This is a genomic window from Bacteroides sp. D20, from assembly GCF_003436255.1.
GTDB classification, from domain to species: domain Bacteria; phylum Bacteroidota; class Bacteroidia; order Bacteroidales; family Bacteroidaceae; genus Bacteroides; species Bacteroides uniformis.
Window position 1 is genome coordinate 1 of sequence record NZ_QSOO01000011.1, and the last position, 57671, is coordinate 57671.

The 57671-nt window shown below is 46.4% G+C and carries 44 protein-coding genes and 1 tRNA gene (1 of these 45 running past the window's edge); 15 read left to right on the plus strand and 30 right to left on the minus strand.

Annotated elements, in window-relative coordinates:
• Nucleotides 1–136: 136 nt before the first annotated feature.
• A complete protein-coding gene (locus tag DXD78_RS12240) occupies nt 137–1852 on the minus strand; it encodes a DUF6377 domain-containing protein (RefSeq protein ID WP_005824747.1) in 1716 nt (571 codons plus the stop codon).
• 440 nt (nt 1853–2292) lie between these two features.
• On the opposite strand from DXD78_RS12240, the gene DXD78_RS12245 reads away from it, so the two are divergent.
• The 4 genes from DXD78_RS12245 to DXD78_RS12260 are packed head-to-tail and all read left to right on the plus strand — an operon-like array spanning nt 2293 to nt 9655.
• Entirely contained in the window at nt 2293–5208 is a 2916-nt protein-coding gene (locus DXD78_RS12245) for a SusC/RagA family TonB-linked outer membrane protein (protein ID WP_370448314.1), read from the plus strand.
• Nucleotides 5209–5226: 18 nt separating this feature from the next.
• A complete protein-coding gene (locus DXD78_RS12250) occupies nt 5227–6753 on the plus strand; it encodes a RagB/SusD family nutrient uptake outer membrane protein (RefSeq protein ID WP_005834883.1) in 1527 nt (508 codons plus the stop codon).
• 31 nt (nt 6754–6784) lie between these two features.
• A complete protein-coding gene (locus DXD78_RS12255) occupies nt 6785–8296 on the plus strand; it encodes a glycoside hydrolase family 30 beta sandwich domain-containing protein (protein WP_117652758.1) in 1512 nt (503 codons plus the stop codon).
• Between the two features lie 27 nt (nt 8297–8323).
• A complete protein-coding gene (locus DXD78_RS12260; RefSeq protein ID WP_005834880.1) occupies nt 8324–9655 on the plus strand; it encodes a DUF5125 domain-containing protein in 1332 nt (443 codons plus the stop codon).
• 93 nt (nt 9656–9748) lie between these two features.
• Here DXD78_RS12260 and DXD78_RS12265 read toward each other — a convergent pair whose 3' ends face one another.
• Nucleotides 9749–10093, minus strand: coding sequence for a hypothetical protein (locus tag DXD78_RS12265; RefSeq protein WP_005834878.1), 345 nt, complete (start codon nt 10091–10093; stop codon nt 9749–9751).
• Entirely contained in the window at nt 10090–10398 is a 309-nt protein-coding gene (locus tag DXD78_RS12270; RefSeq protein ID WP_005824736.1) for a septum formation initiator family protein, read from the minus strand. Before DXD78_RS12270 ends, DXD78_RS12265 begins: the two co-directional genes overlap by 4 nt.
• A 142-nt stretch (nt 10399–10540) precedes the next feature.
• Between DXD78_RS12270 and DXD78_RS12275 the strand changes: the two genes are divergently transcribed.
• The 4 genes from DXD78_RS12275 (at nt 10541) to DXD78_RS12290 (ending at nt 16734) form a co-directional block, all read left to right on the plus strand.
• Nucleotides 10541–12355, plus strand: a complete 1815-nt coding sequence (locus DXD78_RS12275; protein ID WP_005824735.1) for a DNA polymerase III subunit gamma/tau — start codon at nt 10541–10543, stop codon at nt 12353–12355.
• A 154-nt stretch (nt 12356–12509) separates the two neighbouring features.
• Nucleotides 12510–14369, plus strand: a complete 1860-nt coding sequence (locus DXD78_RS12280; RefSeq protein WP_057097715.1) for a sensor histidine kinase — start codon at nt 12510–12512, stop codon at nt 14367–14369.
• Entirely contained in the window at nt 14366–16327 is a 1962-nt protein-coding gene (locus DXD78_RS12285) for a HAMP domain-containing sensor histidine kinase (protein WP_057258909.1), read from the plus strand. The genes DXD78_RS12280 and DXD78_RS12285 overlap by 4 nt, the downstream gene beginning before the upstream one ends.
• 236 nt (nt 16328–16563) lie before the next feature.
• Complete coding sequence (locus tag DXD78_RS12290; protein ID WP_005834872.1) at nt 16564–16734, plus strand: DUF362 domain-containing protein; 171 nt, start codon at nt 16564–16566, stop codon at nt 16732–16734.
• A 383-nt stretch (nt 16735–17117) separates the two neighbouring features.
• On the opposite strand, the gene DXD78_RS12295 is transcribed toward DXD78_RS12290, so the two are convergent.
• From DXD78_RS12295 to DXD78_RS12310, 4 genes are all read right to left on the minus strand, one after another.
• The gene (locus DXD78_RS12295; protein WP_117652759.1) at nt 17118–18311 is read right to left on the minus strand and encodes a pyridoxal phosphate-dependent aminotransferase; all 1194 of its coding nucleotides are present in this window, start codon (nt 18309–18311) and stop codon (nt 17118–17120) included.
• 81 nt (nt 18312–18392) lie between these two features.
• Entirely contained in the window at nt 18393–19607 is a 1215-nt protein-coding gene (locus tag DXD78_RS12300) for a bifunctional 3,4-dihydroxy-2-butanone-4-phosphate synthase/GTP cyclohydrolase II (protein ID WP_005824728.1), read from the minus strand.
• 14 nt (nt 19608–19621) lie between these two features.
• A complete protein-coding gene (locus DXD78_RS12305; RefSeq protein ID WP_005824727.1) occupies nt 19622–21523 on the minus strand; it encodes an LptF/LptG family permease in 1902 nt (633 codons plus the stop codon).
• Between the two features lie 77 nt (nt 21524–21600).
• Complete coding sequence (locus tag DXD78_RS12310) at nt 21601–21987, minus strand: START-like domain-containing protein (protein ID WP_005824726.1); 387 nt, start codon at nt 21985–21987, stop codon at nt 21601–21603.
• A 256-nt stretch (nt 21988–22243) separates the two neighbouring features.
• On the opposite strand from DXD78_RS12310, the gene DXD78_RS12315 reads away from it, so the two are divergent.
• The 5 genes from DXD78_RS12315 to DXD78_RS12335 all read left to right on the plus strand — a co-directional run bounded on the left by DXD78_RS12315 (nt 22244) and on the right by DXD78_RS12335 (nt 27663).
• Nucleotides 22244–22317: transfer RNA gene (locus DXD78_RS12315), tRNA-Met, on the plus strand.
• A 189-nt stretch (nt 22318–22506) separates the two neighbouring features.
• On the plus strand, nt 22507–23841 hold the full coding sequence (locus DXD78_RS12320; protein ID WP_005824723.1) for a TolC family protein: 1335 nt from the start codon (nt 22507–22509) through the stop codon (nt 23839–23841).
• A 73-nt stretch (nt 23842–23914) separates the two neighbouring features.
• The gene (locus DXD78_RS12325; protein WP_009037809.1) at nt 23915–25012 is read left to right on the plus strand and encodes an HlyD family secretion protein; all 1098 of its coding nucleotides are present in this window, start codon (nt 23915–23917) and stop codon (nt 25010–25012) included.
• Between the two features lie 106 nt (nt 25013–25118).
• Nucleotides 25119–26759: an MFS transporter gene (locus DXD78_RS12330; RefSeq protein WP_117652760.1), complete on the plus strand. Its 1641-nt coding sequence runs from the start codon at nt 25119–25121 to the stop codon at nt 26757–26759.
• A 37-nt stretch (nt 26760–26796) separates the two neighbouring features.
• On the plus strand, nt 26797–27663 hold the full coding sequence (locus DXD78_RS12335; protein WP_034525423.1) for an AraC family transcriptional regulator: 867 nt from the start codon (nt 26797–26799) through the stop codon (nt 27661–27663).
• 6 nt (nt 27664–27669) lie between these two features.
• Here DXD78_RS12335 and DXD78_RS12340 read toward each other — a convergent pair whose 3' ends face one another.
• From DXD78_RS12340 to DXD78_RS12375, 8 genes are all read right to left on the minus strand, one after another.
• A complete protein-coding gene (locus tag DXD78_RS12340) occupies nt 27670–29109 on the minus strand; it encodes a PAS domain-containing sensor histidine kinase (protein ID WP_044468372.1) in 1440 nt (479 codons plus the stop codon).
• 20 nt (nt 29110–29129) lie between these two features.
• Entirely contained in the window at nt 29130–30251 is a 1122-nt protein-coding gene (locus DXD78_RS12345) for a sensor protein KdpD (RefSeq protein ID WP_005834862.1), read from the minus strand.
• 112 nt (nt 30252–30363) lie between these two features.
• Nucleotides 30364–31119 (minus strand): hypothetical protein, encoded by a 756-nt coding sequence (locus tag DXD78_RS12350; RefSeq protein ID WP_035449697.1) that lies wholly within the window; start codon nt 31117–31119, stop codon nt 30364–30366.
• A gap of 146 nt (nt 31120–31265) precedes the next feature.
• Nucleotides 31266–31838, minus strand: coding sequence for a K(+)-transporting ATPase subunit C (locus DXD78_RS12355; RefSeq protein ID WP_005834858.1), 573 nt, complete (start codon nt 31836–31838; stop codon nt 31266–31268).
• Between the two features lie 12 nt (nt 31839–31850).
• A complete protein-coding gene (gene kdpB / locus DXD78_RS12360; protein ID WP_005834857.1) occupies nt 31851–33899 on the minus strand; it encodes a potassium-transporting ATPase subunit KdpB in 2049 nt (682 codons plus the stop codon).
• A gap of 30 nt (nt 33900–33929) precedes the next feature.
• Nucleotides 33930–35636 carry a potassium-transporting ATPase subunit KdpA gene (kdpA, locus tag DXD78_RS12365; RefSeq protein ID WP_009037805.1) on the minus strand — a complete coding sequence of 569 codons (1707 nt, stop codon included), beginning with the start codon at nt 35634–35636 and terminating at the stop codon, nt 33930–33932.
• Nucleotides 35637–35654: 18 nt separating this feature from the next.
• A complete protein-coding gene (gene kdpF / locus DXD78_RS21490; RefSeq protein ID WP_055305132.1) occupies nt 35655–35735 on the minus strand; it encodes a K(+)-transporting ATPase subunit F in 81 nt (26 codons plus the stop codon).
• A gap of 385 nt (nt 35736–36120) precedes the next feature.
• Nucleotides 36121–37473 (minus strand): sigma-54 dependent transcriptional regulator, encoded by a 1353-nt coding sequence (locus tag DXD78_RS12375; protein ID WP_008662930.1) that lies wholly within the window; start codon nt 37471–37473, stop codon nt 36121–36123.
• Between the two features lie 304 nt (nt 37474–37777).
• Here DXD78_RS12375 and DXD78_RS12380 point away from each other — a divergent pair, with 304 nt between their 5' ends.
• On the plus strand, nt 37778–39112 hold the full coding sequence (locus DXD78_RS12380) for an aspartate kinase (RefSeq protein ID WP_005834854.1): 1335 nt from the start codon (nt 37778–37780) through the stop codon (nt 39110–39112).
• On the opposite strand, the gene DXD78_RS12385 is transcribed toward DXD78_RS12380, so the two are convergent.
• The 12 genes from DXD78_RS12385 to DXD78_RS12440 form a co-directional block, all read right to left on the minus strand.
• Nucleotides 39109–39900 (minus strand): SGNH/GDSL hydrolase family protein, encoded by a 792-nt coding sequence (locus tag DXD78_RS12385; RefSeq protein ID WP_005834852.1) that lies wholly within the window; start codon nt 39898–39900, stop codon nt 39109–39111. The two genes, DXD78_RS12380 and DXD78_RS12385, sit on opposite strands and share 4 nt — an antisense overlap.
• Before the next feature lie 18 nt (nt 39901–39918).
• The gene (locus DXD78_RS12390; protein WP_005834850.1) at nt 39919–41106 is read right to left on the minus strand and encodes an AGE family epimerase/isomerase; all 1188 of its coding nucleotides are present in this window, start codon (nt 41104–41106) and stop codon (nt 39919–39921) included.
• An 18-nt stretch (nt 41107–41124) separates the two neighbouring features.
• Complete coding sequence (locus DXD78_RS12395; RefSeq protein WP_005834847.1) at nt 41125–42519, minus strand: MFS transporter; 1395 nt, start codon at nt 42517–42519, stop codon at nt 41125–41127.
• 17 nt (nt 42520–42536) lie between these two features.
• On the minus strand, nt 42537–43709 hold the full coding sequence (locus tag DXD78_RS12400) for a glycosidase (RefSeq protein WP_009037804.1): 1173 nt from the start codon (nt 43707–43709) through the stop codon (nt 42537–42539).
• Between the two features lie 22 nt (nt 43710–43731).
• On the minus strand, nt 43732–44847 hold the full coding sequence (locus DXD78_RS12405) for a glycoside hydrolase family 26 protein (RefSeq protein WP_009037803.1): 1116 nt from the start codon (nt 44845–44847) through the stop codon (nt 43732–43734).
• A gap of 131 nt (nt 44848–44978) precedes the next feature.
• Nucleotides 44979–46439 carry a hypothetical protein gene (locus DXD78_RS12410; RefSeq protein ID WP_227741004.1) on the minus strand — a complete coding sequence of 487 codons (1461 nt, stop codon included), beginning with the start codon at nt 46437–46439 and terminating at the stop codon, nt 44979–44981.
• A 10-nt stretch (nt 46440–46449) separates the two neighbouring features.
• Nucleotides 46450–48216 (minus strand): DUF6057 family protein, encoded by a 1767-nt coding sequence (locus DXD78_RS12415; protein ID WP_005824995.1) that lies wholly within the window; start codon nt 48214–48216, stop codon nt 46450–46452.
• A gap of 50 nt (nt 48217–48266) precedes the next feature.
• Nucleotides 48267–49742: a PD40 domain-containing protein gene (locus tag DXD78_RS12420; protein WP_005824996.1), complete on the minus strand. Its 1476-nt coding sequence runs from the start codon at nt 49740–49742 to the stop codon at nt 48267–48269.
• A 3-nt stretch (nt 49743–49745) separates the two neighbouring features.
• On the minus strand, nt 49746–51197 hold the full coding sequence (locus DXD78_RS12425) for a DUF6057 family protein (RefSeq protein ID WP_005824997.1): 1452 nt from the start codon (nt 51195–51197) through the stop codon (nt 49746–49748).
• Nucleotides 51169–51783, minus strand: coding sequence for a DUF4369 domain-containing protein (locus DXD78_RS12430; protein WP_009037800.1), 615 nt, complete (start codon nt 51781–51783; stop codon nt 51169–51171). The genes DXD78_RS12425 and DXD78_RS12430 overlap by 29 nt, the downstream gene beginning before the upstream one ends.
• 79 nt (nt 51784–51862) lie before the next feature.
• Entirely contained in the window at nt 51863–52990 is a 1128-nt protein-coding gene (locus DXD78_RS12435; protein ID WP_034529303.1) for a Rid family hydrolase, read from the minus strand.
• Between the two features lie 260 nt (nt 52991–53250).
• Nucleotides 53251–54579, minus strand: coding sequence for a VapE domain-containing protein (locus DXD78_RS12440; protein WP_009037798.1), 1329 nt, complete (start codon nt 54577–54579; stop codon nt 53251–53253).
• A 358-nt stretch (nt 54580–54937) separates the two neighbouring features.
• On the opposite strand from DXD78_RS12440, the gene DXD78_RS12445 reads away from it, so the two are divergent.
• Nucleotides 54938–55579 carry an HU family DNA-binding protein gene (locus DXD78_RS12445; RefSeq protein WP_005834825.1) on the plus strand — a complete coding sequence of 214 codons (642 nt, stop codon included), beginning with the start codon at nt 54938–54940 and terminating at the stop codon, nt 55577–55579.
• Nucleotides 55580–55900: 321 nt separating this feature from the next.
• Here DXD78_RS12445 and DXD78_RS12450 read toward each other — a convergent pair whose 3' ends face one another.
• From DXD78_RS12450 to DXD78_RS12460, 3 genes are all read right to left on the minus strand, one after another.
• A complete protein-coding gene (locus DXD78_RS12450) occupies nt 55901–56623 on the minus strand; it encodes a hypothetical protein (RefSeq protein ID WP_005825006.1) in 723 nt (240 codons plus the stop codon).
• A gap of 70 nt (nt 56624–56693) precedes the next feature.
• Complete coding sequence (locus DXD78_RS12455) at nt 56694–57551, minus strand: hypothetical protein (RefSeq protein ID WP_005834823.1); 858 nt, start codon at nt 57549–57551, stop codon at nt 56694–56696.
• Between the two features lie 26 nt (nt 57552–57577).
• Nucleotides 57578–57671 carry the 3' portion of a RagB/SusD family nutrient uptake outer membrane protein gene (locus DXD78_RS12460; RefSeq protein ID WP_005825008.1) on the minus strand. 1676 nt of this gene lie beyond the right edge of the window, so the window shows 94 of its 1770 coding nt (coding positions 1677–1770); its start codon lies off the right edge, out of view — the gene reads right to left on this strand; its stop codon occupies nt 57578–57580.

Consider the following 57671-nt stretch of genomic DNA (forward strand, 5'->3'; position numbering starts at 1 on the left):
ACAGCTGTGGTAAGAAAAGAACATTGCTGTGGAAAGATTAGTTTTTAGAGAAAAACAAGGTAGTACATCGCAGTTTTTTTCCTAACTCTTAGGTGTCATCTACGCACCATACTGCGACAATCAGTAGAAGCCTTTATCAAATCCACTTCTGTGCCCTACCCAAAGAACGCACAACGGCAGCAAACTCTTCCCGAGGAATGATAGCCTTATTACGTGTTTTCAAACGATTATTATAAACGGTCTGAGGTGAATAATGCAAGAATTCGGCAATCTTCACACTATCAGTGATACCTAAACGCACCAAAGCATAAATGCGCAATTCCGTATTCAGTAACTCACCATCTTTTAGCACAATCTGCTCGTCAGGATGGAGCAAGGCATTGAAGTCACTTACAAAATCCGGATAAATGTGCAAGAAGATAGCATCAAAGTTATGATAGAACTCTTTCAACTCATTCTGTGCCATAGAATGAGTATCGGTTAATGCTTTCACATCCTCCAACTGGTTTGCCTTAAGCTTACGATTGATATTTTTCCGATACTCATCCAGCTTACTGATATAATTGGAACAAATGGAAAAGACATAACCTATGTATTCCTCCTTCACATAGTTGGATTCACGAAGCTGATTATTGGTATCCCTCAACTGTTCATTCAAAGAAGTAAGCTGTACATTCGTTTCTGCCACTTGTCCGTGCATTTTCGAAAGCTCTTCCACATGCTTATTCAAGCGGTTGTTTGCCTCATTCAGCTGTTGGCGCGACTGCTTCAACCGCTTCATCTGCTTGTATATATATAGGAAGGCAAACAAGGATATCAAAGACAAGACACTGACCAGTACCAAATACATACGTAACCGCGCTTCTTGCCTCTGATTACGTTCCTGATAGATCTGATGAATGGTGTCCTGCACCGCAGAGATGCCCACTACCCTCACCCGGTTCCGATATGCCAAGGCATTCTGCAAGCAGTAACTCATGTAGACATAAGCATGGTCAATATCACCCAAACTAAAAAGTACCCCCGCCAGCTCTTCCAACGAAGCAATATCTTTATTGGAGATACGTACATCGGCCATAGCAGAATATATCAGGTAAGTCAGATAATTTTCCTGCTCATCGGACTCGCGATAAAAGCAGGCCAGCACGTAAGCATTCATGGCATCGCGCCGAGTGTCGAATGCAGAATTAAGAATTCCCTTCTGCAAACGTTCTTTAAAAACATACATACTGTCCGTACCTTGTACTACCTGCCCTTTATACCACAAGAACAAGGGGTCTTCAGGGGTAAGAACCATATTCAAAGAGTCCTTGTAAACACGCTCCAACTGTGCATAATGTTCATGCAAAGTACCCATTTCACTACCGGTATACTGATTGAAATGCGAATACAGATACAACATTTGTCCGTAATAGTCCACTAACAATTCTTTGGGGAGCGAACCGCCCGAGACTCCGTCCAACTCATCCTGGGCTTCTTTCAACAGACCGGTGGCAGCCAACAGAAAAGACTTTTTTATCTTCCACTCCATCTGCCGGTATTTATCATTCTGCTTATAAACTATGTCCAAATTGCCTGCCACATAATTCATTGCAGAATCGGCATTATAGACACAATACTCATCATAAAGATTTTTATTCAGCCAATATCTCTCCTCCAAAGTACGCACATCCTTTCGCAACTTGTGCAACTGGGCAATCTTCGCCTCTTTAAGCATAGCAAACGTGTTTTTTTGCGCAATCAGAGAATCAAGACGCACCAGCAGTTCTTTTATCTTTTCACTGTAAGGTGCCGCATTCAGAAAGGTACACCCCATCAGCAAAAATAGTAAAGCTATGATTTTTCTTTTCATTTCTATTATCTATATAAGGCTGAGAGCACAAAGATAAATTAATCTATCTAAACATAAACTACCTCCACCCTAAAAAGTACATGAAATTTAAGAGATATTTCGACCGCTCAAAGCGACAAAACAGTATATACAGACCTCCTTCCATAGTGGCCGACCTTTACTTTACACAGTAATCAGCAAGAACACAACTTATTATATATCTGATATTTACATTTCACACAGACTTACTTCTCCATATTACCTGCCTATCGGACGAATAGGGTTGTCCGCTATCTTTGCAGCACAGAAAGAAAAGTGTACTATGGAAAACCACCAATCTCTATTAGGACATACTTTTCTAATAATAAATTAAATCTTTCAATTAAAGTACTATGAGAATGATTACAAGAAATCTTCTTACGCGGAGTTACAAGCTCCTTTTGACATTACTCGTACTGCTAATGTCAACAAATGCATTTGCCCAACGATTGACAGCTACGGGTAAAGTAACAGATGCTGCAGGCCTGGAGGTCATTGGCGCATCCGTATTGGAAAAGGGTACCGCCAACGGTGTTGTTACCAATCTGGACGGGGAGTTTTCCCTGAGTGTAGGACAGAATGCCACACTGGTAATATCCTTCATCGGCTACAAAACGATAGAGGTAAAAGCAACCACCAACATGAATATCACATTGCAGGAAGATAACGAACTGCTGGACGAAGTGGTAGTTATCGGTTATGGAAGTGTGAAGCGTAAAGACGTAACCACAGCCGTATCCACGGTTTCTACAAAGGATTTGGACCAACGCCCCATTGTATCGGCAGCCCAAGCCCTGCAAGGCAAAGCAGCCGGCGTGTCGGTTATGCAACCCAGCGGTGAACCGGGCGGAGGCATGAGCATCCGCGTACGTGGTACCACCTCATTCAACGGCAGCAACGACCCGCTCTACGTAGTGGACGGTGTGCCCGTGGACAACATCAACTTTCTCTCTCCCAACGACATTGAAAGTCTCTCTATCCTAAAGGATGCCTCATCGGCAGCCATCTATGGTTCGCGTGCAGCCAACGGTGTGGTACTGATTACGACCAAAGCCGGAGCAGAAGGCAATGCCAAAGTGGCACTGAACGTACAATATGGTATGACGAAAGTAGCCAAGAGCATGGATGCCCTGAATACAGAACAATACCGTGAGTTACAGGAAGAAATCGGGGCTGTCAACCCCGCTGCCCTTGAAGGTCTAACAGACCAGACAGACTGGTTTGATGAAGTTTACAAAACCGGACAGACCCAAAACTACCAGGTGTCCGTATCTAACGGAAACGAAAAGATGAAATACTTCCTCTCTGCCGGTTATCTGAATGAAAAAGGCATTTTGGAAGGCACGTACTTCAAACGATATAGCTTCCGTGCCAACATTGACAACCAGATACGCAGTTGGCTGAACGTAAGTGCCAATATCTCCTACTCCGACAATATCGGAAACACCGGCATCATTTCCGGTACGGGTGCCAACCGTGGCGGTGTAGTCCTCTCGGTTATCAACACACCGACCTATGCTCCTATTTGGGACCCTGAAAAGCCGAATCAATACAATAAGAACTTCTACGGGGTAAATATCATGAACCCGATGGAAAACCTGGCCCGCCAGAAAAACAACAAGAACAAGGAGAACCGCCTCATCGCATCCGGAGCCGCTACCATCAGCTTTCTGCCCAACCTGAAGTTGAAATCATCCGTAGCCCTGGACCGCCGTAACGGTGTAAGCACCACATTCCTCGATCCAATATCGACCACCGACGGACGCAACAGCTTCGGTACAGCTTCCGACAACCGAAACATGAATACCGTATTGGTTTTCGACAATATATTGACTTACAACACCAACATCAAGAAACATGGTATCGACGTCATGGCAGGTTCTTCCTATACCAAATCGGACTATACCAACAGCTGGATAAACGGCTCACACTTCCGGGACGATAAGATACAGACTCTGAATGCCGCCAATAAAATTTCATGGGACGGTACCGGAACAGGAGCTTCACAGTGGGCTATCTCTTCCTATTTCGCCCGCGTGTCCTACAATTATGACAGCAAGTACATGCTTACCATGAACATGCGTGCCGACGGTTCGTCCAAACTGCATCCCGACCATCGTTGGGGCATTTTCCCGTCCTTCTCGGCTGCCTGGCGCATTTCATCGGAAAAATTCATGAAAGACATCACTTGGATTGATGACCTGAAACTCCGTGGCGGCTGGGGACAGACCGGTAACCAAAGCGGCATAGGCGATTACTCGTATCTGCAACGCTACAACATCAACCGCATACCGTGGTTCGAAGAGGGCAACGACCATGCTGTTCCCGGCATCAGCCAGGCCAACCTGAGAACAAGTGACCTGAAATGGGAAACCACCAGCCAGACCAACATCGGCCTTGACCTGACCGTACTGAACAACAGACTGACCTTCAGCATGGACTACTATTACAAGAAAACCACAGACATGTTGATGAACGTAAGTCTGCCTGCGGGTGCGGCAGCAACCACCAGCATCACCCGTAACGAAGGCGAGATGACCAACAAGGGATTCGAGTTCGCCATCAACTCCCACAACCTGACCGGCGAGTTTTCCTGGGATACAGACTTCAACATTTCTTTCAATAAGAACAAGCTGACCAAGCTGTCATTGCAGAAAATCTATACCGCAGCAAGCAGTGCCGAGGTGGTGAAAGAGAATATCGTACGCAATGAGCCCGGACGTCCTTTGGGTGGTTTCTACGGTTACATCAGCGACGGCGTAGACCCTGAAACCGGTAACCTGATCTATCGCGACCTTAACGAAGACGGCAAGATTTCCACTTCCGACCGTACCTATATCGGCGACCCGAACCCCGACTTCATCTACGGATTGACAAACACCTTTACATGGAAAGACCTCAGCCTGAGCATCTTCATCCAGGGAAGCTACGGAAACGACATCTTCAATGTGTCCCGTATGGAAACCGAAGGCATGTACGACGGCAAAAACCAGTCAACGGAAGTATTGAAACGCTGGAGAATCCCCGGACAGATTACGAATGTCCCGAAAGCCAACTTCAACATCAAGAACTCCACTTATTTTGTAGAAGACGGCAGCTACCTGCGTGTCAAAGACATTTCACTCTCTTACAACATCCGTTGCCGCCAGTTCAAGAAATGGGGTATCAGCCGCGTACAGCCTTACTTTACCGCCAGCAACTTGCTGACCTGGACCAGCTATTCAGGTATGGGCCCCGAAGTGAACCAATATGGCAACAGCGGTTCTGTACAGGGCATCGACTATGGAACTTACCCGCAGAGCAAATCATTCGTTTTCGGTATCAATGTTGAATTCTAAAAAAGGAAGAAATAACTTATGAAACTAAACCATATATATAAAAGTATAGCTTGCGGTGTATTGTTGGCAATGACCGCAACCTCATGTGACTTGGACTATAATCCGGTAGACACCTACTCGGATGTAACGGAAGGAGTGAACAAAACTGATGAAAAGCCTATTTTCAACAGTGTGCAAGACGTGGAAACTTCAATGGTAACCCTTCACAAAAAATTTCGTGACCGGCAGGAGCACTGGTATGTCGACAAACTGCTTATCGGTGACGCTCATTCCGATAATGCCTACGCCGGAACAACGGGGGCCGAAGTGGTGCCTTACGAAACCAACTCCATTGAAGGCTCTAATTCTGTACTAAAACGTGACTGGGACCGTTTCTTAGGCGACATTGCCGTTGCCAACCGCATCATCGTGGGCTGTGACCAGCTCAAGGCACTCAGTGAAAGTGAACGCGGCAAGTATCAGTCACAAGCCAAGATATTCCGTGCCATGGTCATGTTCGATATGGTACGCTTATGGGGTAACTTCCCGGTCATCACTACCGTGGGCGGTGACATTACCGAAGACAACGTAGAAGAAATGTACCCGACCTATTTTCCTCCACAGAATACGGCTGAAGAGGCTTACGCCCAAATAGAGAAAGACCTGACTGAAGCAGTGGAAAACCCCAACACACCGACAAACGACACATCAGACAAGAGCATACTTACCAAATCGGTGGCACGTGCCATGCTTGCCAAGGTCTATGCAGAAAAACCTCTGCGCGATTATGCAAAGGTTATCAAATATGCCGATGAACTTGCTGCCGACGGCTTCGACCTCGTGGAAGACTTCAGCGACCTTTGGGCGTATGATACGGAAAAAAAAGACTGCCGGGTACGCAATACCAAGGAGGCAATTCTCGAAGCCCACTTTCCTCCCGGCTCCGGCAACTGGTGTACTTGGATGTTCGGCCGTAACTTGAGCAACTGGGATGAAAGTTTCACCTGGGCCAAATGGATTACCCCTTCCCGTGACCTTATCCGCCTCTATGAAGAGCAAGGAGACACGAAACGTTACAATGAATCTGTTGTATGGTATGACTGCGGATGGAGCAACTATTATCCGGCAGACCATTATGCCTTCATGTACAAATGCCGCTCTGCGTTCAACAGCATTATCTATCTGCGATATGCCGATATCCTGCTCCTCAAAGCCGAAGCAAAAATTATGGGAGAGGCTCCCGACCTGAACGGTGCAGCCGACATCATCGACCGCATCCGCAACCGCGCCGGACTGGGCAAACTTCCACAAAGCACCCGCAGCAGTAAAGAAGCATTGCTCCAAGCTTATATGGACGAACGCCGCATGGAGCTTGCCTTTGAAGGACAGCGCTGGTACGACCTTTGCCGCCTCAATAAGGTAGAAGAAGTGATGAACGCCGTTTACGCCAAAGACAGCGGCCGCCATGCACAAGAAAATCTGTTCAATGAGAACTCCTATCTGCTGGCTATTCCCCAAGGAGCCATCGACCAGAACGAAAATCTGATACAGAACCCGGGCTATTAATACTAATGAGTAATATAAAAATCAATTGAATATGAATTTAAGAAATATATTCACTACCGCATTAGGCTGCTTCACCATACTGGCAGCCTGCGGCAATGACAATGACAGTAACATCACCCCTACACCGGAACCCAAGCCAGACCAACCCACGGAAGAGGCAAAGGATGTTACCCTCTATGTAACGAACACCAGTCGTACTTATGATTTGACAAAGTCCGGGCTGACCTTCGGCACCGGAAGCAACATGTCACCTTCTACCGTGACACTTGACCCTGCCACCCGCTATCAGGAAATGGACGGTTTCGGTGCAGCCATCACCGGCTCTACCGGTTACAACCTGATGCAGATGACACAAGAGAACCGCACGAAGTTTCTGACTGAAACATTCTCGGACAAAGAAGGCTATGGCTTCAGCTATGTACGTATTGCCATCGGTTGTTCCGACTTCTCATTCAGTGAATTCACTTGCTGTGACGAAAAGGGGCTTGAGCACTTTGCCCTTCCGATGGAAGACACCAAATATGTGATTCCTATATTGAAGGAAATTCTGGCAATCAATCCTGCCGTCAAAATAATTGCCGCTCCCTGGACATGTCCGAAGTGGATGAAAGTGAAAAGCCTGGAGGAACGTGTACCCTTTGACTCATGGACCAGCGGACACTTGAACCCCGAATATTACAGAACGTATGGCGACTATTTCGTAAAATGGATACAAGCTTTCGAAAAGGAAGGCATCAAAATCCACGCTGTGACTCCGCAGAACGAACCGCTGAACCACGGTAACTCAGCATCCTTGTTCATGGGATGGGAAGAAGCCCGTGACTTCATCAAGACCGGCCTGGGCCCTGCCTTCAAAGAAGCCGGAGTTACTACAAAGATTTATGTTTTCGACCATAACTACAACTACGACAATCTGGCCGACCAAAAAAGTTACCCTACCAAGATTTATGATGATGCGGAAGCCTCACAATACATTGCGGGCGCTGCCTACCATAATTATGGCGGTAACCGTTCTGAGTTGCTGAATATCCACAAACTCTATCCCAACAAGGAACTGCTTTTTACGGAAACCTCCATCGGTACTTGGAACTCCGGTCGCGATTTGGAAGCACGCCTGCTTAACGATATGGAAGAAATAGCATTGGGAACAGCCAACAACTGGTGCCGCGGCACCATTGTGTGGAATCTGATGTTAGACAGTGACCTGGGACCGGTAAGCCCCTCAGATGGTTCTTGCAAGACCTGCTACGGTGCAGTGGATATTGACAATACAAACTATTCTAAAATTGTCCGTAATTCCCATTATTACCTTATCGGGCACATGTCTTCAGTCGTGAAACCGGGAGCTGTACGTATCGGAACGACCGGTTACACAGCCAACGGAATCACCTACTCCGCCTTCGAGAATACGGACGGTACCTATGCATTCGTATTGGCAAACAACAATGCAGATGCCAAGCGAATCACCGTAAGCGACGGCACACACTACTTTTCCTACGAAGTTCCGGCCAAAGCAGTCGTTTCTTACCGTTGGAAAAAATAAAACTAATAATTTAAACAGAAGATTATAATGAAAAGCTTAAAATACTATCTAATGGCATTGGCAGGCATAGCCATGCTGAATGCTTGCAGCGATGACGATCCGGTTCCCGGCAACCCGACAATGGACTTTCAGGCAGAACCTTCTTCAGCCTTGTTCGGAGACAGTCTGCCTTTTACAATCAAGGCATCGGACGCAGATGTACCCCTTTCCACGTTAAAAGCGCGGTTATACTTCAGCGACGAAATGGTGTCAGAGACTATAATCCGTACAAAAGTAAACGGTCAAGACTATACCGGGAAAATATATGTTCCCTATCTGGCAAATATTCCCAACGGAACAGCTACATTGAAGTTCATTCTGCAGAACATCAATTTCACAATTACAGAAAAAAGCTATGACGTGGCGCTGAGTCGTCCGGACTTCCCCTACCTAACTCTGATTTCCGGAGACCAAGAATACCGCATGGAAAAAGTCGCAGCCAATCAGTATAGCGTGACCGGTGAATTTGCACAAAAAGTGAAAGGTTACATCAAAGCTCCTAAAGTAGGCGCCAACGGGAATGAAATCAACTTCGGATGGAGCAACGGTGCCATTACACAAGGTACCTCCAGTGAAATTACCTTCTCCAATCTGTCAGCTGGAGAATATTCCATCTCCTTCAATACGTTGACTTATGCAGCCGCTCCTTTCGTGAAACTACTGCTGAACGGTTCTGAAATGGAGATGGTGGATGATGACCATTACAGCATCGACCTCAATCTGAAGCAAGGGGACAACATCACTGCAGACATTCCCAACTTCGACCAATATTGGATAGACCCCGACTTCTTCGAAAAGAATGAAGACGGTTCGCTGAAGTTCCTGCCCATCGATGGAACTTATCGCGTCATTGCCAACCTGGCCCTGAATTATCTGGAAGTATTGAAAATGAACGGAACAAGCACCGCCACTCTGAACGATGACGGAACCGGCGCCCTTTGGATTATCGGTGACGGTATCGGTAAACCTTCCGTAGCGACCAATGCCGTAGGTTGGACCACAGAGAAAGGACTCTGTATGTCACAGATTGAAGCGAAGAAGTATCAGGTAACAGTAGTAGCGGGAGAGCAAATCAAATCTGATGACATCAACTTCAAGTTCTTCCACCAGCAAGGTTGGGGAGGTGAATATAAAAACGATGCCTTGTCTACCACCAGTGACTTAGTATTTATAGGTGACGGTACCAACGGACGTGATGCCGGCAACTTGGGCCTCGTAGAAGGCAAAAGCCTGGAAAACGGTGTCGCTTACCGGTTCACAGTTGACGTAACGGCAGGTGTCTCTTCGGCAGTTCTGACAGTAGAAAAGGTAGAAAGATAGACGGATAACGCAGAAGATTAACTAAATGAGAAAGGGGCTGGCTCTATAAAAGAGTTCAGCCCCTCTTGTTTATGCAGAATATATGTTCCGGATTTAGCTTAAACCTTCTTTCGCCTCTTCTTGTGGAATACGTATCGAAGTGTAAAGCTCAAGAATGGCGGCTATCGTCAGAGACACAATCCATTCATTGCCCCTTGTAAAGAGCATGAATGCCCCCGTAAGCACCAGCAAAAGCGCACCGAATATTTGCTGTCGGCGCAGGCGTTTGACAGTGGGACTTTTACATTTGGACGGAGAATTAATTTGGGCCAAAGCAACCATCGTAGCGCCGATAGTATATATATAAGGTGAAAGAGGCCAGCCCGTGATATAAACGGCAGCTCCTGCCAAGAGCATCACGGCCCCTACTGCGAAAAGGGCAGGTATCAGTTGTTTCATTCTTCTATATCTTCTTCAAATACATAAATATCCTCATTGGGCTTTTTCATCAGATACTTCTCACGGGCAATCCGTTCGATGGCACCGGAGTCGACGGCAAGCTCATTGAGCCGTTCGGTATTCTCCTCGTATTCCTTGCGGTACTTTTCTATTTCATCGCGCAGACGGCTTTCTTCCCGGGCGTAACCCAAACGGCGTACAACACTGTTCTCATCCAGGAACCCGATAATTACAGCAAACAACGCAAGCGTAATCAAATATTTATGCTTGCGGACAAAAGACCAAAGAGAAGCAAGTTTATCCATCTCGTTATCTACTATTTAGCAATTTATCATTCATGATGGAGCTTGTCCATCATATAACTTCACGTCACAAAGATAAGAGGAATAACCGAAAGATTTCTTTTTTTTGTGTACATTTGCACAAAAAGCAAAGAATATCCCGAATATGGAAAACTATATCGTATCTGCACGGAAATATCGTCCCTCGACCTTTGAGTCTGTGGTAGGCCAACGTGCACTGACCACTACCTTGAAGAACGCCATTGCCACCGGAAAATTGGCGCATGCCTATCTTTTTTGCGGTCCAAGAGGCGTGGGAAAAACAACTTGTGCCCGTATCTTTGCTAAAACAATCAACTGCATGAGCCCCACAGCAGACGGCGAGGCATGCAACCAATGTGAATCCTGCACTGCCTTCAATGAGCAGCGCTCCTACAATATCCATGAGCTGGATGCCGCCTCAAACAACTCTGTGGATGACATCCGCCAATTGGTGGAGCAGGTACGCATTCCACCTCAGATAGGCAAATACAAAGTATATATCATTGACGAGGTACATATGCTGTCCGCCTCGGCTTTCAATGCTTTCCTGAAAACACTGGAAGAGCCTCCACGCCATGCCATATTCATCCTTGCCACTACCGAGAAGCACAAGATATTGCCCACCATCCTTTCACGCTGCCAAATATATGATTTCAGCCGGATTGGTGTGGAAGATACCGTAGCACACCTCGCATATGTCGCCTCCAAAGAAGGTATCACTGCTGAACCGGAAGCGTTGAATGTCATTGCCCTCAAAGCAGACGGCGGTATGCGCGACGCACTATCCATCTTCGACCAGGTGGTAAGCTTCACCGGAGGACACATCACCTATAAGAGCGTGATTGAAAACCTCAATGTGCTGGACTATGAATACTACTTCAAACTAACCGGATTCTTTCTTGAGAACAAAATCAGTGACGCGTTGCTATTACTGAATGATGTGCTCAACAAAGGCTTCGACGGCAGCCACTTCATCACCGGACTTTCATCCCACCTGCGCGACTTGCTTGTCAGCAAAGACCCGGCGACACTGCCGTTGCTTGAAGTGGGCGCAAGCATCCGCGAACGTTACCAAGCACAAGCACAGCAATGCCCCCTCCCTTTTCTTTACCGTGCCATGAAGCTCTGCAACGATTGTGACCTGAACTACCGTGCCAGTAAAAACAAACGGCTACTGGTAGAGCTCACTCTGATACAAGTGGCACAACTGACCGCCGAGGAGGACGACGGTGCCAATGGGCGCAGCCCTAAACAAGCTATAAAACCCATATTCACGCAGCCTGCCGCCGCTCAGCAGCCACAGGCCACTGCTGCCATGCCCCAACAAACCGTACAGCCGGCAGTACAGACAAACAGCACTCCCCAACCTGCTGCCACGCAGCATAGTAATGCAACAACTCCACATGCCACACCTGCTGCCGTATTAATGGCGCAAGGGAGAGAAGAGAAAAAAATTCCGGTCATGAAAATGTCCGGATTAGGGGTCTCCATCAAACGCCCCCATATAGAAGAGGAACAAAGAAACCCTTCATCTAACCCTACTGCCGCCCACCAAGCAGCACAACCGGAAGAAGACTACATCTTCAATGAAAGGGATTTGAACTATTACTGGCAGGAGTATGCCGGACGTATGCCCAAGGAGCAAGTAGCCATAGCCAAGCGCATGCAGAACATGCGCATCACTTTAATAAATGACACAACTTTTGAGGCTGTGGTAGACAATGAAATCGTTGCCAAGGAATTTACCGGCATGATACCCACTCTGCAAAATTACCTACGTACCCGGCTAAAGAACCGCAAAGTCACCATGACTGTCCGGATTAGTGCTCCTACTGAAAAGGTACGTGCCTATGGACGCGTTGAAAAATTCCAAATGATGGCACAAAAGAACAGTGCACTATTACAACTAAAAGAAGAGTTTGGTTTGGAACTCTATTAATCCCTTCCAATCGCCTGCATAAAGTTGCTAACAAATTGAGTATAAAGGATAAAAAAACATCTATTTAATTTTTTATTTATTCATTTATATTTATTTTTGCCAATAATAAACAAAAGAGGCAAACAAACATTTGAGAACAAAAACAATTATATGGATGCTATTGGGGCAGATACTGTATACTTCTGTCTTATCAGCACATACAATAGCCAATCAAGAAAAGCAGAGTATTCTGCAATCATTGGTCAAAAGACAAGTTCTCTATGATGACTCTATATCCATAGACAGTGTCATTGCGTGGAGTGAGCAACTTCTTCCCATCCTACAATCAAATGAAGATAGAACAACATATTTTCTATTACAACTTCAATTGGCCAATGCCTATACATTGCGCGGCGATATCAGCTTAGCAACGAACCGGGCACAACTTATGTACGAAGAAGCTAAAGCAACAGACTACCAATTTGGTATGGTAGTGGCCAACCAAGCCATCGGAGACGCCTATAATACAATAGCCAACATGGGGGATAAAGCCCTGGAATCATACCAGGATGCTTTGACTGAACTATCCAACATTTCAGACCAGCATCCATATAGGACACAGCTTCTTTTAAAAATGTCCAACGTTCTGCAACGGAAAGGACGTCTGGAAGAAGCGGAAAAAATCCTGGAAGAGCTGGAGAAAATATTATATCAGGAGCCTGACTACCCGACAGACTTCTTTTTCTGCATCGAAAAGACGAATTTTGCCATTTCCCATGGACACCTCTCACAAGACTATCTTGATGAAGCAAACATCTGGCTCCACAAAATGGACTCCATTTACCAACTGCACCCAGAGAAGTTCTATCGGTTTCACTTGGATTATACCACTGCCGCCTACTATAGAGCCATGGGAAATTGGGACAAACAATACTGGAAACAAGCTCTGGACATCTACTCCAAATTGCAAGCAGAATACTCCGGTAATAAGCGCTCCACGTATTACCGCTGGACTTCGCTGGAAAAAATCTATCTCTGTAAAATACAAGGCATGGCCATGGAAGCCTGCCGAATCTACCAGGAATTGTATCCTCCTATAGATACACTCGCTTCACAAAGCTATATCCGGCAAATCAATACGATAAAGGCAAAATACCAGGTAGATAAGGCAGAGACGGCCAGCAATAACGAATACAATAAAATCATAACCAGCATATTGGTAGGAACGATGGCATTAGTAACGTTATTTGTTCTACTTGCCATCCTACTCAAAAGGCAACGGGAAAAGGTGAAACTCTCCACCCAAAAACTGGCAACATCACGGATAAATGCCGAAAATGCCATGCGTGCAAAAAGCGTGTTCCTCTCGAACATGAGCCACGAAATCCGTACCCCACTCAATGCATTATCGGGCTTTTCATCCCTATTGACGGAAGAGGGACTGGACGATGAGACACGCCGTCAATGCAATGAAGTTATCCAACAGAACTCAGAACTATTGCTGAAGCTTATTAACGACGTGATAGATCTATCGAGTCTTGAATTCGGCAAACTGCAATTCTGTATTGCACTACATGATGCCGTAAGCATCTGCAGAAACGTGATAGATACCGTGAATAAAGTGAAACAGACACAAGCTGAACTCACATTCACCACCGAGCTGGAAGAAATGCCCATCGAGACTGACGACTCACGCCTGCAGCAAGTCCTGATTAACCTACTGATAAATGCTACCAAATTTACCCCACAAGGCAGCATTGTCCTAAAGCTGGAAAAAGAAACGGACGATACCGTACTATTCACCGTAACAGATACCGGTTGCGGCATTCCCAAAGACAAGCAAGCCAACATTTTCCAACGTTTTGAAAAGCTGAATGAGAATGCTCAAGGCAGTGGGTTGGGACTCTCCATATGCCAACTTATCATAGAGCATATCGGCGGACAAATATGGATTGATTCAGAGTATGCCGAAGGCTCACGCTTCTGCTTCACCCATCCCATAAGCCAGAAAGGCAGAAAGGAGAATAAGAAATGAAACAGATATTTACATTGCTCATTGCCTTATGCTGGCTGTTACCGTCCGCACACGCAGATGTGCGACGGACAGAAGCCAAGGATAGCCTGCTACGTATATATCTTGCCTCCCCAGCCGATACCACCAGATTGGAAACCCTATATCAGATAGCACTGCTTGACCAACTGTCACCGACATTCATCTATTACGAGAACAAATTACTGGAAGAGGCCATCGCCCAGAAAAATATACTTTACCAGAGTGCGGCCATATATGCGCACATTATTTATTACTACAACCTACTGGACCAAAAACATGCAGAACAATGGCTGAAGAGGCTCGAACAGTTGTCTGAAGAGCACAACTACTACCGTCATTACTTCAGAGGCAAAAAGATGATGATAGAATTCTATGTCATCAGCCAGAAGATTGAATTAGCCCTCAAACAAGCACAAGACATGTACGACAAGGCTCAAAGTCTTGGCAACCATGACGGTATGCGCGAAGCATGCCTATGCCTGATGACTGGATATTTCAATACCTTACGTTACAAAGAAGGAATCACCTACCTAAACAAGGCTTTTGAACTGACAAGTCCGGATTCCTCCCTTGCCACTCAGATTGATTTATTGACAAAAGCGGTACTGGCTTACTCATATCTGCATGACAATGACAACATGTTCCGGTATCTGGAGGAACTCAACAATGCAAAAAACAGATTGCAGGAAGAAGGCACCACCGTACTGACAAACGGCTATACCAATTTGTATCTGCTCATAGATTTACAATACGCCCTTTACTATACCCGCCTTCAACGTCCTGCGGAAGCATGGGAATATTTGCAGAAAGCAGAGCGGCATCTCAGTACATCTTCATTTCTTCCTTATCGGTTGATACGTTTGGCAGCATATGCCGAATATTACCAACTGACAAAAGAATACGACAAAGCTTTGGTTTATTTAGAAGACGCCATTGAACTTGTAACCCCTATTTCACTGGATGATGCCATGATTTATGGACTTCAGAAAGCGGATATATTAGTAAAGATGGGGTTTCCGGACGACGCACTTCCTGTCTATAAACAAATAACCAAGGCAAAAGATTCGTTATATACAGTATTCTCCACCTCACAGATAGAACAGATACAAAGCCTATATAATATGGACCAACTGCTTTTCCAAAAAGAACAGCGGCAAGCCACTTTTCACCGTATCTGTCTCGTTACCTCCATCATCATCATTATAGCCTTGTTACTTTTCAACCTACATATGTATAGAAGCAGGAAGCGGCTGCAACAAGATGAGAAGGAAATGCGTAAATTGGCAATTATTGCCGAAGAAGCCAACGAAATAAAAAGCCGTTTCCTTGCCAATATGAGTTATAATATCCGTATTCCACTGAACAATGTAGTCGGTTTCTCCCAACTGCTTTCCACCGACAACGAACTGGATGAAGAAGAGCGAAAAGAGTATTCCGGTATTATCCAGACCAATTCGGGTGAGCTTATCCAACTGGTAAACGACGTATTGGACCTCTCACGCCTGGAAGCGAATATGATGAAATTTCAATTGCAGGATTGTAATGTAAAAGAATGGTGCAACGAACTAGGTTGTCTAATACAAATGCGTAGTGAAGGCCGTATCCTCCTGGAACTACAAGTGGAGGTGGGAGATGTGCGTATCCATACCGACGTCAACCGCCTTACACAAATAGTGACAAGTATGCTGCTTTATCCGAACGACTGCAAAGAAACGCGCAAAGTCAGCATGTTCTTGGTCAACCATCCGGACAAACACATCATCGCATGCCGGATAGAGAACAGTCCTATAGCCGATTCCAGGTTTGCCTCTCAAAAAGTATCAGTGCAACAGAAAATCAACCAGTTGTTCTTTGAACATTTCAAAGGTACCTATCAAACCGAGAATGTCGAAGAAGGAGAAATCGCAGTGATTACTTTTACCTATCCGACTCTTTCTTAAAAGTTGAAAATCGGCTTAAGCTCCAGCTAAAGCCAATAGTATCAGAGCAATTCGTTTACGAAATTCAAAAACGAACATTTTTCAGTCTCTGCGGTATGCTGTGTCGCTTTCTCGACTCCTTATTTAGACGACATACAAATTATACGTTTTTAATCAAGATTGATAGCAAGTAATAAAGAAAACCACTATTTTTGCCGAACGAATTAGTACTAATAATAATTTAAATCTAAAAGAAAATGGCTTACGTAATTAGTGACGATTGTATTGCTTGCGGAACTTGTATCGACGAGTGTCCGGTTGGCGCTATCTCTGAAGGTGATATCTATCATATCGACCCTGAGACTTGCACAGAGTGTGGTACTTGTGCAGATGTTTGTCCTTCTGAAGCAATTCATCCGGGAGAATAATACAATCCCAGTATCAAAAACAAAAGCGTGGGTAGATAAACTGCCTGCGCTTTTTTATATCCCCCACGTGAAATTCAGTACCTTCACCCCCCTCATTGTTATTTTCTATATACGGATAATACGTTAGTTCACAGACATGAACACTTTGTTCCATAAGTATAAAACAAAGTGTTCATATAGTAGAAAACAAAATGTTCGTATAATATAAAACAAAGTGTTTATACTGTATGGAACAGAGTGTTCGCTATAATGAAACAAAGTGTTCGTCATAACAAAACAAAGTGTTCGTCATAACAAAACGAACAGTCCGCTTTGATGAAACGAACTGTTCGTGACAGCATGACAGATGTCTTGCTAAAATAAGTTTGTAGAAGAAGTTAGAATCACTTCAGATTAGCCAGTACTTCTTTTATACGACGGATAGCTTCAACTATATTTTCATCGCTGGTTGCATAACTCATACGAATGCATTCGGGAGCTCCGAAAGAAGCACCACCTACGCAAGCCACATGAGCCACTTCCAACAGATACATGGCCAAATCATCTGAATCATTGATTTTACGTTCTCCGGCAGATTTACCGAAGAATGAATCGCATTTAGGGAACAGATAGAAAGCACCTTCCGGTACATTCACCTCGAAACCCGGAACTTCCTTGGCCAACTTTACAATCAAATCACGACGACGCTCGAAAGCCTTGCGCATTTCCTCCACCGGAACTTGTGTACCCGTATAAGCAGCCTCAGCAGCCTTCTGAGATACAGAACAAGGACCGGAAGTATACTGTCCCTGCAATTTATTGCAAGCCTTCACAAGCCATTCCGGACCTGCAATGAAACCGATACGCCAACCAGTCATTGCATATGCTTTGGAAACACCATTCACAATGACCGTACGCTCTTTCATTTCGGGGAATTGTGCTATGCTCTGATGCTTGCCGATATAGTTGATATGTTCGTAAATCTCATCGGCAATCACAACAACCTGCGGATACTTTGCCAATACTGCGGCCAGGCCTGCCAACTCCTCCTTGCTGTACACCGAACCCGTAGGGTTAGAGGGAGAGCAAAGAATCAGCGCCTTTGTCTTCGGGGTGATGGCAGCCTCCAGCTGTGCAGGTGTTATCTTAAAGTCCTGGTCGATACCGGCAGGTACGATAACCGGCGTACCCTCAGCCAACTTTACCATTTCCGGATAACTGACCCAATAGGGAGCAGGTACAATTACTTCGTCACCCGGATTTACCAATACCAGGATTGCATTGCAAACCGACTGCTTGGCACCATTGGCGCAAGAAATTTGTGCGGCGGTATATTCCAGACCGTTTTCCTTCTTCAACTTCTCTACAATTGCATTACGTAAGGCAGGATAACCCGGCACTGGAGAATAGCGAGAAAAGTTATCGTCTATCGCCTTTTTCGCAGCCTCTTTAATGTGGTCGGGAGTATTGAAGTCCGGTTCTCCCACACTCAGGTTAATTACGTCTACGCCTTGAGCCTTCAGCTCTGCGCTCTTTTGAGACATAGCCAGTGTCGCAGAAGGCGACAAACTGTTTAAACGATCTGATAATTGGTTCATTTTGTTACTATTTAATGATTGTTACGCAAATCCGGTTGCAAAATAAGCGATTTTCTTTGATATAAGAAAACAAAAAGACAGTTACTTATTGAAATGAAGTGTATGTCCCATACGTTCTTTCTTGGTACGGAGATAACGCTCGTTGTATGGATTCGGAGTAGTCTCAATAGCTACGTTCTCCGTTATTTCCAAACCGTAAGCCTCCAAGCCCACACGTTTCACGGGATTATTGGTCATCAGCCGCATTTTGTGCACTCCTATCTCACGAAGAATCTGGGCACCCACACCATAATCACGCTCGTCTGCCAGATGTCCCAGGCAAATATTAGCATCCACAGTATCCATGCCTTCTTCCTGCAATTTATATGCTTTCATTTTTTCCATCAGGCCAATGCCGCGACCTTCCTGATTCAGATATACAACTACCCCCTTACCGGCTTTCTCTATCATCTCCATTGCCTTATGCAGCTGCTCGCCACAATCACAGCGTTTGGAATTGAATATATCACCAGTGGCACAAGAAGAATGTACACGCACCAGAATCGGTTCATCCAATTCCCAAGTACCCTTGAACAAAGCTACATGTTCCAAACCGTTCGACTTCTGGCGGAAAGGAATCAAACGGAAATGACCGTGGTCTGTAGGCATATCCACTTCCACTCCTTTTTCTACAATAGACTCCTGCTTCAAACGGTAGGCAATCAAGTCACGGATAGAAATCAATTTCAAGCCAAATTCATCTGCCATTCTGCGCAATTCGGGCAAACGGGCCATTGTACCATCCTCATTCATTATTTCCATAAGGGCTCCCGCCGGATAAAGTCCAGCCAAACGTGCCATATCAATAGTAGCCTCCGTATGTCCGGCACGGCGCAACACACCTTTCTCCTGGGCATACAATGGATTAATGTGGCCAGGACGCCCGAAAGTGGCCGGAGTAGAAGCCGGATCGGCCAACGCCTGGATAGTAGCAGCGCGGTCTGCCGCAGAAACCCCGGTACTGCAACCTTCCAACTTGTCAATAGTCACCGTAAAGGGAGTACCCAATACAGAAGTATTATCCGATACCTGATGCGGCAAATCCAGTTCCTTGCAACGCGAAACTGTAATTGGAGCACAAAGTACACCACGGGCATGCTTCAACATAAAGTTTACTTTCTCCGGTGTAATCTTTTCAGCTGCAATTATCAAATCACCCTCATTCTCACGGTCCTCATCATCCACAACAATCACAAAGTTACCGGCTTTGAAGTCTTCAATGGCCTCTTCTATCGTATTCAACTTTACATTTTCCATAATCTATTTTGTTTTTATTTATTCTGATCTCTTTCTATGATTCCAATCACATCTTCATTTGTCTTGATAATCCGCTCCATATCCTTATTCAGACGGATACGGAATGCCCAGATACGGAAATAAAAGAACAAGCCTATCGGGAAAACAATACCGCAGAGCAAGTTTAACCAATAATTGCGGAACGGACGGACATGCGCATGGATGGGGATGACCGGATAGGTGTTCAGCGCTGTCAACAAAGTAACGGATCTTGTATTCGACATCTCATCTATCAGACTCTCCAAACGTTCGTTAATATCTTCCACTGCCTCATCCTGGCTATCAGTCATCCACAATTTAAAGTAATTGGGAGCACGTTTCAACCCCTTTCTATCAGCATATTCACGACAGTCTACGGACAAAGCCTTCAGCTCTTCCGGAATACGTGTATAATCAGGATCATGGATGATTACTTCCTTACGGAACAGATGGCGTACACTGCGAATACCCACAACCTTCTTGAACCAATTTATATAAGCATCAGCATTCAATACCACTGAATCATTGTTGGATTTATATGTCAAGAACGCACCCAATGGAGCCAAGACAGCAGTACTGGTCCACATACCCATCCAGACAACCCACTGTCCGTCACGGGCCATCTTATACCCCGTATTGTTGATGATGTAATAGATAATAAAAATCAATACAGAAACCACCACCGGCATTCCCAAGCCTCCTTTACGGATAATTCCTCCGAGTGGCGCACCAATAAAGAAGAAGATGAGACATGCCAGAGAAAGAGTCAGTTTCTCATGCCAGGAAGTCATGTGCCGTCGAAGGCTGCTTTCAGTCTGCGATATATTAAAGCTCTTAAAACTCCAGTCACTCCCCGCACTCTCTGCACGGCTGACGGCCGTGGATATAACCTTCTGTTTCTGCATCAGTGTAGCCACATTGTAGAGGCTGTCTACATTGTACTCACCTAAATAGGCCTTTTCAATCTTCAATGTATCCTCTTTAGACAAGCTGGCTGTCACCTTATAAGTTCCTGCCATAGCTTCTTTATAATAACCACGTCCCACACTGTCATTCTGCAATTTCATGGAATCAATATCCGCCTGCAGCATTCTCATATCCTTACTGTTGGACTGATTACTCATGATACCTGCATCCACCATATTAAAATCCGAATTGAACTCAATGATTGCATGCTTTTCGCGGAATGTCTCACGCCGGTAAGGCACATTCCTTTGGTTCATGTTCTGCGATTTCAAATTCTCAAACTGCTCACCACTGTATAAATGCAAATATAAATGCTGTTTGTCAGCCGTCATCTCCAGACGTCCCGAATCAGACTTGATAATTTGAGCATTCTCAAAACCTTTCTCAAAATTATATATCAGTACGTCATACAGCATACCAGTTTTGCGGTTCTTATGCTTCACATACAGATTATAACCATCTATTTCATCGTAGAACACACCTTCAGGAATATCCACTTCGGGAGATTTCTGCTTCATGGAAATAAGCAAAGTCCATAATTTTGTTTGGGCTTTTGGTCCTATGACATTTTGGAAATAGAAAGAGACACAACAGATGAAACAAATAAAGATAATCAGGGGCCGCATGATTTTCAATAAAGAAATACCGGCTGCCTTCATGGCAAGTAATTCAAAACGTTCTCCGAAATTTCCAAAGGTGATAAGGGCAGCCAGCAGAATAGCCAGCGGCAACGACGCAGGTACCAACGAAAGCGCAGAATAAAAGAAAAACTGTGCAAGGACAGTCATCTCCAATCCTTTTCCTACCATTTCGTCCACATACCTCCATAAAAACTGCATCATAAAGATGAAGAGGCAGATGAAGAAAGTACCCATAAAGAGCATGCAAAAGCTCTTCAAAACAAATATATCTAACTTTTTTATGCGCAGCATTTTACTCGTTTCATGCAATGAGAGCACAAAAGTAGTACAAAAAAAGGGAGTACGGGAAATTTTTAATCTAAAGTTAACTAAAAACCACAAGTTCTTCGCAAAGTATCCACTTGCGATTCCCATAATTCACGCGAATCACCCACCTCGTCTATATCGGCAAAGTCTGTTATCTCCAATACGAAATCATTGGTCAACTCATTGTTTGTCATCTTCAGTTCAAAGTATTCTCGCTCGTTCTCATCGTCCAGCCAGCGGAAGCGGATGAATGAATACGCCCGCACGGCAATAATCTCGGCATCACGTTTTTCTGTTTTTCCCCAAAAAAAGGTTACTGTTTTATCGTCTGACTGAACCCTATCAGCAAACCAGCCCTCCAAACCAGTAGGGGTACTTATCGCTGCCCAAAGAATACTTTTAGAAGTCGCATTCAAGAGATATTCCAAATGTATTTTCTTTCTTTCCATAGTCTATTCTGCTTTTTATTGCGCCAGCCAAGATAAATACTTTTTTCTAATTACAGAAAATAAATCATCAAATTTATTTATACCTCCCTTTCCATACACCCCTAATTCATTGATAATGTTATACAAAGACTTTTAATAAAAAGTACTGCAAACCACTTCAGCACCCTATCAGCAAAAGAAAAAGCAGAAAATATCCATAAAAGTTTTGGCAATTTAAATAAAAGCTATATCTTTGCACCCGCAATCGAGAAATGATGGCGGGATAGCTCAGCTGGTTAGAGCGCATGATTCATAATCATGAGGTCCCCGGTTCAATCCCGGGTCCCGCTACAAAGAAGATTTAGACTGTTAGGAGGCTTCCACTCTTGGCGGTCTTTTTTGTTTTTAATACTCGTTTTTTACTATGGTTTGTTTTCAAATTATAGTAAAAAGGAAAATATGAATACAAACAGTTGATATATGGATAGTCCTCTTGCATTTTAAGCCACTAACTTTGTGTGCAAATATCAAGTGACTATTATGAAAAGACAACTGTTCACATTTTCCTTTCTGTGTCTGCTTGCACTAGGTACAAGAGCACAAGATACCCTAACCTTGGAGGACTGCCTCAAAATAGGTATCGAAAACAACTTGTCCTTGCAAAGCAAACGGAAGGAAATACAAAAAGGGAAATACGGCATCTCTGAGAATCGAGCCAAACTGCTGCCCCAAATCAATGGTTTTGCCAACTATAACGACAACATCGATCCACCCGTATCCGTCACTGACGGCTCAGCGTACGGCAATCCCTACAATGTAACCCAAACCTTACAATACAACGCCAACTTCGGATTACAGCTGCAGATACCACTTTATAACCAAACACTCTACACCACTCTGTCCATAGCTAAAACCATGGATGAGATGAATCGTCTTTCTTATGAAAAGGCAAGAGAAGACCTCATCCTTCAAATTAGTCAAATGTACTACCTAGGACAGGTTACAGCTGAACAGATTATTTTGATAAAAGCCAACATCACTCGCCTGGAAGAGTTGAGAGATATCACTCAGGCCTTCTATGACAACGGTATGGCTATGGAAGTAGATGTGAAACGCGTCAACATCAACCTGGAGAACCTCAAGGTGCAACACGACAACGCACAAGCCATGATGGAACAGCAACTGAACCTACTGAAATACATCATCGACTATCCGGCAGAAGAAAATATAGCACTGGTACCGGTGAATACAGAAATGATTACGCCCGCAGCACTCACCGGGCTATCTGAAACACTATATGAACTACAGCTGCTGCAATCACAGAAACAACTCGCAGAGCAACAAAAAACAATAGTCAGCAACGGTTACATCCCCTCCTTGAGCTTGACGGGAAGCTGGATGTTCTCTGCCTATACGGACAAAGCTTACCATTGGTTCCATTCCGGCCCTTCCAACCATTGGTATCGCTCCTATGGAGTGGGACTCTCCTTGCGTATTCCCATTTTCGACGGACTGGACAAACGCTACAAGATGCGCAAGGCAACCATTGACATAGAGAACATCAAGCTCGCCCAAGAGAATACCCGAAAAAATCTTCAGACACAATATCTGAATGCCACCAATGACCTGATGAACAGCCAACGTAACTTTAAGAAGCAGAAGGACAATTATCTGCTTGCCGAAGATGTATATACCGTCACCATGGACCGTTATCGGGAAGGAATCGCCTCAATGACCGAAGTATTGCAGGACGAAATGCGGATGAGCGAAGCCCAAAACAACTATATCAGTGCCCACTACAATTACCGGATAACCAATCTGACTTTGCTGAAGCTGACGGGACAGCTGGAGACGTTGAGCCCCTCAATTCATTAAAGAGGAAGATGAATAGAGCCCGTATTCAAGGACGGATGTATATATAATAAGTAAACAATATAATATAGAAAATATGGAAACAAAAGAGAACAATAACACCGCAAGTACCCACCAAGAAAAAGCACGGAAATTGAAGAAGCTTCGCCGTTGGCAAATCGTTGTCAGCCTATTAGGAATAGCTATCCTTATCTGGGGAATTATTCAAGTGGTCTGCCTCTTTTTGAACTACAAACGGACGGAAACCAGTAATGATGCACAGATTGAACAATACATATCTCCCGTCAATCTGCGCGCATCAGGATATATCAAGAAAATTTGTTTCACAGAACACCAAGAAGTACACAAAGGAGATACCTTACTTATATTGGACGACCGGGAATATAAAATCAGAGTCATGGAAGCTGAAGCTGCACTCAAGGATGCACAAGCCGGTGCCACAGTCATTGGTGCCACACTACAAACCACGCAAACTACAGCCTCTGTCTACGACGCCTCCATAGCAGAGATAGAAATCCGCCTTACCAAGCTGGAGAAAGACCGCCAACGATACCAGAATCTGGTGAAGAGAAACGCTGCCACCCCCATTCAATTGGAACAGATAGAAACCGAATATGCAGCTACCCACAAGAAGTTGGAAGCCGTGAAACGACAACAGAAAGCTGCCTTGTCGGGTGTGAACGAAGTGTCACATCGCCGTGAAAATACCGAAGCTGCCATACAACGGGCAACAGCCGCACTCGAAATGGCACGACTGAATCTCTCCTACACCGTAGTAGTAGCTCCTTGTGATGGGAAATTGGGGCGGCGTACCCTTGAAGAAGGACAATTCATCACTGCCGGACAAACCATCACCTACATTCTGCCTGACACACAAAAGTGGATTATAGCCAACTACAAGGAAACCCAGATTGAGAATCTGCACTTGGGACAAGAAGTAGTCATTACCGTCGATGCCATCAGCGACAAAGAATTCAAAGGAAAAATCACTGCCATCTCCGGAGCCACCGGCTCCAAATATTCCCTAGTGCCCACGGATAATTCTGCCGGCAACTTCGTGAAGATACAGCAACGCATCCCAGTCCGCATCGACTTTACCGATTTGTCTAAAGAAGACAACAGTAGCCTTGCCGCCGGTATGATGGTAATAGTCAAAGCGAAAACAAAAAAATAGGGATTAAGGATTAGAGGTTAGGGATTAAGGCAACCAACTCCTTAATCCTTACCCCCTAATCCTTAATCTTTAACCCTTAATCCCTAACCCCTTAACCCTTATCCCCATGCCCTCATATTCCAAGAACTATCCCTTCTACAACTGGGTACCTAAACCGGTAGGTATCATCATCCTATTCGTATTCTTTTTGCCGATACTGACCGTGGGCGGTACCTACTCGGTGGCAAGCACCGAAATGATGAGCGGACTCGGCATCATTTCCGAGCATATCCAGTTTGCCAGCTTCGCCACTTCCATCGGCATGGCGGCATTCTGCCCCTTTCTGTATAGGCTGGTAGTGATACGCAGGCAGAAAATGATGTGTCTGGCAGGTTTTTCGCTGATGTACATCTTCAGCTATATCTGTGCCAAGACAGACAGCGTTTTCCTGCTGGCACTATGCAGCATCTTTATGGGATTCCTACGAATGGTGCTGATGATGGTCAACCTCTTCACCCTCATAAAGTATGCTGGGCATATCGAGGCGTATGACAAGATTACACCCGGCAACGAGCCCACAACCGACGAAGGCTGGGACAAGCTGGACATCGAACGGAGCGCGGCACAACCCGCCATCTACCTGTTCTTCATGATACTGGGACAATTGGGCACCTCGCTCACTGCCTGGCTCGCCTTTGAGTACGAATGGCAGTACATACACTACTTCATGATGGGCCTGCTGTTGCTCTGCATCCTCATCACCTTCATCACCATGCCTTATCATAAATATACCACGCGCCGTTTCCCCATCAACTTCAAGCAGTTCGGCAATGCCTCCATCTTCTGCATCACACTGGCCTGCATTACCTACGTGCTTACTTATGGCAAAGTGCTCGACTGGTACGATGACCCAACCATACAATGGGCCACAGTCTGCGCCATCATCGCCGGTGGCACATTCCTCTACATCGAGTCTACCCAACGCAATCCTTACTATCAGCTCGATGTATTCAAACTGCGTACCATCCGTATGGGTTTCCTATTCTATTTTCTGTTAATGGTACTGAATTCCAGCACCATGTTTGTCAATGTATTCACGGGTATAGGCATGAAACTGGACAACTTCCAGAACGCCACCTTGGGCAACTGGTCCATGCTGGGCTACTTCATCGGCGGCATTGCCACCATCTGGCTCAGCGTGAAAGGTGTACACTTCAAATATCTCTTTGCCGCAGGTTTCCTTCTATTGGGGCTTTCCGCCATGTTCATGTATTTCGAGGTACAAGGTGCAGGACTGTACGAACGGATGAAGTATCCGGTCATCATCCGTTCCACAGGTATGATGTTCCTCTATTCGCTGATTCCAACCTACGCCACCCAACGCATGCCTTACAAATATCTTTCTTCCTGGATATGTACCATGATTACCGTACGCATGGTATTGGCTCCCTGCATCGGAGCCGCACTCTATACGAATGTGCTGCAAGAACGCCAGCAGCACTACGTCACCCGCTATGCACAGAATGTAGACATGTTGCACCCCGAAGCGTCCGCCTCGTTTACCCAAACCGTACAAGGCATGCAATATCAGGGAAAAAGCAAACAAGAAGCAATCAACATGGCTGCCATATCCACCAAAGGACGCATCCAGGTGCAGGCCACCCTCTCTGCTGTAAAGGAAATGGCAGGATGGACACTCTATGCCTGCCTGATTTGCATGATATTTGTGCTTGTCGTGCGGTATCCTAAACGAAAATTACTAACTTAGCAGACAATTTTCGGTACAACCTGTAATTTTGTCTGTTATGGATACTCAACAAGAACGTTTATCCCACTTGGACCGCGCATTGTCCAACGGAGAAAACATTTGTAGTTCAGAAGGTATGCTCTGCTCCTTCCCTGCCTCCTTGAAGAAACCTTTCATGATTAATGGAGCAGGACTGATGGTCTGCCGCCAGGGCAACTTCACCTTTTCGCTCAACATGAAGGTATTCTCGGCCCAGGCAGGCGAAACAGTTTTCATTCCGGAAGATTCCCTCTTCCAAGTGCTGAGCGAATCGGAAGACCTGCAACTATTCATATTCATTTACCAGATAGAACCGATAAGGGACATCATAGGCAATTCAGTGGCAACCATGTACCTATACATGCAGCTCCGGACCGAACCATGTTACGTATGGAACACCGGAGACGAAGAAGAAGTCCTGAAATACATGTCCTTACTGGACAATACCCTGCACTTAGACAACAACACCTTCAACGACAACGAACAAAGGCTGCTTCTGCTGGGACTCACATACCGCATCTGTTCCATTTACAACCGTAAACTGATGAACCTTAAAACAACGGTTGGCCACAAACATGAAATTTTTATCCGGCTGATTCAGTTGATAGATGCGCACTACACGGAAGAACGCGGTGTAGAGTTTTATGCAGACAAACTCTGCTTATCACCCAAATACCTCTCTGCACTATCCAAGTCCGTCTGCGGATTCACCGTGCAGGAACTGATATTCAAATCCATCATCCGCAAAAGCATCTCACTACTCAAGAACACCCAGAAAAATATCCAGGAAATCGCCGATTTCTTCAATTTTCCCAATGCTTCTTATTTTGGTACATTTTTCAAGAAACAAACAGGCATGTCTCCGCAACAGTACCGCAAAAAATAGAAAACGTTACGCTTTCAACCGGATAACGAAGCGACTCCCCTTACCCAGCTCACTCTGGACAGTCAGTGTACCGCCATGCGCTTCCACAAAGTCTTTCGAAATGGAAAGTCCTAAGCCACTACCTTGCACTTTAGTGCCCGGCACTCGGAAATAACGGTCAAAAATGCTCTGGTGATAACGCGGGTCGATACCTTTTCCAAAATCCTGCACATACATTTCCACAAAATCCTCGTCATGCTTGGCGCCGATAACCACCCTCCCGTTCTCTTTGGAATAGCGGATAGCATTACTCAACAAATTGGTGAGTACCCAAGCAATCTTTTCGCTATCGACAAACAATTTAGGCATTTTTTCTTCCGGATACTCCACTTCTATCTGAATGCCGAATTTATCAGCCTGTACCTGATTAGCCTTGATGGCATACTCTATCAGTTCAATGGGCTTTGTTATTTTAGGCATCATCTGCAGTTTACCGGCTTCTACCTGCGTCATGTTCAGTAGTTCTCCGGTAATCCCAAGAAGGCGATCAGCATTTTCCTTAATGCTGTTCGATAATTGCTCCTGCTCGTCGTTCAACACCCCTACCCGTTTGTCCTCCAACAACTGCAGACTCATCAGAATAGCGGATATAGGCGTTTTCAGTTCATGAGAAATAGTCGAGATAAAAGTAGTCTTGGCACTATCCAATTCTTTGAATTCTGTAATATTTTTCAGTAAAATCACATCGCCAAGATTATGAGGTTCGTCATCATCAGCCTCTGCATTTATAATGGTAATGTAAGAAGCTTTAAAGTAACTCTCCTTATTGTCTGCATAAATCTTCAACGGTTCTTTCTTTTCACCCGGATTTACCAATTCACGAACTAAACGGCGGAGCAAATCATTCTTCAAAGAAAGCTCCTCAGCCGAACGGCGAATTACCTCTTCCCGTTTTAAATTCAGCACAGTTAAAGCCTCATTATTGATAAAGAGAATTTCCCTATTACGGTTCAAACCAATAATAGGTTCATCAATACTATTCACAATAGCCTCAAGAAATTTCTTAGCAGAAAGTATGTCGTTCAGCGTACTGGCGCGATACTCCGTCAGTCGTTCCGCCATCCGATTAAAACTATCAGCCACTTCACGAAATTCCTCGTGTCCACTCATATCCAGACGTTTCTCATAATTATGGTTCGCTATTTCAAGAATCCCACGCGTCAGTTCTTGAATAGGTTTGCTGATGGAACGGGGAAGCCATACCAACAATATGATACTGGCAAAAATACATACCCCACCTATCACAGAAATCCAGAGCAATGCACGTTGCAATCCCGGTACAGCAGCAGGACTATCCGGCTCTGTAGCCGTCAGTATCTGTAGATTCACCACAGAAAGAGCAACCAACAAAATAATCATTCCAGCCAATACCCCTACGCTGAGTATCAATTTTGTACGAATATTCATAATGTTCCTAAGAATTAATATTATGCAAGTATAATCAAATCTATGTTTACTTGTGCCAAATCACGCACAAATTTTCGGTATTTCAATATCATGAACAATGATTTCGGAAAAGAAAGTGACGGACTTCCCATGCAGACAGTTGTTATCTGTTTCTCCCTACAAGTATCAACAATGCTTCCCAGCACATCCGGCGATTGCACCTGAACGACCTCCCCTCCCAGTTCGGTCACCAATTTGAAGTGGTTCAATAAATACCTTTGATTTGCCAGACCGATGCGGTCAGTACTTTCTCTGGGAGTCTGCACATAAAGGGCAACAAACGAAGTATTGTAGCGGGTTGCCAGACGTGCAGCTTTACGAATGATGCGTCGTGGTGTTTTCTCGTTGCTGCTGATACATGCCAGAAATCTCTCATGACGGACTCCCACACTGGTAACCACTTCATTCTCCACTTTCTTTTCCACCCGTAAAGCCACCTCTTTTAAAGCCAGTTCACGTAATTGGAGAATATTTTCCGTTTTAAAGAAATTGTTCAAGGCAGTAGAGACCTTTTCCGGCTTGTAAATTTTTCCAGCTTTCAGACGGGCTATCAATTCTTCCGCAGTCAAGTCAATATTCACCACCTCATCTGCCTCTTGCAAAACGCTATCGGGAATACGTTCCTTCACCTCAATACCCGAGATGCCTTGTACTTCTTCATTGACACTCTCAATGTGCTGGATGTTAACGGCAGAAATCACATTGATACCCTCATCAAGCAAATCCATCACATCCTGCCAGCGTTTCTCATTCCGGCTACCTTCCACATTGGTATGTGCCAGTTCATCCACCACTACTATCTCAGGGTGTATCTGGATAATGGCATCCAAATCCATTTCTTCCAGCTCTTTCCCTTTATAGAATATCTTACGACGAGGAACAACGGGCAATCCTTCCAACATAGCATCCGTACCGGCACGCCCGTGTGTCTCTATATAGCCTATCTTCACATCTACTCCGTTGTCAAGTAACTCGTGTGCTTCCTGAAGCATACGATAAGATTTACCTACACCAGCAATCATGCCGATGTAGACTTTGAACTTGCCACGCCGCGACTTTTTAATCAAATCAAGAAAATGCTGTACGCTTTCTTCCCTACTCATTTCTTCTGTTTTTTTACTTGTCTTATATATGCCATATAACCCGTAACGATCATCACGACCGCCACGGGCATCCAACACTAATTCATGAGTTCTAAAGTTATATCTAAATAAATCATGGCCTTAAAGTAAAGCCGAATACCAGATGTGCATCTTCCATACGAGGGTTCCAAATGGCTTGTGCAAATACAGGTATTGAGAAACTGTCAGTAATCTTGATTCCCGTAATACCTTTCAGTGCCACATTGGTTACGGCAAACCCGCTGTTAGGAACGCCATATACTCCTACCCCAGCTTCATAAGGCAGAAATCCGCAAGTCAGGTTCAAATCTACAGACTTAACACTGAACGGATAGTTGAGTTCAACATACGAAGAATAATTCTGCCTGCCTTTGTCATCTTTGTCAGCTCCGGCAAACATAGTGTACCAAGCGATTGACAAAGGAAACTTTTCAACCGGCAATGTATAGGCTAATCCCGCTTCAAAGTGATGAGCTGTTTCGTGGCTCTTAAAATTAAAATACTTTCTTGCTCCTTGTCCGCCCCACCACAAGCTGGCAACAGAAAAAGTTAGACCTGATTCTCCCAAAGCATAGGCAGCCGTCAAATCAATCTCCTTAGCCGCAGCCCCTTCTCCTGAAGAAACTCCGTCAAAATCGGTAGAGCCCCATGCCGTCAAAGAAAAATCACCGACCCCAAAACCCAAAGTGGGCTGAAAACTGACTCCCGTCTGGTAAAAGCCGCGCCAAACATAAGAACTGACTAAATCACCTTGTATTGTAAATTCCTGAGCTTGCACTTTGCCGGTTCCCATAAAACAAGCAGCTACCATACTCGCAAAAACTAGAATTGATATTTTTAAACTTTTCATATCCAACTATTTATTTACCATTACTAATCAATCGTTGAAAGGCAGGAAGGAAGTTTCGGCTCCCCCTGTAAAATGACAGTCTTTCGCTGCCTGAACAGAAATACTTCCGCTCCTGCCCATAACACATGACAAACACAACTAAAAAATTATTTATTCTGATCGGCTTCTTCTAATGCAATGTTCAGTTCCAGCACATTGACAGTTTCCGTACCAAACACCCCCAAAAAGGGTTTGCTGATGTTCTTGTCTACAATGGCTTTCACTTCAGCCTCGTTCATGCCACGTGCCTGAGCCACACGCTTCACTTGTACATAAGCACAAGCAGGTGTGATATGTGGGTCTAGACCGGAACCACTGGCGGTTACCATTTCAGCAGGCACATCCTTGCGGCTCAGATAAGGATGATGTACCAGAAAAGTATCGATACGGGCTTCCACTTCTGCCAGGTATTCATCGTTCGTAGGTCCCTTGTTACTACCACCCGAAGCATCGGCTGTATAATTACCCGCAGATGGGCGTCCCCAGAAATAAATATCTTGCGTAAACATCTGGCCTACATTGGCTGCACCTACCACTTTACCATTGAGTGTTGCCACCTCTGCATTTCCCTTGTTGGGACCGGCGAACTGTGCAAATATCCACAAGACAAGGATATAGAACAGAGAGAAAAATATGCAAAATGCAATTGTTATTTTAAATGATTTCCAAAGAGTTTTCATTTTATCCAAGTTTTAAAAAAACAGACTAACTATCATATCTATCAGTTTGATACCGACAAACGGAGCAATGACGCCACCCACACCATAAATCAACAGATTGCGACGAAGTAGCGCACTGGCACCGATCGGCTTATACTGAACACCTTTCAAAGCCAACGGAATCAAGATAGGAATAATGATAGCGTTGAATATGACAGCCGAAAGAATGGCCGTTTCAGGGCTATGCAGTCCCATAATGTTCAGAGGAGCCAACTGAGGGATGGCTACCATAAACAAAGCAGGGATAATAGCAAAGTACTTGGCAACGTCGTTCGCAATGGAGAAGGTAGTCAACGTACCGCGTGTCATTAACAACTGTTTGCCAATCTCCACAATTTCAATCAGCTTCGTCGGATCGTTGTCAAGGTCCACCATGTTACCAGCTTCTTTGGCTGCCTGCGTACCGCTGTTCATTGCCACACCCACATTAGCTTGTGCAAGGGCGGGAGCGTCGTTTGTACCGTCACCCATCATAGCCACCAGCTTACCGGCCTGCTGTTCTTTTTTGATATATTCCATCTTGTCTTCCGGCTTGGCTTCAGCAATGAAATCATCTACTCCAGCTTTCTCTGCAATATATTTGGCTGTCAAAGGGTTGTCACCGGTCACCATCACAGTTTTCACACCCATCCTGCGAAGACGTTCAAAACGTTCCTGAATGCCCGGTTTGATAATATCCTGCAACTCAATTACCCCAGTAACTTTCTGATTGACACATACCACCAGCGGAGTTCCACCGTTGCTGGTAATTACAGCAATCACCTCTTCAATCTCTTTCGGGAACTTGTTTCCGGCATTTTCCACAATCTTGCGAATAGCGTCGAATGCGCCTTTACGTATCTGAGTACCATCCTGCAAATCCACACCCGAACATTTTGTTTCGGCTGTAAACTTAATCATATGAGCACCGGTAGTATTCAAATCACGCATACGATGACCGTTTTCACGTCCCAGTTCAATGATAGACTTACCCTCCGGAGTCTCGTCAGAAAGTGAGGACAACAAGCAAGCCTCTACGAACAAATTCTCGTCAACACCCGAAGCCGAATGAAACTTAGTAGCTTTACGGTTACCGATTGTAATGGTGCCAGTCTTGTCTAGCAACAAGGTATCAATGTCACCGGCTGTTTCTACCGCCTTACCGGATTTTGTAATTACATTAGCGCGCAAAGCACGGTCCATCCCAGCAATGCCGATGGCAGAAAGCAGTCCGCCGATAGTAGTCGGTATCAAGCAGACAAACAAAGATATGATGGCTGCAATGGAGATATAAGTTCCCGGATGGTCAATATTCGTATAATCAGCCATAGGAATCAATGTTACACATACAATAACGAATACCAAAGTGAAACCAGCCAGAAGAATAGTCAATGCTATTTCGTTCGGAGTCTTCTGGCGAGTAGCGCCTTCTACCAAAGCAATCATCTTGTCAAGAAAGCTCTCACCCGGTTGCTGCGTCACCAATACCTTGATTTTATCAGAAAGAACTTTTGTACCACCAGTTACGGAACTCTTGTCACCACCGGCCTCACGGATAACCGGAGCAGATTCACCGGTAATGGCACTTTCGTCAATGGAGGCCAAACCTTCCACAATCTCACCGTCGGCAGGAATCGTATCTCCTGCTTCACAAATAAAATAGTCACCTTTCTTCAAACGTGAACTGCTAACGGTATGGATTTTACCGTCAACCAACACTTTAGCAGGAGTCTCTTCACGGGTTTTACGCAAACTGTCAGCTTGGGCCTTACCACGAGCTTCAGCGATGGCTTCAGCAAAATTAGCAAACAGTAACGTCACAAACAAGATGATGAATACCAATAAATTATATCCGAATGCTCCATATTCCGAAGTACCCAATGAAAGGAAACAGACAATCAGCATGACAACCGTTACGACTTCCACCGTAAACATAATCGGATTCTTTATCATCACCCGTGGATTTAGCTTCACGAATGATTGCTTCAAACTTTCCATTACTTGCTCCTTCTGAAACAGAGAAGCTGATTTATTATCTTTCATACCTATGAAATTACTTTTTACAAACTACTATTACAAACTGAAATGTTCAGCAATCGTACTCAATGCATGTGCCGGGAAGAATGACAAGGCAGCCACAATAAAGATAACGGCAAAAGTCATCACACCGAAAGTTACTGTATCTGTCTTCAGCGTACCGGCACTCTCCGGAACATATTTCTTTCCGGCCAACAGACCAGCAATGGCTACCTGACCTACGATAGGCAGGAAACGTCCTAAAATCAGCGTCCAGCCGGTAGTATAGTTCCAGAAGTAAGTATTGTCGCCCAATCCTTCGAAGCCAGAACCATTATTGGCCGCAGCCGAAGTATATTCATAAAGCTGCTCACTCAGTCCGTGGAAACTGGGATTATTCAACCAGCCGCCCTCACCTGCCACAAATTCAGGATAATGAGCGAACAAAAAGCAAGAAAGTGCCACACCGCCCAAGATGATAAGCGGATGAAGCAGTGCCACAATGGTAGCAATCTTCATTTCACGCGCCTCTACCTTCTTACCGAGAAATTCCGGAGTACGTCCCACCATCAGTCCACTGATGAATACGGCGATAATGATGAATGTATAATAGTTCATGAAACCTACACCCACACCTCCAAACCACGTATTAATCTGCATGTTCAGCATTTCCATCATACCGGAAAGAGGCATCGTTGAATCATGCATACCATTCACAGAGCCATTGGAAGTAACTGTAGTCACAATACTCCAAAGAGCAGTAGCAGCAGACCCTAAACGGACTTCTTTACCTTCCATTGCTCCATTGTCTTGGGCAATTCCCATCTCATCAATGCGCGGATTACCTCCCATCTCCTGCGAAACATTGATGCAAACACCGACAAGAAAAGCAAAAAGCATTACGCTATAGATAGAGTAAGCCATCTTCTTACGTTTGATGTAAAAGCCGAGTGCAATCACCATAGACATTGGTATAATTAGGATAGACCAACATTCTGCAATATCTGTCAAGTAAGTAGGATTTTCCAACGGATGTGAAGAGTTACATCCAAAGTAACCGCCACCGTTCGTACCCAATTGCTTGATAGGAACAATCGCTGCCGTAGGACCTTGTGAAACCAACTGGGTTTGTCCTTCCATCGTCTGAACTTCCAGCTTACCATCAAATCCCATCGGAGTACCTTGTAGAATGAGGATGAAGCCCACAATCAACGAAAGCGGTAATAATACACGTGTACAGCTCAAAACCAAGAACTTCCAGAAGTTACCGATAGTCTTCGTCGATTTAGCAGCCATACCCTTCATGATACCTGCCATAGCTGCCATACCGGTAGCGGCGGTAATGAATTGGAACAACATAATGACGAACAACTGTGTAAAATATGTCAGTCCGCTTTCACCGGAATAATGCTGCAAATTACAGTTCACCATAAAACTGATACATGTATTGAATGCCAGGTCCGGTGTCTGGTTAGCGTTTCCATCCGGATTTAACGGCAACCACTGCTGTGTACAGAGTAGCACCATGCCCCATACAAACCAAAAGGCATTCAGAATCAGCAGGGCTTTCAAGAACTGTTTCCAGTTCATCTCTTCCTCCGGATTGACTCCGGCCACTTTATAAATCAATCTCTCGACCGGCTTCATGAAATCCGACCATGTCTTTTCGCCTTTGTAAACCTTGGCAATATACTTTCCCAGAGGATAGGATATCACAATCAGCAGAACAATCTGCAAGGCTACACCTAAAATTTCAGTGTTCATTTCTCCACTCTCCATTCATTAAAACTTTTCGGGTCTTATCAGCACATAAGTCAGATACCCGAACATTACAATACCTAATACAAATAAAGCTGTGTACATAATTCTCTCTTTTAAATCTTCTCAAACCAATCTACGCATTTCCAGAAAAGCCAAAAGGCGAACAAACCGCTCAATAGGCAAAAAATAAATGATACTGTTATTCCCATGTTTTTACCTTTTAAAATGTTACTACATATTTTTGTCTGCCAGGAATGTGCCAAATATGTGCCAAAAAGAGCGCATATACCATACACCATTAATTATCAACAGAATACATACTAAACAAGTATAAAAAGAAACAGGTTGCACCCTTTCAAAATGAAAAGGTGCAACCTGTTTTGATATGTTTTAGCCCATAGGCACTTTCTGCTTCTAAGCCTGTTTCAAGAATAATCTTGCCACGGTCCTATATCGAAGGTACCTCAGTCGTATACTGAGCCCCCTATTATAGATCTGAGATCTTGTATTCCTCAATCTTCCGATACAACGTCGTCAAACCTATTTTCAATAACCGGGCTGCTTCTGTCTTATTCCCCTTTGTATACTCCAGTACACGGGCAATGTGCCGGCGTTCCATAGCTGAAAGTTCAAAACTGCCGGGACTTGAATCATTGGAGTGTTCATAATGGGCATTCTGAATATCAAACGGCAAATCAGCAATGTCCAGATATCCGCTCTCGCAAACAATCATACTGCGTTCTATCACGTTACGTAATTCACGAATATTTCCCTTCCACGGTTGGGAGTCCAATGCTTCAAGAAATGCGGGAGCTATTTCAACCACCGGACGCGCCAGCTGTTCCGCAAAACTCTTTATAAAAGCCTTCGCCAACAGCCGGATATCACCTGCACGTTCGCGCAATGGCGGCAGATGTATCTGAAATACGCTTAATCTATAAAACAAATCCTCGCGGAAACGTCCGGCAACAATCTCCTGGGACAAGTTGCGGTTCGTAGCGGCAATGATGCGGACATTGACACGGGTAGGTTTCGTATCACCTATCTTAATATACTCACCGGTTTCAAGAATACGCAGCAACTTGGCTTGCAGTTCAAACGCCATCTCACCGATTTCATCCAAAAAAATAGTCCCATTATTCGCTTCCTCGAACAGTCCCTTCTTATCCTTCAATGCGCCGGTAAACGAACCGGCTTTATGACCGAACATTTCACTTTCCAGCAACTCCTTGCTGAACGAAGAACAGTTAACCGCTACAAAATTCTGCCGTGCACGCTTACTACTGTAATGGATGGCCTGGGCAAATACCTCCTTACCCGTGCCCGTTTCTCCAGTCAACAGTACAGGAACATCAGTCCCTGACACCTTCTGAGCTAATGAAACAGCATCCTTCAGGACTTTGGATTCTCCCAGGATAGAATCAAAAGAGTACGTCTGTCCCACCTTCTTCTCCAGTTTTTCCAACCGCACATTCATACGCGCTTTCTCTACAGCACGGCTTATCAGAGGAATAATCTTGTTATTATCGTCTCCCTTGGTGATGTAGTCGAAAGCACCGTTCTTGATGGCCTGCACCCCATCGGGAATATTGCCGTGCGCTGTCAGCAGAATAACTTCCACATTGGGTGCCGCCTTCTTGATAGCCAACACCAGGTCTACCCCATTTCCATCGGGCAGAAACACATCACACAAAACTACATCGGGATTTTGGAGTTCCAGTTGCTTCAGGGCAGCCCTGCAATCACCAGCCTGACAGACGTCATATCCCTCCAACTCCATCATCCGTGTCAGAAGGGTACGGATTTGTACCTCATCATCAATGATTAGAATCTTACTCATATCTATTCGATAAGTTTTTAAACTGATAACGGTAAAAAACAGGGTGTGCAAATATAAGCTTTTCCCAAATACCAACGGCATATCTTTTGAACTTTTATAGGTGAAGGGGCAAGAGCCTGCCACCAACCGGGATATGAATATCCCACCACAACAATGCCACAGCGGCATTATGCAGGCCTAGTCCCAGTGACAGCCCCTCATGCCTCCCCCTTCCATTTTGGAAAGAGGCCACCTGAAATGAAAAGCCGGAAGGAAGAACATCCGGATGAATGCAATTATGAAACTGTTAAAAAAGAAACAAGAAATGAAAGTTTGTAAATTCGGCGGAACTTCCGTCGGCACCGTAGAGAGAATGAAACATGTAGCAACACTCATTAAAGATGCAACACCCAAGATTGTGGTACTGTCTGCCACCGCAGGCACCACCAACCATCTGGAGGAGATTGCCGCCAACTTGTTCAACCGTGAAATAGAACAAGCCCACGACCGCATCACCCGGCTGGAATTCCAGTTCATCGAATTTGCCAATGGGTTGCTGACCGACGAGAAACTGAAACGGGAAGCAATAGATTATATCCTCGACCGCTTCCAGCAACTATGGAAATTTACCAAGAACTCTTTCACCTCCGTCGAAGAGAAGGAGGTGCTGGCACAAGGCGAACTTATCAGTACCGCTCTGATGCATTTCTACCTGCGCGAGCTGAAAATTCCCAATGCACTGCTTTGTGCATTCGACTTCATGCGTACCGGCCCCGACAACGAACCCGACTTGGAATATATAGAACAAAAACTCCGAGAACAGCTTGCCTGCCATCCCGGCATCAATCTCTTCATCACTCAGGGTTTCATCTGCAAGAATGCCTATAACGAAACAGATAACCTGAAACGCGGCGGCAGTGATTACACTGCTTCCCTCATTGGCACCGCCCTCCAAGCAGACGAGATACAAATATGGACGGACATAGATGGCATGCACAACAATGATCCGCGCGAGGTGTCAGGTACCCGCCCCGTGAAACGCCTCAGCTTCAACGAAGCCGAACAACTGGCCTTCTATGGTGCCAAGATACTGCATCCCTTCTGTATCGCCCCGGCACGCCTAAGGAATATTCCCGTCCGGTTGCTTAACTCTATGGAACCGTCGGCAGAAGGCACGCTAATTTCCAACCTGCAGGACGACAATATCATCAAGGCCATAGCCGCCAAGGACCACATCATATACATAAAGTTCGAATCGAACCATAATCTGTGTCCCTATCTGTTCATCAGCAAGATTTTCGACATTTTTGCCAAGTACCGTACCCCCCTCTGCCTGCTGGTATCCTCCAATCTGGACGTATCTGTGGCTATAGACGACTGCACTCGTTTATCGAACATCATCTCCGAACTACGCCAATATGCCCATGTATTGGTAGAAGACCGCATGACCATCGTCTCCGTGGTGGGCAACATGCAATGGGAATATGCCGGGTTTGAGGCAAAGATTATGGAGGCGCTAAAGGACATCCCCCTACGGATGATTTCATATGGCAGCAGCAATAATGACGTGGCATTCGTCATTAAGAATACAGACAAAAAAAGGGCTTTACAAGCCCTAAATGATAAGTTATTCCAACCGGAATATGCAGAACGGAACTAAAAGAAATGGTTCCGTATCTCCTTCGCGATGTAACGGCCCATCAGCTCCTGCCCCGGTTTGTCGGGATGCAACCCGTCGCGCAGATAGCGCCCGCTACCGGAAGGCTGCTCAAACTTTTCGGTGATACCACAATTGGAGTAACAGTCTATCAGCTGCACGGAAAGCGCCCGGCACAACTCACGCAAGATGGCAATCTTCTGCAGATTCAGTGCATTGTGTTCGGGGTTGCCGGTCTGAATCGGCGTGCACACGAATACGCGGCATTGGGGATAATGCTCCAGAATGGTCTGAATGGACCAACGGGCACCGCCCGCCATGGTGTTGACATCTACTTCATCGAGCGTCTTCCCTTTAAGGGCCTCTTCGGCACTACCCAAGTTACGGTCATTCGTTCCCATAGAGAACACAAAGACATCGGGCGCAGGGTAAGCGCCACTTTCCACTTCGGCTATGAACTTCTGGATATGCACCTTTGACACGTTGTTGTGCCGCATCTGTAACTCATGCCTATCCTCCGTAACCTGCCAACCGCCAGAGATGCCGGCAAAAGCTTCGCTGCCATAATCCTGAGTATCGGGATGGCATGCCCATGTGGCAGAACCGACCGCCACGTTGTGATGTGTAGCGAATCCGAGTTTATCCACTACAGTCTTAGACCATTGTTCGCCTGCGGTAATGCTGTTTCCGTCGCACCCGAAGTTCAGCTTGCTGAAGTCCGGATAAAGAGATTGCGCGTGCAGCGCAATCCCCATCCAGACAAGAATCCCCAAAACCATCAATCTATTCATCTTCTTATGATAGAAAACCTATGAAAAACGTTCAATAATTTCCATGCACATACGTCCGTTGTGATACGGACATTTCCAGAATCCCGCCTTGTCATCATCGGTGTTCACCGTGCCGTCAGCACGCACGCTCCAATGCCATTCTCCGTACTTGTAGTCTACCAGATGCTGCTTGATGAAGTCCCAACATCGGAGAGCCTTCTGCATGGCCACTTCGTCATCAAAGTGCTGGTAGAGGTTGGCATGTCCCACTACGTTCTCGGCCTGCACCCACCAGTGGCGGTCGGTATCGGTCTTTCCTTTATCCAGAAAAGTCTCGTATATCATGCTGCCGTCGGGCGTCAATCCTTCATCGGCAGCGGCAGCGATGTATTCTACAAGTGGTTCCACTTTCTCCAGGAGGTCCTTATCGCCCAGAACAAGGGCAGCCTCGTGTATCAACCAGGAGGCTTCGATATCGTGCCCATAGGAGACAATGCGGTATTTACTAACCCAATCATCATTGAAGAACAATTCCAGATGACCGGTCTTGATATTCAGAATCCGTTCCGTGAAAAGGCCTATCAAATTGCGCAGTTGCCTCTCCAGACGGGTATCCTTCCACATGCGGAAAAGATTGGTATAAGGTTCCAGAATATGCAGATGGGTATTCATCGTCTTGCGCTCGTTCTCATCCTTGGCGCTGAGGCGCATGTCGGCTATCTCTCCCCATTCGCGGGTCAAGGCTTCACAATAACCGTTCTTCACGGGGTCGAAGCTATGCTCTTCGATAGTCTCGAACAAACGGATGGCATATGCCAGCGCTTCATCATCGCCCGTGGCACGAGCATATTCACTCAGCCCGTAGATGGCGAAACCCAAAGCGTAAATCTGCTTCTTGGTATCGAGCGGATTGCCTTTATAGTCGAGAGACCAGTAAACTCCGCCAAATTCATTGTCGTAGAAACGGTCGATAAGAGTGCGTTTGGCACGCGTAGCCGTTTCCAGATACTCCGGCCTCCTCAGCAAGCGGTATGCAGCCGAAAAGGTCCACAAGATGCGGGCGTTCAGGATGGCCCCCTTTTCAGCTTCGGGCTTCACCTCCTCTCGACCCGTGATACGGCCGTAGAAGCCGCCGTTCACTTCATCCGTCATTCTGTTTATCCAGAAGGGGAGGATATTGGAGACCAACTCCTCCTCCATCTCCTGTTTCATCTTCTTGATATCCACAAGTTTTTGAGTTATGAGTTATAAGTTATTCTGCTGAAGGTTCTCACGGCGCTCTTTCAGGTCTGCATTGATGGCTGCCATACGCGTCTTATTCAATGGATAGATGAATACGACAACGATGGAAAGTGCGGCTATCGCAGCAGGAATAAAGCTCATCAGATACTTCAAGCCATCCAGCGCCTCGGGAGTCTGCACGGCATTCTCTGCGGTATTGTAACCGAAGAATGCCAACAGTGCCATTACTGCCCAGCCTGCAAATGCACCGCCAAACTTCTGCGCCATAGAACCGGAAGAGAATATCAGCCCCGTAGAGGATGTGCCATCCTTTTGCTCGGCATAGTCCGCCACATCCGCATACATGCTCCAAATCAACGGAGATACGATACCGGTGCAGATGGAGATAAGCACCTGGAAAATCATCATCAGCCACCATCCCAGCCCGTCATTCGGCACAAAGAAGAAGAGCACGCTGAGCACTACCAGGCACACGAGCGAAATGATATAAGTGGACTTCTTTCCAAACTTCATGGACAGAGGCACAGCCAGCGCCACACCAATCATATTACACACTTCACCCACCATCAGGAACAAGCCGGCATACAATACCAGATTGAACACCCCGAAATCGAGGAATGCATTGGCACTGATATAGTCCTTGAAGAAGTAGGCGGCAGTAGCTCCGCGTACCGTATTGAAGAAATTCGACAACAACGCCGCACCATTCAATATCCACCAAGGCGAATTGCGCACCAGTGACTTCACATCCTTACCGATGGATTCGGACGCCACACTCTTGACATGCTCGCGCGTCATGCTAAAGCAAAACAGAAAACCCAAAAAGCAGAGCGTGGCAATGCATACCATGGCATATTGCCAACTGGAAGCATTGCTATAGTCCATTGATTTAAACCAATTACACAATGGCTCCCATGCTCCCAAAGCGATAAAACTACCTCCGTATGCAAAAAACATACGGTAAGAAGAGAAAACCGTTTTTGTGTTCGAATCATCAGTCATTACTCCCAACATAGCCCCGTATGGTACATTGATTGCCGTATATACCGTCATCATCAGGATGTAAGTGACATAAGCCCATACCAGCTTACCCGTTGTCCCCATGTCGGGCGTTGTAAAAAGTAAAATCCCGGCAATGGCAAAAGGAGCTGCAATCCACAACAAATAAGGACGGTATTTACCCCAACGCGTATGAGTACGGTCTGCAATGACTCCCATCATCGGATCGGACACTGCATCCCAAATACGTGTCACCAGCATCAGCAATCCTGCATCAGCCAAGCTCAAACCAAAAATATTCGAATAGAAGAACGGTAAGTAATAGGAGAATATTTTCCAGAACATAGAGGAAGACATATCCCCAAAACCATAACCGATTTTCTCTTTTAGTGTTGCCATAGTATGTTGTATTTTTATTATTTCATTATCTGCAAATTCTTGTCTATCAGCTTCTTCAACGTTTCTACCGAAGCTGATGAAGACAAGCCGTCAGCAGGCGTATTCATGCAATAGTCCACCAGCTTATCAATGGTAGAGGTAGCCACATGCATCCGCGTGTCGGAAGAAGCGTAGTAGATGAATACTGTTCCGTCTTCGTCGGCAATCCAGCCGTTGGTGAAAAGTACATTGCTTACGTCACCTATACGCTCCTCACCCTCGGGTACCATAAAGGCCCCACCGGGAGTGGCAATCAGTTTCGTCGGGTCTTCCAGGGAAGTCATGTACATATAAAGCACATAACGCAATCCGGCGGCACAACCGCGGACACCATGAGCCAGATGCAACCAGCCTTTCGGAGTCTTGATGGGATGCGGACCTTCACCATTCTTCACCTCCTTGATGGTGTGATAGTAGCGCCGGTCGATAATCTTCTCTTCCTTCACCTCGGCATGGGTTATGTCGTCCACCAGCGCCCAGCCGATACCACCACCGCTGCCGGCATCAATAAAGCCATCCTGCGGACGGGTATAGAGGGCATACTTGCCATCTACAAACTCCGGGTGCAGCACCACGTTGCGCTGCTGACTCCTGGTCTTCAGGTCGGGCAGGCGTTCCCAGTTCTTCAAATCCTTGGTGCGGGCAATGGCAGCTGTAGCCGTAGCCGAGGACAAATCACCGGCAGGCGCATTGTCGTCGTGGCGTTCGGCGCAGAAGATACCGTAAATCCAGCCGTCCTCATGAGCCGTGAGGCGCATGTCGTATACATTCGTTGCCGGAATCGCGTCTTCGGGCATGGTGATGGGATAATCCCAGAACCGGAAATTATCAATGCCGTTGGGACTCTCGGCTACGGCAAAGAACGACTTACGGTCAGCGCCCTCTACACGTACCACCATCAGATACTTGCCATTCCACTTAATGGCCCCCGAATTCATGGTCGCATTCATACCGATACGTTCCATCAGGTACGGGTTGGACTTCTCATCCAAATCATACCGCCAGAATACAGGTGTATGAGCAGCCGTCACTACCGGATATTTATAGCGGGTGAATATGTCATTGCCGTCTTCCACGGCCACATTCTTTCTCGTAATCAACTCTTCGTGTTTCTGAAAGAGCCTCTCTACCTTTTCTTTAAAAGCTTCCATGTCTGTTATATTGATTGTTTGTTTATTGATACAGATTTACATCAGCTGCAAACAGCGTCTTGGGATTGTTATAGAACTCCACAAAATCCTCCGCAGATGTCTGTCCCGGATAGGGGGCATAGTAATGGGTCACCTTTTCACGGGCATTGCGCCACACCAGCACATAGGCAAGCGGATATTTCTCCAACGCAGGCAGCAGAGTACCAGTCCACCATTTGGCATCGGGAATTCCTTCGTAACCGGTTTCGGTCACAGCAATCACCTTATTGTGTGCTTTCCCTACACTGTTGATAATGGAAAGTGCCCTATCCATCCCGGCAAGATAGGCATCCCGATCGAACTGATAGGTATCGAAACCGATAACGTCTATCAACTCATCGCCCGGATACTTCTTCAAATATTCCGTCGTGTCCTTGGGTTCCGTGCCCGGAGAGTAAGCATAAAGTGCATTGTCCACTCCTTTGGCCTGCAGAGTATCCACTGTCATGTGCCACAATGCCTTATACTCTTCAGGGGTACACAGTTTTTCGCCCCACCAGAACCAGCTGCCGCTGTGTTCGTGCCAGGGACGGAAAAGTACGGGTATCTTCACGCCGTCCGCCGTCTTCAACGAATGAAGGAAATCGGCCACTCCTCCCAACCAGCCGGCAAATTTCTGGTGATTCTCGCCACCAGGCAAGATGGACTTCACCACCGTCGTATCCGATACATCCCAGGCATCACCGCCCGTCTTGGGATTGCGCGCATGCCAACTGAGCGAAACCATGCCGCCCCGCTGATACTGATTGATTATCTCTTTCCTGATTTTATCGAAGGGAACCTTATCCAGATTGGCGGCATTCCCAAGTTCCAGCTCTCCCAAATCAAAGCTGATAACAGCCGGATAGTCGCCACACACGCTTTTCACATCCGAACGGCCTTCCTCACCTTCCCAGCCGATACCATATACCGTATCGTCATGATGGCCGAGCATGATACCTTTGGAAGGGATTTTTTTCAAGTTAGCCAGTAAGTTCTCCGTTTCCTGCGTACGCGCAGCAGCCGTCTCTTCATTCACACTCTGTTCTTTCTTGGAAGAACCGCAGGCGGTCAACAGACTTGCCGCCAGAATCATCATAGCAAATTTTACTTTTCTCATATCCATGTTTTTCAATCTGGTATTGTTATTGGTAACACTAATTCCTGGCACAAAGATAGCGGATTGCACCAAGAGAAAATGATACAATTTTATCCCTTTACTGTATTAAAAAACAGAATATAAAAAACGTATCATCTAACTTTCACCGGAACGCGCTTCCGCGAGACAATTCCCCGTTCCACTTTCCGGCGTTCCAGCTTCACCGGTTCGCTTGTAAAATCGGGAACATTGTACGAGTAGACCAGACGGTCGTAATACTCCCAAGGATTTTCCTGAGGAAGCAGGAAAGGCTTGCCCACCACCCCATTCTCATCCATACTTGCCAGATACAGACGGGTATAAAGCCCATCTCCCCTGCGGCTACTGAACACAAACCATCGGGAGTTACTGCTCCAGTTATGGAAACTTTCCGTATCATCGCTGTTCACCTCCTTTATGGGACGCATACCGCCATCCTTCAAATCCAACAGCCATAAATCGGCTTCTTTATGCCAAATTGAGAAATTCCCGTAATCCGACAAAGTAAACATGATATACTCACCGTCGTACGAGGGCCTCGGGAAGGAGATGCTTTTCTTCATAGCTGCCGCATTGACCAGCGTATCTATCGTTTCGCCAAATGTCCCGTCTTCCGGATTGAAATCTATACTACACAAGCTATAACGTATTTCCTTATATTCTGCCGGTATCGGCTTGGCCTCCGCAGCACAGAAATACAGTTTGCGTCCGTCCGGTGAAAATACTGGAAAGGTTTCGAAGACTTCCTTCTTCTGAAGCAAGGGAGAGAGCAGTAATTCATGTGTCTCGGGATGATAGATCAGTACATCCGATTCCAAGTCGAGCACTTCCACACGCTCATCCTTCACCGCATGGAAAGACTGGCGCGTATTGTTGACGGAATAGGCAATGAATTTTCCGCTTGGATGCCAATAGGGGTATACACCCGCAGAGAGAGTGGAATCCGTTTTCGTATCCAGCATTTCGCGCTTCCCGTCTATCTGCATCAAGGTCCCTCCGTTCTTTCCACGGATATGCAGGCTCAGATGGTCCGGATTTGTTTTGTTGAAAGCATGACAATTCAGGCACATGCCCGGCACCATGGTATTCTCCAGCAAGGGACGCTCCTCGAACGAAGCAAGGTCACGCTCATAAATGCCCATCTTGCTATAAACTTCATATCCGGGAGCCAGCTTGCGGTATACCACCCCATAATCTATAGGATACGGACTGACATACATGGGAAAAGAGCGGTACTGTTTCCACTCGCCGTCTTTCCGGATACATACCGTAAACAGAAGGCTATCACCCTTGTTCTCCTCCAAAAGCTCTTGCCATGCATCTTGCGGAAATGATACTATTTTATCATTTACGTGCATCTCTCCGGACTTTCCTCCGGTCACGGTCACATCCACACGTTCGTACGCTCCACCAATACAATTGAAATTCATAGGAGCAATGGTTGCAGGAATAGTCACACCGATATAGTCGGGATAGATATCCGGCCATTCATCCACCCTTTCCGGGGAAGTCACCGGATTGCCGCAAGCGGCAAACCACCATGCAGCCATTATGCAAACAGCTATATTCTTCATCTTTTTCATTTTACTTTCTTAGTAGCAAATAATTCCAGTATGTACTGCCGAAACGCGCCTCCAACATCTGCCGGGCATTCTGCTGCGAGGTATATATCCGCGCAAATTCCGTTACATCCCGCACCACTTGGGGCGAAATGCTCCACGGCATACCCTGGAAGTTCTTGTGCGTCTGTGTCCATACATATATCAACGCCTCTTGATAGCTGCGGGGAATATGGTCGTAGCCGGCATGCTTACCCAGCGGATAGTACTTCATGAAACGTTCCAAATCACGTTGCTGCAGGACATAGGCCAGCATATACTCAAATGCCATCCGGTTCCGGTGGTTGTGCTGGTAAAGCAGCCCCAGCATGATGTCCGTTTCCTGGCTGCTGAACAAGAAGTCTTCCGTATAGCGTATCTGCCTTAACCAACCCCACTCCTTGTGGGCATTGATTTTTTCCTCATTATACAGATAGGTCATGGCATCCTCTGCCCAATCCCTGTAGAAGATTGTCTTCCTCAACAAACGCAGGTACTTGGCTGCCACTTCGTATTGCCCGTTTATCAGGTTCGTCTCTGCCAGACGCTTGAAGCAACGGCCACTCTTGTTGAAGTTAGGTATGGCCTCCATCGCCTCAAAAGTGAAACGCTGTGCCGTATTGACCATACCCAAATGATAGTATGCCTCACTGGTGGGCAACGGAGAAGTAAAATCACGCTGAAACTCCGGCAGCAGCCCTTCCGTCCCGTTCTGGTAAAACTCGAACATACGGTCGCCCATCTGTCCCGTCTTTCCCAAAGCAAGATTCAGGCAGGTCACGCCGAAAGGTGAAACCGGTGACTTCTCTTCTGCCTTTTCTATAATCTCCTGCCATTGTTTATTACGTACCAGCTGGTCATACTCCATCGCTTCCTCTTTATCCATATCGCAACCGGCCGCCACGTAGTAATAGCCGAACAATGTTACCGCCACCACTTGCAGAACTCCATAAAATACCGGCTTCTTCTTCAAAGCGGGCAAAGCGGACAGCAGGAAGGGGAGAACAACCAGTAATACGGCAAGCCCTATCTCTATCCAGGGAATCACTGCCGGGAAACGGTAATATCCTATACCACCCATCAGACGGTAAATGGGGAATTGTACCCACATGCTTGCCAATAGCGGACAACCGATACCCCACAATCCTACACCCCAGAACACTCCGACACCACCCCAGAAATTCTTACCTTTAAGATTCAACCGGAACTCGCGTACAATCACCCAGCCCATAAAGATGAAGTGTGCCGCACCCGCTGTCCAGTAAAGCAGCGGAAGGACTATCAGAATGTATGCCACACGCTGCCACTTCCCTTTCAAATCCGCATACCAGCAGGATGCAGACAATGCTAACAGCAGAGCCACCACCAATGACAGCATCGCATTTTCATCACCCATGAAATGCCACAAGACAATGATGGGCAGAAAACTCAGCGGATAATACACATCAGCCGCACCCTGCTCCTTCGCCAGTTTCCAAACCAACCGTTGCAACAACACGTACAAAAAAGCCAGAATACAAGCTCCCGCCCACACGTGATAATAGAACTGCGTCAGATACTCAGCGATATAATCGGCCAACCCACCGGGAACCACTATCCGTTCCCACCAGTAGTCGGCATCGAACAAGAAAAGCTGGAACTGCTCCTGATAGGAAATATGGGCCGGATATACGCTTCCCCAAAAGAGAAGCACCGCTACGCCAAAAAGTATCGACAACCCTATCTTCCAAGTCTTTTTCAGAAATAAGAACATTTACTATTTACAATTTATTATTTACAATTTGGTACTCTCTGTATGTCTTGTCATTTGAATTCCTCAGCCTTCAGTTGCCGGTTTATCCGCTTGATGGAAGAAGCATCAAAAGGAACGGGAGTAGCCGACAAATCGGGAATATTGTAGGATTTCAATGTCAAATCGTCTTTTTCAGGGTCCGACTGGGGTAGCACAAAAGGCTTATGCGCCTTCCCTTCAGCATCCAGATAGGCAAAATAAACCCGCCCGTACTGCCCGTCACCCCGCTTGCTGGCAAAGGCAAACCAACGGCTGCCTGACGACCAACTGTGATAAGTGTCCGAACGGCTGGAGTTGACCATTGGCAGGGAGTCGATGGCGCCCGTCTGCAAATCCATCAGCTGCAATTCCGTCTCCCGGTGCCAAATGGGGAATGTTCCATAATCAGCAACGGTATAAAGCAGGTAGCGTCCGTCCGGTGAGGCTTTCGGATGACACACGGAGCCTTTCTCCAGCCGGGCATTCCAAAGGGTATCCACGCGGTCACCCCATGCGCCGTGATTGGCATCGAACGCAATGCGGCAAAGCGAATAGCGTAATTGCTGTACGCTGTCCGGCAATGGCACAGTCGGAGCTGAGCAGTAATATATCCATTTCCCATCGGCAGAGAATGTGGGAAAAGTTTCCAATACGGTGGAATCCGCCGTAAGCGGAGATAGAATCATCCGGTTTCCGTCAAAATCGGCGACAGCCAAATCGGAGACGGTATCGTAAACTTCCAGACGGCGGTTACTTTCCGTATGGAACATGGGAATAATCACATTAGACGAGAACACACCATACCGCCCGTCAGGATGGAAATCCCCGTAGACAGCCGCAGATATCATCTGTTCATTCTTCAAGGCAAGCTTACGGAGCTTGCCGTCACGGTTCAGGACAGTCCCCCCTCCCTCACCCCGAAGATGGAACATCGAAAGGTTGCCACTATTTCCTCCGTGCACATGACAGTTCATGCACTTGCCGTCTGTCTGACTGTTATCCGCCAAAATACGCTCTTCGAAATTCTCAATACAACGTTCACGTATCTGCAAGGTATTCCATACCTCATAACCGGGCTCTATCAGACGGTAACTGACATAGGCGTCAAGCTTGTCCGCCACTACCTGCCATGCAAAGGAAGGATAGCGCAGCCAGCGGCCGTCGGTACGGGCAGTAACAGTTACTTCCAAAGTATGTTCCTTCTCCGCTTCAAGCAATGCACGCCAAGCTTTCAAGGGGAATATCGCCTTGTTCCCGCGCGCATTTATCTCCAAGCTGTCCGATGCTCCCTTTACACTCACGCATACCGCATCCACCCCTTCATTCCGCACAAGGAAATTCAAAGGAGCCACATTGTAGGGAATGGTTACATCCTGATATTCCGGATAGAGCATCAATAACCGGTCTGCAGGCTGTACAGACTCCGGACGGGGACTGCAAGCATATAGGCAGTAGCACAGTAACAGCCCCACAACAACTTGTATATATTTCATATCTATGTTCATCATAAATCACTTCCCCTTTTTCATCGTAGCATAGTGGAAATAAAACCAATATGTTTTTCCGTATTTGGCTTGCAAAGGGGCACCATTACCACCATTCGCCTCGTACAGTCGGGTATAATCGCCAAATTCATCCAATACTTGAGGCGGTATATTCCATTTTTCCACTTCATCCAACGAAGCCTTTTTCCCGGCAAGATAGATAAGTAAACCTTCGGCATACAATCTGGAAGGAAACTTCTTTGCAGCAAACTCCCGATAATCTCCGGCGAAAGCCCCAATATCCTTATTCAGCAAATCAAAGCAGAGAAGGTAATCGCATGCCAACGTATTATCAGGATTGTTACGCAACAGATGACGAAGTGAAAGCGGAATGTCGGCAGAAGAACGCAAAGTATCCGTTGCAGGCAACAACAACCGCTTCCGTTCCAGCCATTGGCAGACTTCGGCCGTCTGTTTTCCGGGAATACGTCGTTCTGCCCAATCACGGTAACACATTGTCTTTTGCAGGAGACGAAGATATTTCATAGCCGCCGCCTCATCACCGTTCACCAGGTTGATTTCCGCCAAACGCTTGACAGCTCTTGCCCCGGTGTGGTGCGGAGAAAAAATCATTCCCAGAATGGCGGCATGTTCAGCCATCGTCATATCTCCCAACGCAAACCAGACTTCATTGGCTGCATAAATAGTGAGGTAGGTAGAATGGGGAGCCACAGGCAGAAACAGCCCTTGCGAAGCCGGTTGATAACCATCCATCAGCCGGTCGGGAAGCCGGTTCTGCTGTGCATTCAGCAAATTATAATAATAGGCAGTGAACGGAGAGCGGTATTCACCCTCCACCAACAGTTTCCGTACTTTTTCCGAACGGCCGAAATACATTTCCGAATCCAACGCCAAAAGATATTCCCGCCCTAAATCGGGCATATTGTACCATCGTGACGACCAATCGCCACAGCCAAACAGCCAATAGCCGGACAATACCGCCAATATGCTTACCGGTAAGCCCGACTTCCACGAACGTCGCATGCAGCTACGGCACAACAACAAAACACCTCCGATACCGGTTAAAGCGATTGTGCCGGAAAGCGGATAACTCAATCCGCATTGCCTTCCTGCCTCCCAAGCCACCGCCAACACCGTAGGAATCCACGCCCAACGTCCCATGTACGGAGCCAACAAACGAAACACCACCACTCCCCAAAGCAACAGCACGACAGCCATTATGGTCGGGCCACCCCCTTCGTAATAAAAGAATTGAGTGAGGAAATCTCCTGACAGACGTGCCAGAGCCGCCGGATGCCGCAGATACCCGGCCAATGGTTCGGTGGCAAGCAAAAAGAGCTGTGTCTGCTCCCGATGGAACAGATGATAGGGCAATATCCGGAAGAAAAAAAGAAACAACGCCAAAGCACCGATTCCTGCCGCTCCCCATTCAATGTATTTCCTTCTGCAAGCTTTCATCCAACAGTTTTTGTTGTTCTTCCGTCAAGGAGCCACGCACCATCTTCCGCATGAATGTCCCCAACGTATTGTTTCCCTGCTCTTTCAAAAACAGAAAGTTCGTTTCCTGCTCCTGCATCCTCAGACTGTCACGTATCTGTGTCAGATGCAGTGAATCTTTTCCGGTGGCATTCCGTAATCCCATCCGGATGAAATGGTAAGCCTCTTGCGTCTTTTCCCTCCCCTCTTTCCATTTCTGAAGGGCATCATTTTGTGGAGTGCCCGTTACCGAGCCGACAGAGTCGGCCTTCACATGTATGGTTCCCGGCTCCGTCACCACCAGCAGTTCCTGGATGTAGATACGCAGCAGATGGCGCAGACGCAACACCCTCATCTCCTCCCCTTGTCCGGAAAAAGAAAAAGAGGCATTGGTTATCTTTACAGAATCCACCCGCCCCGGCGCATTCTCCATCGGCACGAGGTATATCCATTCCCCGTCGTATTTCACCGACGGCAACGTTCCTTCAATCACATAATTCTGTCTGGAATTTTCACAACTTGCCCAAAGAAGGCAACTGATACAGAAAAACAAGATACGTGTTTTCATCCTTATACATTAGAATTTCAACAAAGGTAGGCGTTTACCAACTGTCAGCCTAATATTCAATTAACCAAAGATAATATTTTTAATCAGAGATTTTCTTCACCGCCATACACTCCATTTCCACCAGCCAGCCCGGACGACAGACGGGAGCCAGCGTAATCACTCTCGGCGTATCGGGAAAACGCTTGTCAAACATCTCTTTCACTACAGCATAGTCCGCAATATCACGCAGATAGACAATGATATGCCCTACATCTCCAAAGCCGCAGTCAGCCTCCTTCAGCAGAGCCTCCACATTCTCCCACATCCGTTCTGTCTGACGGTGTACATCTCCGGCATACATCACTTCCCCACGGTTGTTGATACTCGCCGTACCGGAAATGAGTACTTGCCGACGGTCGTCGTAATCCACCGCCGTTCCCCGTTCGAAACTGACTCCATACTCATAAGTGGGGTTCAGGTGTGTGCGGGCATAGAGATATTTGATTTGTCCGGGCTTTAATCCCGCTACAGCAAAAGCGTCAAGCATCACCAATGCTTTCGGATCGGCATGACGCCCACCGATACCGGTACTGGCAATATAGTGCGTGTTCTCCGTCAAGTTCTGGGTGACGAACATCTCATTGCGTGCCTTGACTACACCGGCATAATTGCAATCCACATTCTGCACAAATATCCAGGTACGCAGGCAATTGTCGGCCAGAGTACACCCTTCCTCCATCAGTTGCATGGCATAGTCGTTGAGCAAAAGACGCATCTGGTATTCCGAATTGGCGGCACGGTTGAAGCTGCCTCCCATCCAGAGCTGGCGGTAAACACCGTGTTTCACTTCATACAGTCCGTTCGGCAGCACTCGTGTCTGCACATCGGTCTGCAGATAGGCCCACAAAGCAATCTTGGTACCATCCAGCGGAGGCTGTTCCACCACAGACAGCGCGCAATCGGAGCTTTCCGCCGTAGCGGCAAGCAACAGTTCCGCTTGGTTGGCGGCATCACTCAGGAAGTATCTTTTAAAAACCGCCACGGCTCCGGACAGTTCTTTTTTCAGTAAAGCGGCATACGCATCCAACACGACATTCATCTGTTCACGATAGGTCTGTTTCGGGTCAGTGGCATGTATCATCACATGGTATTCCGTCACTCCGCCGGTCACAACAAATGCAGCCACTTCCGCCCTGCCTGAAGGATAAGAATATGATGTGTATTTCATATCATTAACAAGAGATTGTTTCAATCGCAAAGATAAGTTTTTTATCTGACAAGGAGTAGTGAAAATCGCAACTTTCGCTTGTTTTGTTCTTATAAAAAAGTTACTTTTATAGAAATCTATAAAATATACAGTTATTATGAGCGAAAATATTTATCCCATCGGCATCTACAACCTGAATTAATAGGAATCTATGTCAATCCGTAATGAGACTATAAACCGGCTTTCTCTTCCTTCACCCCTTCACCTTTCGCATTATTTCCCTATCGTTCAACCCTTTCCGGTGAAACTTCTTTTTTCCTTCTCACCACCTCGTACACATTGCCGTACTTCGTATGCCGGCGTTTCAGTCCCGCCCGCAACAGCACCGAGCCGAACTGCACGGGATTGCTGCCACGCATCAGGGCGGGATGCTTTTTTTGCAACTCGTCAAAGATGTCGGCGGCAGTCAGGTCGATGCTCTTCTCTGCCGGAAGCGGGGCACGGAACAAGCTGCGAACCGCCTCCTCGGCAAGGCTGACACGATAGAAAGCCTCGTTGTGCCGTTGCAGTTCCTCCTCCTCCGACTTGGTGAACCAGCTGCGCCGTCCGGCAATGAGTTCCGCTTTCAGTTGGGCGAAAATCCGGTCGTGCTCTATGCCGGTGCAGTCGATGTCGTGCTTCACCTCGATGCAGAGGAAGCGCCGGCTCCCCGTGGGGTCGGTCAGCAGGTCGAAGCGGTTGCTGGTGCCGATGAACGAGGCGATGCGGGGCAGTTGCCTGAAGTTCTGCTGATAGGCCTTGCGGATGTTGAGCACCGACATCTGCATCAGGTTTTTCAGCAGCGGCATCTTGCTTTCGGCATACTTGTCGAACTCGTCCATATTGAGCAGCCCCATTTCCGCCAGCATCCTTTCAGCTTGTCCCTGCGAGGTCAGTTTCAGGTTGTCGGCATAGTAACGCGTCAGCACGTCAGGCATCAAGGCGCGGCAGAAGCTGGATTTCCGTCGTCCCTGCTCGCGGCTGACGAGAACGGGAGCCACGCTGTTGGCATGCAGTCCGGACACGCCCATCCATTGCGAGGCAAGCCCCAGCATCCAGGTATGGAATCCCCGCACCCAGTGGAGCCGGGAAGAGACGCGGCAGGCAAGCGCAGTCAGCCGGTCCTTGCCGTCCCAATCGGGCAGTTCGTCCATGTAGAGCAGGAAGGGATGGTAGGCAGGGATGTAAGTGGAATAGACGTATCGGTTCAAGTCCTTGTCCCAGCAAGGAATACCTTCGGCATGGGCTTCGATGCAGAAAGTGTTCAACTCGCGCTTGCCCACGGGGGTGAAGGCGGCAGAGCGTTGTCCGGCGGGGCGGAACTCGGTTTCATCCGTCAGCAGATTATAGCGAAAGTCGTAGCGCGAAGTGAGGAACTCCTCGATGTCGCCGCTCAGTGCAGTCACGGTGCTTGCGGCTTTCGCGCTCCGGCGGCGCTTTTCTTCCCGCTCCTCCCGGTTTCGGTCGGTCGTTTCTTTTTGTGCGTGTTTCAGCCTTTCGGAAAAGGCTATCAGTTGTCCCGCCTCCTTCAAGAGCCGGTGTTGCTGCAAAGTCATCAGTTTTTTCTTCATAAGTATTTTTATTAAAATGATTATTGGGAGGTTCCGGGGAAGGGAATCATCCTTTCTTTCCTCTCGCCTCTTCGCCAAAGTTACTGCCTGCCGAGGGCGTTTTGCAAGCCATTCTCCGATTATTCTTCAAAAATCATTCCTGCTGACAAACATACCTATTTATGCTGCGGAACCCTTTATTTTCAGTATATTTGCACGGTTCCTTACAAGTGAACGCCCCGGGTCGTCCAATCGACTGACTTAGGTCGTTCAATCGAACGACCCGGGTTATTCGTTCGGCCGACCGGAGTCGTTCACTTACAGGAAGACACTTCCGAGGGAAGAAACAAGTATGTTGAACGCACTAAAACCTATTGATATGGCAATACTATATGACTGGTACGAGAATCCGGGCACTAATGAGGAAGCCCCTGAAGAGAGAGGCCTCCATCCCCGCCCGTTGCTCAACGGGAAAGTAACCATGCGGCAGCTCTACAACCGCGTGCATGCCCGCAGCTCGCTCACGGTGGGCGACGTGATGAACGCGATAGACTGCCTGGCGCAAATTTGCGGCGAAGAACTGCGCGACGGCCACGAGGTGCACATCGAAGGGCTGGGCTACTTCGCCCCCACCCTGGAAGCCACACAGAAAGTGACCCGCAGCACCCCGAACAAGCACCTGAAACTCCGGCTGAAAAGCATCAGCTTCCGTCCCGACGTCAGGCTGAAACAAGCGATGACGGGAGTCAATGCCATCCGCAGTAAATACACCCGCCACTCCCTGAAGCTTTCGGAAGTGGAGATAGACATGAAGCTGAAAGAATACTTTGCCGACCACGACGTGCTGATTCGCAGTGACTTCCAAGCGCTCTGCGGCATGGCGCGCACCACCGCGAACGTCCACCTGAAACGGTTGCAGCAAGAGGGCAAGCTGAAGAATGTGGGGAAGCCCACGCAACCCATCTACCGGGCCATGCCGGGATACTACGGCGTGTCGCGCGATGCAAAGGCGGGGCGATGAGGGTGGAAAGCGGTTTCACCGGGAAAGCCAATGAACAGGAGGATGGGAGAAGGAGGTGAAGGAGATGCAGGGATAAAAAGAAACATTCTGCGCCCTGAAATCAGGGGTAATACAAAAAGGAATGTGAATTGCATCCGGAAAGGCAATAGAGAATGAATGCGAAAAGGCGAATCTCACGACTCGCCTTTTCCTGATTTAACCATTAAACAATTGTACTATTCGGTTAATGCATTTACAATTATCCGATGTTACGGGCGACTAATAAAGTCGGGGGGGTAACGACAACTGCTTTGAGTTGAATAATTCATTTATAGATTATTCTTAAAGTGCCTTTTTAGAAAACACAATGGAGAAGAATGACGCAGGAACTGTGAAAGTCCTACCAGCAGAAAGCGGTTGTCTAACATTTCCATACTCCAAATAAATATAATTTCCATTGGTAGCACTCAAAGATTTTATAGTGTATGTGCCTGGCTTAATGTAAAAGTAATGAGCACCGCCTATATGTCCGGTATAATTAAAGATACCATATTCTTTTTTGTCAGAATCAACCAACACCCCACCGCCGTTTGTCTCTATTCCATACACTTTCATTATATTGTAACCTACTTTGGAAGGAGGAACATTATCATCAGTACCCGATGCTTGAACAATACTTGGAGTAGAGATTGTTCCTATATAATTTAAAGAAATATAGCCACCTCCTGTCACTTCGAAAATTGTACCAACCGTAAGTGCGCCCCAATTAGATTGTGCTGTACAATCCTCTAAAGCGACCACGCGGTAAACGCCATAAGCCAAGAAATAACAATATGGAGCAGCATTTGGGGTAGTAGTTCTCAAAACATACTGTTGACCACTTTCGTCACAAACAGTTATGCTTACGGCTACCGAAGCGTCAGCACCTCCTATCGGAAGTACAACCCGAGCATATCCGGTTGGTGTGGGAGGTACATTACTATCCATTGTATACGGTCCCAAAACATCCGCTTTAACAAAAAGAGCACAGAAGAACAGTAATATCAAAAAGAAAGTTCGTTTCATTGTTGCATTTTTTTAATTAGTAATAAAAGTATACGAGTGGTCGTTACCCACCCGTACCTTTCAATATTAACTATTTTTTCTTGAAGTTCCAGAACCATGCCGTACCCCAAGCGCCAGCACCGGGTTCAGGAGCACAAAGACGAAGTTCATCTTCTGTAATCTTCAAAATATGATACTCATACTGACGTGCATTTCCTTGATTCGGCTGTATACCTAACAATGGAATAGTACCAGAGAACTCCATAGTACCTACATCCCAACCGGATTGCACCACATCTTCTGACACCTTGACAGAACCACTTTCACCACGACTTGTCTGAACACCAGTCAAACTAAGTGAGAACCAACCATTTAATCCATCATCAGGCAATCCTTTTCCTACAGCTTGTTCATCAATTTGCCCTCTACCGTTTCCGACATCTCCCACAGCATCACAAATCCACCAACCGGGGCCGGTATTGCCGAGATAACCTCCATTACCCCAACAACCGTCTGCAGCTTCTGTATTCCAGACCCAAGTGGTTGTTCCATAACCACCGTCCGGAGTTGTGCCGAATACATCAGCATAAATAGCGGGAAGATCTGTATACTCCGTTACTGCTATTGATTTGGAAGCCGATTTTGTTATGGAGCCGTCCGAATTAATGGTTGTTACATATACTTGCAATTCTTTATTAGGAGGAGCTACTTGAACCGACGGAGCCGTACCTTCTGCCAACTTGATATCAGACGTAGCATCATAAACCTTCACATAACGTGACGGAGTAGGAACAATCTGAATGTTGTTGTTTCCCTGGTTCTTGGCCACAAGTTCAAAAGTAAGATTTTCCGGTGTGACATTGGGATCCGGACTGATTTCATCCACTATCGGATCGCAAGCCACCAGCAGCATTGCAAACAAAGGTATTGCGAATAATATCTTTTTCATATCTTTTTTCATTTTAAATTCATATTCTATTCTTGCCAACCATTATACTCAGCACTTGCATCCGTATAACCCTCATTTTGTTCTACCTTTCCTTCATTCAGGAGGACTTGGTTTTCGGGA

What these genes read in the sequence shown, in the direction of transcription:
- kdpA (WP_009037805.1), bottom strand. Translation starts at nt 35,636, where the DNA reads ATGAACACTGAAATTTTAGGTGTAGCCTTGCAGATTGTTCTGCTGATT.
- DXD78_RS12425 (WP_005824997.1), bottom strand. Translation starts at nt 51,197, where the DNA reads ATGAAAGCTTGCAGAAGGAAATACATTGAATGGGGAGCGGCAGGAATC.
- DXD78_RS12295 (WP_117652759.1), bottom strand. Translation starts at nt 18,311, where the DNA reads ATGAACCAATTATCAGATCGTTTAAACAGTTTGTCGCCTTCTGCGACA.
- DXD78_RS12355 (WP_005834858.1), bottom strand. Translation starts at nt 31,838, where the DNA reads ATGAAAACTCTTTGGAAATCATTTAAAATAACAATTGCATTTTGCATA.
- DXD78_RS12375 (WP_008662930.1), bottom strand. Translation starts at nt 37,473, where the DNA reads ATGAGTAAGATTCTAATCATTGATGATGAGGTACAAATCCGTACCCTT.
- DXD78_RS12430 (WP_009037800.1), bottom strand. Translation starts at nt 51,783, where the DNA reads ATGAAAACACGTATCTTGTTTTTCTGTATCAGTTGCCTTCTTTGGGCA.
- DXD78_RS12250 (WP_005834883.1), top strand. Translation starts at nt 5,227, where the DNA reads ATGAAACTAAACCATATATATAAAAGTATAGCTTGCGGTGTATTGTTG.
- DXD78_RS12255 (WP_117652758.1), top strand. Translation starts at nt 6,785, where the DNA reads ATGAATTTAAGAAATATATTCACTACCGCATTAGGCTGCTTCACCATA.
- DXD78_RS12265 (WP_005834878.1), bottom strand. Translation starts at nt 10,093, where the DNA reads ATGAAACAACTGATACCTGCCCTTTTCGCAGTAGGGGCCGTGATGCTC.
- DXD78_RS12380 (WP_005834854.1), top strand. Translation starts at nt 37,778, where the DNA reads ATGAAAGTTTGTAAATTCGGCGGAACTTCCGTCGGCACCGTAGAGAGA.
- DXD78_RS12300 (WP_005824728.1), bottom strand. Translation starts at nt 19,607, where the DNA reads ATGGAAAATGTAAAGTTGAATACGATAGAAGAGGCCATTGAAGACTTC.
- DXD78_RS12385 (WP_005834852.1), bottom strand. Translation starts at nt 39,900, where the DNA reads ATGAATAGATTGATGGTTTTGGGGATTCTTGTCTGGATGGGGATTGCG.
- DXD78_RS12350 (WP_035449697.1), bottom strand. Translation starts at nt 31,119, where the DNA reads ATGAAAAGTTTAAAAATATCAATTCTAGTTTTTGCGAGTATGGTAGCT.
- kdpF (WP_055305132.1), bottom strand. Translation starts at nt 35,735, where the DNA reads ATGTACACAGCTTTATTTGTATTAGGTATTGTAATGTTCGGGTATCTG.
- DXD78_RS12305 (WP_005824727.1), bottom strand. Translation starts at nt 21,523, where the DNA reads ATGCTGCGCATAAAAAAGTTAGATATATTTGTTTTGAAGAGCTTTTGC.
- DXD78_RS12435 (WP_034529303.1), bottom strand. Translation starts at nt 52,990, where the DNA reads ATGAAATACACATCATATTCTTATCCTTCAGGCAGGGCGGAAGTGGCT.
- DXD78_RS12275 (WP_005824735.1), top strand. Translation starts at nt 10,541, where the DNA reads ATGGAAAACTATATCGTATCTGCACGGAAATATCGTCCCTCGACCTTT.
- DXD78_RS12440 (WP_009037798.1), bottom strand. Translation starts at nt 54,579, where the DNA reads ATGAAGAAAAAACTGATGACTTTGCAGCAACACCGGCTCTTGAAGGAG.
- DXD78_RS12340 (WP_044468372.1), bottom strand. Translation starts at nt 29,109, where the DNA reads ATGAATATTCGTACAAAATTGATACTCAGCGTAGGGGTATTGGCTGGA.
- DXD78_RS12345 (WP_005834862.1), bottom strand. Translation starts at nt 30,251, where the DNA reads ATGAGTAGGGAAGAAAGCGTACAGCATTTTCTTGATTTGATTAAAAAG.
- DXD78_RS12395 (WP_005834847.1), bottom strand. Translation starts at nt 42,519, where the DNA reads ATGGCAACACTAAAAGAGAAAATCGGTTATGGTTTTGGGGATATGTCT.
- DXD78_RS12455 (WP_005834823.1), bottom strand. Translation starts at nt 57,551, where the DNA reads ATGAAAAAGATATTATTCGCAATACCTTTGTTTGCAATGCTGCTGGTG.
- DXD78_RS12320 (WP_005824723.1), top strand. Translation starts at nt 22,507, where the DNA reads ATGAAAAGACAACTGTTCACATTTTCCTTTCTGTGTCTGCTTGCACTA.
- DXD78_RS12245 (WP_370448314.1), top strand. Translation starts at nt 2,293, where the DNA reads ATGTCAACAAATGCATTTGCCCAACGATTGACAGCTACGGGTAAAGTA.
- kdpB (WP_005834857.1), bottom strand. Translation starts at nt 33,899, where the DNA reads ATGAAAGATAATAAATCAGCTTCTCTGTTTCAGAAGGAGCAAGTAATG.
- DXD78_RS12450 (WP_005825006.1), bottom strand. Translation starts at nt 56,623, where the DNA reads ATGAAACGAACTTTCTTTTTGATATTACTGTTCTTCTGTGCTCTTTTT.
- DXD78_RS12400 (WP_009037804.1), bottom strand. Translation starts at nt 43,709, where the DNA reads ATGGAAGCTTTTAAAGAAAAGGTAGAGAGGCTCTTTCAGAAACACGAA.
- DXD78_RS12405 (WP_009037803.1), bottom strand. Translation starts at nt 44,847, where the DNA reads ATGAGAAAAGTAAAATTTGCTATGATGATTCTGGCGGCAAGTCTGTTG.
- DXD78_RS12415 (WP_005824995.1), bottom strand. Translation starts at nt 48,216, where the DNA reads ATGTTCTTATTTCTGAAAAAGACTTGGAAGATAGGGTTGTCGATACTT.
- DXD78_RS12420 (WP_005824996.1), bottom strand. Translation starts at nt 49,742, where the DNA reads ATGATGAACATAGATATGAAATATATACAAGTTGTTGTGGGGCTGTTA.
- DXD78_RS12280 (WP_057097715.1), top strand. Translation starts at nt 12,510, where the DNA reads ATGCTATTGGGGCAGATACTGTATACTTCTGTCTTATCAGCACATACA.
- DXD78_RS12260 (WP_005834880.1), top strand. Translation starts at nt 8,324, where the DNA reads ATGAAAAGCTTAAAATACTATCTAATGGCATTGGCAGGCATAGCCATG.
- DXD78_RS12410 (WP_227741004.1), bottom strand. Translation starts at nt 46,439, where the DNA reads ATGAAGAATATAGCTGTTTGCATAATGGCTGCATGGTGGTTTGCCGCT.
- DXD78_RS12335 (WP_034525423.1), top strand. Translation starts at nt 26,797, where the DNA reads ATGGATACTCAACAAGAACGTTTATCCCACTTGGACCGCGCATTGTCC.
- DXD78_RS12325 (WP_009037809.1), top strand. Translation starts at nt 23,915, where the DNA reads ATGGAAACAAAAGAGAACAATAACACCGCAAGTACCCACCAAGAAAAA.
- DXD78_RS12285 (WP_057258909.1), top strand. Translation starts at nt 14,366, where the DNA reads ATGAAACAGATATTTACATTGCTCATTGCCTTATGCTGGCTGTTACCG.
- DXD78_RS12445 (WP_005834825.1), top strand. Translation starts at nt 54,938, where the DNA reads ATGGCAATACTATATGACTGGTACGAGAATCCGGGCACTAATGAGGAA.
- DXD78_RS12290 (WP_005834872.1), top strand. Translation starts at nt 16,564, where the DNA reads ATGGCTTACGTAATTAGTGACGATTGTATTGCTTGCGGAACTTGTATC.
- DXD78_RS12240 (WP_005824747.1), bottom strand. Translation starts at nt 1,852, where the DNA reads ATGAAAAGAAAAATCATAGCTTTACTATTTTTGCTGATGGGGTGTACC.
- DXD78_RS12270 (WP_005824736.1), bottom strand. Translation starts at nt 10,398, where the DNA reads ATGGATAAACTTGCTTCTCTTTGGTCTTTTGTCCGCAAGCATAAATAT.
- DXD78_RS12310 (WP_005824726.1), bottom strand. Translation starts at nt 21,987, where the DNA reads ATGGAAAGAAAGAAAATACATTTGGAATATCTCTTGAATGCGACTTCT.
- DXD78_RS12330 (WP_117652760.1), top strand. Translation starts at nt 25,119, where the DNA reads ATGCCCTCATATTCCAAGAACTATCCCTTCTACAACTGGGTACCTAAA.